The organism is Salinicola avicenniae (genome assembly GCF_023736115.1).
GTDB classification, from domain to species: Bacteria; Pseudomonadota; Gammaproteobacteria; order Pseudomonadales; family Halomonadaceae; genus Salinicola; species Salinicola avicenniae.
The window spans coordinates 114531-171008 of record NZ_JAKQZC010000005.1; the positions used below are offsets into that span (position 1 = coordinate 114531).

Sequence of the window (56478 nt, forward strand, 5' to 3'; positions counted from 1 at the left end):
CCGATGCGCGCGCAGGCCACTCAACGCCGCCGGAGACCCTCTGCATGCCCGTTCCCGCTTCACCGCCTGCTTCTCTGACATCGCTCGAGCGAACACTCGGCGAGCGCATCGTGATCCTGGATGGCGGCATGGGCACCATGCTGCAGGAGGCGCGGCTCGAGGAAGCAGATTTTCGTGGCGAGCGTTTCGTCGACTGGCCGAGTGAGCTCAAGGGCAACAACGACCTGTTGACGTTGACTCGCCCCGATGTGGTTACGCAGATTCATCGGGCGTATCTCGAGGCCGGGGCCGACATCGTCGAGACCAACACCTTCAATGCCACGCAGCTCTCGCAATCCGATTACGGGATGGAATCGCTGGTCGCCGAAATCAATCGGGAAGCGGCGCGGCTTGCCCGTGAGACCTGTGACGCCGTCGCCGCGGAAAGCGGTATCCCGCGTTACGTGGCCGGCGTGCTCGGGCCGACGTCGCGTACGGCATCGCTCTCTCCCGATGTCAACGACCCCGCCCGACGTAATGTGACGTTCGACCAGCTGCGCGACAATTATACCGAAGCTGCCACCTCGCTGATCGAGGGTGGCGCCGACCTGATCCTGATCGAGACGATCTTCGACACGCTCAATGCCAAGGCTGCGATCTACGCGCTCGAAGCGCTGTTCGAAGCGCGCGGTGAGCGCTTGCCGGTCATGATCTCCGGCACCATTACCGACGCTTCGGGCCGCACGCTTTCGGGTCAGACCACCGAGGCCTTCTGGAATGCGGTGCGCCATGCGCGGCCGCTATCGGTCGGGCTCAACTGCGCACTGGGCGCGGAGGAGCTTCGCCCCTATCTCGAAGAGCTGGCGCACAAGGCCGATACCTTCGTATCGGCGCACCCCAATGCCGGTCTGCCCAACGAATTCGGCGAGTACGACCAGAGTGCCAAGGAGATGGCTGCCATTGTGCGTGAGTTCGCCGGCAGCGGGCTGATCAATATTATCGGAGGCTGCTGCGGCACAACGCCTGAGCATATCGCCGCGGTCAGGTCTGTGGTCGATGGCGTGGCGCCGAGAGCCCTGCCCTCGCGCCCTGCCGCCTGCCGACTCTCCGGGCTCGAGCCGTTCAACATCGAGCGCGACTCGTTGTTCGTCAATGTCGGCGAGCGCACCAACGTCACCGGCTCCGCACGCTTCAAGCGCCTGATCCAGGAAGAGGACTACACCACGGCGCTGGAAGTGGCGTTGGAGCAGGTCGAAAACGGTGCCCAAGTCATCGATATCAACATGGACGAGGGCATGCTGGAATCGCAGGAGGCGATGGTCCGTTTCCTGAACCTGATCGCTGGCGAGCCCGATATCGCCCGCGTGCCGATCATGGTCGACTCCTCCAAGTGGGAGATCATCGAAGCCGGACTCAAGTGCATCCAGGGCAAGGCGATCGTCAATTCGGTTTCATTAAAGGAAGGTGAGGCATCGTTTCGCCACCAGGCGACCGAATGCCGCCGGCATGGCGCCGCAATCGTCGTCATGGCCTTCGACGAGCAGGGCCAGGCGGATACCTTCGCGCGCAAGACCGAGATCTGTCAGCGCGCCTACCGGCTGCTGGTGGATGATATCGGCTTTCCTGCCGAGGATATCATCTTCGACCCCAACATCTTCGCTATCGCCACCGGTATCGAAGAGCACAACAACTATGCCGTGGACTTCATCGAGGCGACCCAATGGATTCACGACAACCTGCCTCGCGCCATGATCTCCGGCGGTGTTTCCAACGTCTCCTTCTCCTTCCGCGGTAACAATCCGGTCCGTGAGGCGATCCATTCGGTCTTTCTTTATCACGCGATCAGAGCCGGCATGTCCATGGGCATCGTCAACGCCGGCCAGTTGGCGGTCTATGATGACCTCCCGGCGGCACTGCGCGAAGCCGTCGAGGACGTGGTCCTCAATCGTCGCGACGACGGTACCGAACGGCTGCTGGAGATCGCCGATCAGTATCGGGGCGACGGTGGCGGCGGGCAGAAAAAGGAAGATCTCGAGTGGCGCGGCTGGGAGGTCAACAAGCGGATCGAGCACGCCCTGGTCAAAGGCATCACAGCTTATATTGAAGAAGACACGGAAATCGCCCGAGCCGCCGCCGAGCGCCCGATCGAGGTGATCGAGGGCCCGCTGATGGACGGCATGAACGTCGTCGGAGATCTCTTCGGTGCCGGCAAGATGTTTCTACCGCAGGTCGTGAAGTCTGCCCGTGTCATGAAGCAGGCAGTGGCCTATCTCATCCCCTATATCGAGGCGGAGAAATCCGGCGAGGCCCAGTCCAAGGGCAAGATCGTCATGGCGACCGTCAAGGGCGACGTCCACGATATCGGCAAGAACATCGTCGGCGTGGTGCTGCAATGCAACAACTATGAGGTGATCGATCTCGGCGTGATGGTACCCACCGAGAAGATCCTCAAGACCGCGCGTGAGGAAAATGCCGATATCATCGGTCTCTCCGGGTTGATCACGCCATCGCTCGACGAGATGGTGCATGTCGCCAAGGAAATGAAGCGACAAGGCTTCGAACTACCGCTATTGATCGGCGGAGCGACCACCTCCAAGGCGCACACGGCGGTCAAGATCGCCCCCCAGTACGATGAGCCAGTGATCTACGTCGCCGATGCCTCGCGTGCGGTCGGTGTGGCTAGCCGGTTGCTCTCCCCGGCGCAGAAACCGGCCTACTTTGCCGAGGTACAGCGCGAGTATGAGCAGGTCCGCGAGCGCAACGCCAAACGTCGACCCAAGGCCGCTGACTTGACCTACGCGCAGGCGCGCCGGAACCGCTTGCCGATAGACTGGGCGCCCTTCGATCCCGTGGCGCCCCGGCAGCCCGGGCTGACCGTCTTCGAGGACTACGACCTGAACGAACTGGTCGAGCGCATCGACTGGACGCCCTTCTTCATGACCTGGCAGCTATCCGGGAAATACCCGCGGATTCTGGACGATACGATCGTCGGCGAGGCGGCACGCCATCTATTCCAGGATGCCCAGGCAATGCTGCGACGGCTGATCGACGAAAAGCATATTCAGGCCCGTGGTGTCATTGGTCTATGGCCAGCCAACAGCGTCGACGATGATGTCATTGAGGTCTATGCCGACGCGACGCGCGAGGTGGTTGTCGAACGGTTGCATCACATTCGTCAGCAGAGCACCAAGGGCCGCGACGGTATTTGCCACAGCCTGGCTGACTTCATTGCCCCGAAGACGACTGGCAAGCCGGACTGGATTGGCGGCTTTGCGGTCACGACTGGTCATGGTGCCGACGAACTGGCCAAACGCTATGAGGCCGCGGGCGATGACTACAACGCCATACTCGTGCAGGCACTGGCGGACCGCCTGGCGGAAGCCTTCGCCGAGCGTCTGCACGAACGCGTGCGAAAGGAATTCTGGGGCTACGTGCCGGGAGAGACGCTGGACAACGAGGCGCTGATCGCCGAGAAATATCAAGGGATACGGCCGGCGCCCGGCTACCCCGCCTGCCCCGACCATACGGAGAAGTCGACGCTATTCCGCCTGCTTGCGGCGACGGACAACGCCGGCATCACGCTGACCGACAGCTATGCCATGTGGCCGGCTGCGGCGGTCTCCGGGTGGTACTTTGCGCACCCCGAAAGCAAATACTTTTCCACCGGCAAGATCGGCCGCGATCAGGTTGAAGCCTTGGCAACCCGCAAAGCGTTACCGTTGGCCGAGATGGAGCGCTGGCTGGCGCCGGTTCTCTCCTACGACCCGGATGCCGAGAACGACGCGGCGATGGCTTCCTGACAGCTATCGATGACGGCACGGTGAAAAGAGATATAACACTTAAGAAAAGAACTATGAGTATTTATTCTTTTGTAGAATAAAGCGCACGCGTTAAGGTGCCCTCATTGGCAATCCATGACTAGCAGGATTAGGCCCGATGTATCGTTACGACTCTTATGATCAGACGCTCGTCGACGAGCGCGTGGCACAGTTTCGCGATCAAATGGACCGCTATCTGGCCGGCAAGCTGGGTGAAGAGGAGTTTCGCCCCGTACGGCTCCAGAACGGCCTCTATATCCAGCGTCACGCGCCGATGCTGCGTATTGCGATCCCCTACGGCATGCTCAGCAGTGATCAGCTACGCGCGCTGGCCGCCATCACGCGCCGCTACGACCGTGGTTACGGTCACTTCACCACGCGTCAGAATCTGCAGCTCAACTGGCCGGCTCTCGAGGATGTACCCGAGATCCTCGCCGACCTGGCCCAGGTGCAGATGCATGCCATCCAGACCAGCGGCAATTGTATTCGCAACACGACCAGCGACCAGTTCGCCGGTATCGCCACGGATGAGGTGGTCGATCCCCGGCCGTGGTGCGAGCTGATCCGGCAGTGGTCGACCCTGCATCCGGAATTTGCCTATCTGCCACGCAAGTTCAAGATTGCGGTCACGGGAGCAACCGAGGATCGCGCGGCGATTCATGTTCATGATATCGGCCTTCGCCTCTGGCTGAACGATGCCGGTGAGCTGCGCTTCCGCGTGCTGGCAGGTGGCGGTATGGGGCGCACGCCGATGATCGGCGAGGTGATTCGCGACGACCTGCCCTGGCAACATCTGCTGACCTATCTGGAAGCTGTGGTCCGGGTCTACAACCAGTTCGGCCGCCGGGACAACAAGTTCAAGGCGCGCATCAAGATTCTGGTCAAGGCATTGGGCGTCGAGGAGTTCTCGCGGCGCGTCGAGGCCGAGTGGGCACATCTCAAGGATGGCAGTCAGACGCTCGACGAGGAGACGATCGAGTCCGCTCGGTCACACTTTCCCGAGCCGGCGCGCCGTCCGGTGGCTGAGTCAGCCGTGGTGACCTTCGAGCAGCTGCGCCGCGACAACCGCGCCTTCTCGCGTTTCGTGACCAACAATGTCATGGATCACAAGGTGCCTGGCTACAAGGCGGTCACGCTTTCGCTCAAGCGCCATGAACACGCGCCCGGCGATGTAACCGCCGACCAGATGGATGCGGTGGCCGATCTTGCCGAGACGTTCGGTTTCGGCGAACTGCGCGTGACTCACGAGCAGAACCTGGTGCTCTCCGATGTACCGGTCGACGAGATCGAAGCGCTCTGGCAGCAGCTCGAGGCACTGGGCATGGCCAACCCGACGGTCGGCACGCTGAACGACATCATCTGTTGCCCCGGTGGCGACTACTGCTCATTGGCGAATGCTGTCTCGATCCCGATCGCTCAGGCCATCCAGGAGCGTTTCGACGATCTGGACTATCTCTACGATCTGGGGCCGATCGATCTCAATATCTCCGGCTGCATGAATGCCTGCGGACACCATCATGTCGGTAATATCGGTATTCTCGGCGTCGACAAGAAAGGCGAGGAGTATTACCAGATCTCGCTGGGTGGCAACGCAAACGACAACGTGTCGCTCGGCAAGATTCTCGGCCCCTCCTTCTATCGTGAGGATGTGCCGGGCGTGATCGACAAGGTCCTGCAAGTCTATGTCGAGAAGCGCCTCGAGGACGAACATTTCCTCGACACTTATCGCCGTATCGGTCACCAGCCTTTCAAGGAGAGGGTCTATGCCTGAGTCCGACGTTCACTCCGCCAACGACGCGCCGGCCGTCGAAGAGGTAGTCACCGCGACGCAGGCACTGATCAAGCTGGGGCAGCACGTTACCGATACCTGGGTTCTCTCCCGCGATGAAGCGAGCGTGCCGGAGAGCCGCCCTGCCATCGTGCCGTTGGCGGTATGGCAGCAGCAGGCGAACCGGGATGAACTGGCCCCTTGGCTGTCGAGCGACACCGAATTGACCGCGCCTTTGGCAGAGGAGCTGGAGCAGGCGGCATTGGTCGCCATCGATTTCCCTGCCTTCACCGACGGCCGTGGCTACACGCTTGCGCGTCTCCTACGAGAACGCTTCGGCTACGCCGGGGAAATTCGCGCCATCGGCGACGTGCTGATCGATCAGCTCTACTATATGACCCGCTGCGGCTTCGATGCCCTCGCCCTGCGTGACGATCAGGACGTCGAGGCGGCGCTGGCCGCCTTGCAGGCCTTCTCGGTCAGCTATCAGCCGGCGGTCGATCTGCATGAGCCGCTGTTCGTGCGTCGCCGGCGTGAGCGTCAGGCAGGATAGACGCCCAACGCCCTGCCGTATCGAAAACGCCCCCGGCCAGCTTGGTCGGGGGCGTTTTTCGTGATGACGTCGCGGTGAGAGAGCGTCGTGCTTAGCCCCGCCGTTTTTGCTGGCGTTCGCGGTTGCGCGCTCGCGCGCGCTCCGATTTCCGCAACATGACATAGGTAGCACCCAGTCCGCCTTGCTGCGTCGGGGCCGAGCTGAAGGCCTGCACCGGCTCGATCTGCATCAGCCAGTGAAATAGATAGGAGCGCACCACATTGGCCTTGCCGTCGTCCTCGGCGGAACGTCCATGCACGATCATCACGCTGCGCAGGTCATGCTCGTAGGCCTCCCTGAGGAAGCGGAAGACTTCTCGACGACAATCGATGACCGGCAGGCGCATGATGTGCAGGCGTGCTTCGGCCTCGTAGCCGCCTTGGCGCAAGCGCTCCAGAACGCCAATCTGGATCCCGTCGCGACGATACTCGATGGGATCGTGAGCGCCGACAAGGTCCACGAACTCGTCGGATAGGAAGTCGCGTTCGTCTTCGCCCGCCCGTTGCGCACTCTCTCTTCGAGCCAGCTGTGCGTCGGAAGGCGTTTGCCGTTGCCGGTTCACGGTCGCCTTCCCGCCACTCTTTAGAGGGCGAACGTCGTTACCCAGCGCTTGGCGGAATGCCTGAAAGTCATTGGCGGCTTGGCTCATGAGGACTTCCTCCGTGGATACCGTCAGATGAATCCGGTGACAGATTGATCCTAGCACGCACCAAGATTTGCGTAGCAAGTCGGGTATGGGATCATTCTGGCGATATATCGATGGATGGCCGACCCGTATAGCCCGCATGACAAGGAGTTGATATGTCTCTGAAACCGCGTTCGATGCGCCATCTGGTGTACCTGTTCCTGTTGTTGCTACTGACAGCGCTGATCAGTGGCGGCACCTATTTTTGGTATACCTTCATGAGTCCCTACGGTTATGCGCCGAGTCAGCCGGTAGTGATTGATAGCCGTCTGGAGCGTCAGGATGTCTTTGTCTACGGGACGCTGCGTCAGCCGTGGCTGCGCTGGGTCATTATGGGATCTCCGCTTGAGACGCGCCCAGCCGTACTGCCGGGTTATCGTAAACAGGAGTTGGATATCGTCCCGGCCGATAGTGCGTCGACGTCGGGTGAGGTACTGACGGTGACACCCGAGGCTTTGAAAGCGCTGGATCGGTATGAGCGGGTTGGAGTCCGCTATCATCGCGACAACGTTAAATTGGCTGACGGTTCTATTGTCTGGGTTTACCGTCGAATCAGCGAGTAGACCGTTGGTTCATATAATAGATAACGGTATAAAACCCGTATGAATGTTGTTGCATCCCTGACACTAGGTACAATAGATCCGAAACATCCCCATTGACTACACGGCTCCCGATGGTTCAATTGACGCTTTATCACAATCCTCGTTGCTCCAAGTCTCGTGAAGCGCTGGCATTGCTGACCTCTCGCGGTGTAGCGTTCGACGTCCGCCGCTATCTCGACGCCCCTTTGTCACGAGAAGAACTGGAAACTCTGGCTCAGCGTCTGGGCAACGAGGCGTCCCGCATGCTGCGTCATCAAGACAGCCAATGGCAGGAGACCGACATCACCAGCTTGACGCGAGAACAGATCCTCGCGGCTATCGCCGAGTCACCGCGTCTTCTCGAACGCCCCATTCTCGATAATGGCCACCACGCCGTTATCGGTCGCCCGCCTCAGGCGGTACTGCAACTTCTTTGAATCCTGCGAACGGTGCTTCGCGATCGACACAAGGTTCCCCATGGCTAATGCAGCAGCTCCCGACCGCCCCTACGTCCTGGTGCTCTACTATTCTCGTCACGGGGCAACTCGCACGTTGGCCGAGTGTCTGGCACAGGGCATCGAGAGTGTCTCCGGTATCGACGCGCGACTCCGAACGGTACCTGCCGTCTCTCCGGTCACGGAAGCCACCGCACCCGACATTCCCGAGCAAGGGGCCATCTACGCCAGCGAGGCAGACCTTCGCCATTGTGCCGGGCTGGCGCTGGGCAGCCCGACACGCTTCGGCAATATGGCCGCGCCGCTGAAGTACTTTCTCGATACGACGAGCGGACTCTGGATGAATGGTGTTCTGATTGACCGCCCCGCCACCGCTTTCACCTCCACGGCCAGCCTACACGGAGGTCAGGAAAGCACCTTGTTGACCATGCTGATTCCGCTGCTGCATCACGGCATGGTGTACGCGGGCGTACCCTATAGCGAAACGACGCTACTGCACACGAACAGCGGTGGCACGCCTTACGGTACCAGTCATGTCGCAGGGGCCGACGCCTCTCGCGAGGTCGATGACGACGAGCGGACACTAGCCTTGGCCCAAGGGCGTCGTATTGCCCAGCTGGCATTGGCCCTCGCACCGTTGCAGAACCGTGACCCGGCATGAGTCATTCTCACGCCACCGCTGATACGCTACGCCGAACTCGCCGCGCTGTCTGGATCGCCTATCTGGCTCTGCTGGGGCTGCTTGTGGCCAGCGGCATCTTTCATTATCTGCAACAGCACGCTCAGGCGGCCGCGCTACTGGTGCGGATTCTACCTCTCGCGCTATTTCTGCCGACGCTGCTTCTACAGCGCCGACGGGGGCATATCTGGCTCACGGCGCTGGGCGTGCTGTATCTGGTCCAGGGCGGCATGATCTTCTCCGAGGGAGGCGGCTCGGTGCTGGCAGGCGCCGAGATAATCGCCGCGGCGGCGCTGGCGGTCAGCGCATTTCGCTACGCCAGAGCCAAGGGGCCCCAGGAAAAGCGCCCGTCATGAGACCGTCCAGCGTTCTGATTCTGGCCATGCTGGCGCTCAGCGTGGCCAGTAATCTCCTGGATTGGCCGATTTGGCCCGCCGCGGTACTGGCCTGGCTGGCAACGTTGCGGCTGTTCCGGCAATTGCCACGCACTTCACGACGGCAGGCGGGTATCCTTTTCGGTATCGGCATCGCGCTTTGGCTAGTCGCGCTCGCCCGCGGTACCGACTACCCACTGCTGGAAGCGCTGACCATCAACCAGTCGCTCCTGATGATGTTCGCCGGTGTCAGTTTTCTGACCATGGCAACACCGCGCCCTTCCCACGATGGGTGTCAGGCTGGCAGTCGACTGGGCACGATGATGGGCGCTCATCTGTTCGGTGCGGCGATCAACCTCTCGGTGGTGTTCCTGTTCGGCGAACGCATGCAGACGGCTGGGCGCCTGACGCGACCGCAGGCCCTGATCATTGGCCGCGGTTTCACCGCCGCCGCCGCCTGGTCACCCTTTTTTGTCGCCATGGGGGTCGCGCTCACTTACGCCCCCGGCCTGGACTATGTAGCACTTTTGCCGTGGGGCGTACTGGCTGCGGCGCTATTGCTTGTGCTGAACTATCTCGATGTCGCACGCTTGCGGCTGCCCTTCAGCGGTTATCCGATCGAAAAAAGCGCCTTACTGATGCCTTGCGCCCTTGCCGTCATGGTCATCGGGCTTCATCTCATCTGGCCGGGTTTGTCGATCCCCTTGATCATCGCCATGGTCTCGCCGCTCTTCTCGTTTCTCCTGATGCCGCACGACGACCGTCGCGGTCGCATCCAGCGTCAGTTCACGCAGGGGCTGCAACGGCTGGCGCCGCAGTTCGCGCTGTTCCTGGCCGCCGGCGTCATCTCGACCGGATTGGCCGCGCTCCTTGTCAGCCTGCCCGACGGACTCGACCTACCGATAGCACATTTTGGTCACTGGCATGCCTGGTTTGCGCTCGGCGCTATCGTTGTCGTCTCCTTCACCGGGGTTCACCCCTTGATCGGCATTGCCACCCTCGCCCCGCTGCTGGTGCCACTGCAACCGGACCCGACGCTGCTCGGCATGCTATTCCTGATGTCCTGGGCGCTGGGCACTGGCAGCAGCCCGCTGTCCGGCAGCAATCTCGCCATTTGCGTGCGCTATCAGATTGCCGTGCGTGACATGCTGCGCTGGAATCTTCCCTATGCGTTGATCGGCTGGGCCTGTTGTGGGCTGGTCTTTGCCCTGCATGCCGCCATGACCTGAGGCAAATGCGCCCGTCTGGAAGCCGGCCTCTCTATCGCACCGCACGACGGGCTACACTGGTTCCCTATCACCTGAATCCGCACGGAGGACACCCCAATGAGCGATCTCGCCGGAATGCGTCGCGACTACGAAGGCGAAGCGCTTGCCCCGGAGAATACGCCCGATTCGCCGATGCCGCTGTTCGAGCACTGGCTGGCACAAGCCATTGAGCAGGAAGGGCTCGACGCCAACGCGATGACGCTGGCGACAGTAGATAGCGCCGGGCATCCACATGCGCGCATCGTCCTGATCAAAGGGGTCGACGACGCGGGACTGCGCTTCTACACCAATTACCAGAGTCAGAAAGGTAACGAGTTAGCCCATGTGCCACACGCCGCCATCGTCTTCTGGTGGCCGGCCCTGCAGCGTCAAATCCGCGTGGAAGGCCGAGTCGAGAAAGTCGACCCCGCGCTATCCGATGATTATTTCGCCAGTCGTCCGCGCAAGAGTCAGCTGGCCGCCTGGGTCTCTCAGCAGAGTGTGGAAATTCCGGATCGCGATTGGATGCGCGAGCGACTGGCACGCTTTGAGCAGGTGTATGCCGATCAACTCGTGGAGCGCCCGCCACACTGGGGTGGCTACCGGCTGGTGCCACACACGTTTGAATTTTGGCAAGGGCAGCGTAGCCGTCTCCACGATCGCGTTCGCTATACGCGCCATGATCATCAAGCCGACGACTGGCACCGCACGCGACTGGCGCCGTAGGCGCCGTCTCGCGGCCAACTGCCGCAACGACCGGCATAAAAAAGCCCGGCTCACGGCCGGGCTTTTGACGTCGGCCTGTCGGTCATCTAGCCGACAGCCTTCAAGCGCCGATCAGTCTTCGACGCCTTCGGTCCACTCCGCGACGACGTCCGGGTTGTCGGCCACCCACTTCTTCGCGTTCTCGTAGGGATCGCTACCCTCTTCCTGGTTCATGAGCATGACTTCGCTCATCTGCTCCGGCGTCCAGTGGAAGTTGTCGAGAATGGCATAGGCACCCGGCATCTCTTCCTTGAAGCCTTTGTGCACGATGGTATCGATCTGCTCGGCATCCCCGAAGGCTTTTTCCGGATCGTCGAGGTATTTCAGATCCCAGCGCGCGAACATCCAGTGCGGTGTCCAGCCTGTCACCACGATATCTTCCTGGTTCTCGACCGCCGTCGCCAGTGCCGAAGTCATGGCAGCCCCACTGCTGGACTGGAGCGACAGGTCATCCATGTCGTAGACATCCATGGCATTCTCGGTCTGCGCCATGAGGCCCGCGCCGGGATCAATGCCGACGATCTGGCCATCGAACTCATCAGCGTTGGCATTCAGATCTGCCAAGGAGTCGACATCGGTATAGCTGGGTACGACTAGGCCAAGCTTGGTGCCTTCGAGGTTCGGCCCCAGATCTTCGACGTTGTCTTCTACCTGCGAAAGGTAATCGCCATGGGTCGTCGGCAGCCAGGCCGCGACAATGGCGTCGGCATCGCCGGTGCCGACGGCCTGCCACATGATCGCGGCGGAGAGCGAATTCATGTTGACATCGTACCCGGCTTGCTCGAGTACGACGCGGACGACGTTGGTCGAGGCGACTTCCGAGGACCATTCCACGTAGGCCAGATCAACCGTTCCTTTGCTTTCCTGCGCTTGCGCAACGCCAGCAGTCAGGCTCAAACCGGCGGCAGCCGCCAGTGTGCCGAAGCGAATCGCTTGCGAGATTGCACTGCGTGTCATTGACTTTCCCCTTCTTATGGTTGGAGTACTACCTGTTGGGTGGCGAACCACCCGAGCCGTGACGGCCGCGCCGTCACGGACACGTTCAGTCGGCCTTCTTTCGCCCGCTGAAGGCTTGAGTCAGGCGGTCGAGCAGCATGGCCATGATGACGACGGCAATACCGGCTTCAAAACCTTCGCCCGGGCGCAGACGCTGAATCGCACGCCACACTTCGCTACCCAGCCCGTTGGCTCCGATCATCGCCGCGATGACCACCATCGACAGCGCCAGCATGATGGTCTGGTTGATACCGCCCATCAGCGTCGGCAGCGACAGCGGCAGCTGCACCTTGACCAGTTTCTGGCTGCGCGTAGAACCGAAAGCGTCCGCGGCTTCCACCAGCTCCTTCGGCACCTGGCGGATACCCAGCGTGGTGAAGCGAATCGCCGGCGGCATGGAGAAGATCACCGTGGCGAAGATGCCGGATACCGAACCGATACCGAAGAATGGTATCGCCGGAATCAGATAGACGAACGCCGGCATGGTCTGCATGAAGTCCAGCACAGGCATGATGACCTTGTAGAAACGGTCGGAAACGGCCGCCAGCACCCCTAGCGGCAGGGCAATGAGAACAGCCACCAGCGTCGCTATGACCACCAGGGTCAGCGTCTGGATCATCGGGTTCCAGAGGCCAAGGTTCCAGATCAGAGACAGCCCCAGCAGTGCACCGATCGCCAGTCGACGGCCGCTCAGTTTCCAGCAGAGCAGGATGACGATGGCCATCAACGCCCATTCCGGAAGCCACATCAGGCCATCGTTCAGCAGGTTGATGCCACCCTGCGTCGTGCGAGAGATCGCACGGGTAACACCGGAGAACTCGCTAGTCAGAAAGTTCAGGCCGCCTTCGATCCAGCTGCCCAACGGTACTCGTGGTATCTCGAAATCCATTATGCATTCCCCGCTTGAGCCAGTTGTTCGAGTACGGCGCCCTTGACGATGACCCCCAGCAGGCGCTTGTTATCATCCAGCACCGCAATGGGATGGCTCTTGCCACTGAACATCGCGTAGAGGCTGGCAAGCGGCTCGTCGGGGCCGACATAGGGGAAGTCGGGGTCGATTAATGACTCAATGGAATCCAAGCCGGCCTTGGCGGCCTCATCGGCCTTGTCAGCATCGACAATGCCCAGCAGCTTGCGCTCGCGGTCGACCACGTAGATCGAGTCGAGCTGATTCTCCGCCATCTTGCGCAGCGCCGTACGCGGCCCTTCGTCGAAACGGGCGGTGGAGCGTACCGGTCGCATGGCGCGCTGAGCAGAAACCACTCGGGACTTGTCGACACCCTCGGTAAACCGCGCGACGTATTCGTCAGCCGGCCGCGTGAGAATTTCTTCCGGCGTACCGATCTGCACGATTTCACCATCTCGCAGCAAAATGATGCGATCGCCGATGTGCAGCGCTTCGTCCAGGTCGTGCGTAATGAAGATGGTGGTCTTCTGGGTACGATGCTGCAGCTCGATCAGTTCCTGCTGCATGTCGCGACGGATCAGCGGATCCAGCGCCGAGAACGCCTCATCCATCAGCAGTACGCTGGCGTCGTTGGCCAGCGCGCGCGCCAAGCCTACACGCTGCTGCATCCCACCGGAAAGCTGATTGGGATAGGCGTCTTCCCACCCTTCCAGACCGACCTGCTTGAGCGAGTCGGACGCTTTCTTGGCGCGTTCGGCCTTGTCGATTCCGCGGATTTCGAGGCCGTATTCAGCGTTCATCTGCACGGTGCGGTGCGGGAACAGCGCGAAATTCTGGAAAACCATCGAAAAATGGCGACGACGACACTGCAGTAGCGCCTTCTCACTCAGCTGGGGAATGTTCTCCCCTTCGATGACGATGTCTCCGGAGGTCGGCTCGATCAGCCGGTTGAGACAACGAATCAGCGTGGACTTGCCGGAGCCTGATAGCCCCATGATGACGAGTAGCTCGCCTTCCTTGACATCGAAATTGATATTGGAGAGGCCGAGCGTCTGCCCGGTTTTCTCAAGGATCTGGGCACGGGAGAGACCCTCGTCACGCAATTCGAGCGCTTTCTTGGTGTCGTTACCGAACACCTTGCTCAAGTTGCGCACCTGAATCTTGGTTTGCTGTGTGTCGGTCATGTTGGGCCTGAGTTGGCTAAACGGAAGTGCTCGATGTGACGCCACGGTCACGTTTCGAACAGTGTCTGTTAGTGTTGTTAGGTTTCACATCATAAGGTGTTATGAATTACCCTTCAAACCACAATATCTTATAATTGAACAACCATTCAAGTTTGGCGAGTCGGGGCTGCCCAGCGCATCGCTAGTCCAGCGCGGCCTCAAGCCGATGGCGCTGCCAGTCGTCCTGCGGTTCGTTGAGCATCAGGCGGGCCTCTAGCATCCCCTCCTCCACATTGGCTTTCAACTCGAACCCCAGACTGCCCAGCAGATGGCGCATCGGCAGATTATCGTTGAGGATCGTGCCGACCATGGCGAGAGTGCCCACCTGACGGCTGTAGCGAATCATTTTCTGCATCAGGCGCCGGCCGAGACCGATGCCATGCATGTCATCACGCACGATGATCGAGAACTCGGTGCGGATGTTGTCTGGATCGTTCCAGACCCTGACGACACCGAGCATCTCCTCGCCGACCTTTTCCGTTCTTCTAACGGCAATGAAGGCCATCTGACGGTCATAGTTGATCTGCGCCAGCTGGGCCAGGTCCCGGGCCGACAGCACCGCCTTGTGGTGGAAATAGCGATAGCGGATGCTCTGTTCGGAAAGAAAGGTATGAAAATGAGTGATCAACGGCGCATCCTCGCCCCGGATAGGCCGGATCTCGACAGTTTCCTCTGCCAGCTCAACCGTTTCACGTAACTCTTCGGGATACGGCATGATCGCCTGAATGGCTGGCGTCCCGAGATCCAGCGCAAAGTCCACTGCCATCACCCCGTCCTCGTTGAGCAACAACGGGTTGAGTTCCATCCCCTTCATGCGCGGCAAGTCCGCCGCCATCTGCGACAGTTTCACCAGCAGTTGTGCCACGTGAACCAAGGCGTCCTCGGCCTCTTCGAAATGCTCGCGAATCACCTTTCCGGCACGCGTGCGGTCAATCAATTCCTGCGCCAGCCGCATATTGAGTGGCGGCAGCGCAACCTGCCGATCCGCCATGACGTCCACCTTGTAACCGCCGGTGCCGAAGACCACGACCGGCCCGAAGTCGCTGTCGCGGGAAATCCCCGCACATAGCTGTAGCGCTCCCTTTCCGCGCTGCATGGTCTGCAGGCAAAAGCTGTAGATGGGGCTGTCCGGCAGGCGCTCGGCCAGGCGTGAAGAGAGCCTCACGACCGCATCCACCACGCTCCCGGGCTGTTCGAGATCCTGGATCAGCGACACCGGCTGGCGCGCCCCCCGCCCGGTATACTCGAAGGGCTGACAATTGTCCCGGTGAATAGCCTTCACGGCCCAAGGCCCCTCAAGTTTTTCAGTCGCGGCTTCCGCCTCCTCGAAGTCTGCGATATAGAGACTGGGAGCACAGGTAATGCCATAGGCCGCGAGGACCTCTCCAGCCTCCTGGTGTGTCAGACGATCTCGGTTCCGCTCCAGCGTATTCTCGATCAGACGATGGCAGCGGCCTCTGGACTCTGGATCGGGCTGTAACGGCAACGAAGGCGGCGTCTCCTGCAGTAGCCGCTGAACCTGCCGGTAACGTACGAGATGGAGAAAGGCCCGAACGGCCTTCTCCGGCGAGACATAGCTCGGGACACTGGCCTGGTTGCAGGCTCGGCGCGCGTCCAATGCCTCTTTCAAGCCCATCCAACTGATCAGCAGCCGGTGTCGAAAACGCTGCCGAGCTTCGATCAAGGCATTCGCCGTCGCGAGCGACGGTGCTAGACGCGTCGGTGCGTGGAGAACCAGAACGGCATCCACGTTGGCGTCCTGCGTGACGATATCGAGCGCCTCCACGAATTTCGCCGGCGTGGCGCCGCCACCCAGATCCACAGGGTTCCGCCCGGGTCGACTGGCATCGAGCGACGCGTCCAACAGTGCCTGCGAGGTCGACTCAGAGAACGTGGCCAACTGGCCGCCCCCATCGACCAGTTTGTCGATCGCCAGCAGTGCCGGCCCTACGCCGTTCGCTACGATGGCCAGGCGCTCGCCCTTTGGCGGTTTGAATCGTGACAGAGTCTCCAGCGCATCGAACAGCTCGTCGGAGTCCTCGACCCTGACCACCCCAGCACGGGCCAGCGCCGCCTCGACAATCGTGTCACGACGCTCCACGCCTGGCGTGGAGGGAACGACCTCCAGCGTGGACTCCGCCGTGCGCCCACTCTTGATCGCCAGTACCAGTCGATTGCGAGACGATTCGCGGAGCGCGGTCAGGAAGTGGCGGGCATTGGGAATACGTTCGAGATGCAGCAGCAATGCGCGGCACCGTCCAGACTGATTGAGGTAGTCGATGACGTCAGCCAATTGTACGTCCACGCTGTCCCCCAGCGTCACCAGGTACGAGAAGCCCACCGCGCGCCCGGCCGCCCAGTCGATCATGGCATTCCCGAGCATGCCCGACTGGCCGAGATAGGCCACGCTGCCATCGGCAAGCGGCTGACTCGCGTAAGTGGCGTTGAGGTGCTGGGAGGGCACGGCGACGCCAAGACACTCGGGGCCGAGGACTCGCATGCCGGAGCGGAGAGCAGCCTTTTCCAGGCGCCGGCGAAGCGTTTCCCCGTCTGGATTCGTGTCTCCCATCATGACACCGCCGGATAACACCAGCGCCGCCTTCACGCCAATTTCGCCGAGCTTCTCCAGCACCTGCGGTACGGTTTTCAGCGGCGAGCAGACAACCGCAAGCTCCGGAATAGTTGGCAGTTCACCGATACGCCGATAGCAGGGAATCCCCCTGACCTCCCGATATCCCTTAGGGTTAACCGCACTTAACGAACCGTTGAATCCGGCATCGAGGAGATTGCCAAGCACAATGCCCCCGACCGAAGCGGGCTTGGGTGACGCACCGATCACCACGAGGGAAGCCGGGGCAAAAAAGCGGCGAAGGAACTGGGTGGCCACGCGGGACCTCACGACAACGAGTGGGCTCTTTGTCACCCTACACGCTCAACCCCAATGCGCTGAATCATTAGACCAATGTCGTAGCCACTCGAGCAGACGAGTGCGAGCGGTATCTCGCAGAATGGAGTCTACCAACGCGACAATGGCCGCCATGATCACTTCCTATCTCACGCATCCCGCGCTGGCACAGCACGACATGGGGCATCACCATCCCGAAGCGCCCATGCGCCTCGAGGCAATACGAGCACGCCTGATGCTCAGCGGCCTGTTGCAGCAGACCATGCAATCGGAGCCCGTGCCCGTCACGCGAGCGCAGCTCGAGCGCGTCCACGCGCCTGCATATCTGGACCGTCTGGCCACCCACCTGCCGGAAAGCGGACTTTACGAGATCGACAGCGATACCCGGCTCTGCCCGGATTCCCTGAAGGCGGCAGCCCTTGCCTCCGGTGCGGCGGTGAGAGGCGTGGACCTGGTCTGTCGTCAGCGCGCGGACAACGTCTTTTGCGCGGTTCGCCCGCCCGGGCATCATGCCGAACACCAGCTGGCGATGGGGTTCTGCTTCTACAACAACGTGGCCGTCGCCGCGGCGCAGGCCCTCGCGATACACGGGATCGAGCGCCTGGCCATCCTGGATTTCGACGTGCACCAGGGCAACGGCACAGTCGACATCTTTCGCGACGACCCGGCGGTCCTCGTCTGCAGCAGCTACCAGCAGGGCTTTTATCCCTGGCGCTATCTTGATGGAGACTGGGATAATATCGTCAATACGCCACTGGCGGCGGGCACCGACGGCAAGGTGTTTCGACAAGCGATCGAACGTGATTGGCTGCCCGCTCTGGAGGCCCACCGGCCACAGCTCATTCTGCTTTCGAGCGGTTTCGACGCCCACCGTGATGACCCTCTCGGGCAACTCATGCTCGACCATGAGGATTTTCATTGGATCACGACGCTGGCCATGGACGTTGCCCGTCGACACGCTAACGGACGGCTTGTCTCGATCCTCGAAGGTGGCTACCACCCCCAAGCTCTGCCGCTCAGCGTCGAGGCACATCTACAGGCCCTTCTCGGGCAGGCCTACCACCCTTGAGTGCCCGTCCCGGCGTGCAGGAGTAAGCGGCTGACGACGGCAGAGCTCAGCCCTTTGCCTGTGATATTCTTCCCCTCCAACGATTCAGACAGAGAGTGCCATGGCCGCCAGCAACGATCAGGATGCCGCGCTGCGCATCGCCTCCGGTCGCAAAGCCTTTGTCGAGCCCCTGAGACTGGGGGATCGACTCAAGGAGATTCGCTTGTCCAATCAGTGGACGCTTGGCGATGTCAGCGCGCGTACCGGGCTTGCCCGTTCGACGCTATCCAAGATCGAGAATGACCAGATCTCGCCTACCTTCACCGCGGTGCAGAAACTGATCAACGGCCTGGGTATCGACCTGCCACAACTGCTGACGCCAACCACGCCGCAGTTGCGTTCTCGCGGGCGGCGCGACCTCACGCCAAGAGGCGACGGCAACCAGCACCCCACGCCGACCTATGAACATGAGCTGCTCTCCTGCCAGCTCGCGCAGAAGCGCATGATACCGTTCAAGACGATTGTCCGCGCACGACGCTTCGATGAATTCCAGGAGTGGGTCCGCCACGACGGCGAAGAGTTCCTGATGGTGCTGGAGGGCGACATTCTGCTCTATTCCGAATTCTATGAGCCGCTGGCCATGTCCACAGGCGATTCGCTCTACTTCGACAGCGACATGGGGCACGCCCTGATTTCGACCAGCGAGACGGATGCCGTCGTACTCTCTGTCTGCACGCCCGGCGATAGCCACTGAGCCGCCTCGGTCCCTTTCGGCAACCGCGGCTTCCGATCACGCCGCCAACAGGAGGCTTTGATGCAACACCTTGACGACCAGACCCGCACCGAGCTGGAGGCCGCCGCGTTCCGCCGGCTATTGCAGCATCTGGATGCGAATAAGGATGTCCAGAACATCGACCTGATGATCCTCGCGGATTTCTGCCGCAATTGCTTGTCGAAATGGCTGGTCGAAGCGGCCGAGGCGCAAGACGCCACGCTCGACTACGAATCCGCTCGCGAATATGTCTACGGCATGCCATACGCGGAATGGAAGGCCAACCATCAGGCCCCGGCAACGGACGAACAGCTGGCCGCACTAGAGGCAAGGCAGGCGCGCCAGTCATCCGTTAAGGGTGAGGCATGAACGACACGCGTGATGAGGAGACCATGATCCCGCTGTCGATTGCCGTACTGACGGTATCGGATACCCGCGATGAATCTACCGATCGGTCCGGCGCCATGCTGGTGGACGCGCTGCAGACATCTGGTCACCGCCTGGCGGACAAGCAGATCGTGCCCGACGACATCTACCGCCTGCGGGCCGTTATCTCCGCCTGGATTGCCGAGCCGTCGGTTCAGGTGATTCTGACGACGGGCGGCACGGGTTTTACCGGCAGGGATTCAACGCCGGAGGCAGTCTCCGTACTACTGGACAAGCAGATTGAAGGATTTGGCGAACTGTTCCGTCAGCTTTCATTCGAAGAGATCGGGAGCTCGACCGTGCAGAGTCGCTGCCTCGGCGGCCTGGCCAATGCCACCGCGATCTTCTGCTTGCCCGGCTCTACTGGCGCCTGCCGCACCGGCTGGGAGCGCATCCTTCGAGAACAGCTCGACAGTCGGCACCGCCCGTGCAACTTCGCCAATCTCGTCATTCCGGAACGCGGAACGCATCAACATGGCTGAACTATCGAGCGTCGAACGCGCACTGGAAGCCCTGCTCGACGGGGTTGAACGCCTCGAAACGGAAACACTGGCCTGCCTCAACGCCGATGGCCGCGTACTGGCCCAGGATCTCGCGGCAACGCGAGACGTGCCACCGGCCGACAATAGCGCGATGGATGGTTACGCCCTCGCGAGTCAGGATGCCGGAGCCCGATTGCCGATTTCGCAACGCGTGGCGGCCGGTCATGCGCCGGCGCCGCTGTTGCCCGGCACCTGCGCCAGGATCTTTACCGGTAGCGAGATCCCCCCTGGCGCCGACTGCGTGGCCATACAGGAAAACGTCACCGTCGACGGCGACGACGCGTTCATTCCGGCCACCTCGCCTGGCCAGAACATCCGGCGTCGTGGACTCGATGCCGCCGTTGGAGACAGATTACTCGCCGCCGGCACGCGCTTGGGAGCAGCAGCGCTAGGTCTGATCGCGGGGCAGGGTATTTCGCAGGTCGATGTGATCCGGCGCCCCAGAGTGGCGCTGCTGCTGACCGGGGACGAGATCGTCGAGCCGGGACAACCCCTGCAGGCCGGTCAGATCTACAACAGCAACGGCCCCATGCTTGCCAGCCTGATCCGTCGCTTCGGCGGTGACATGGTCATGCAGGTGCGGGTCGCCGATGATTTCGAGACGACGCTAACAAGGTTGCAGGAGGCGGCGGCAACGGCCGATGTCATCGTGACCACCGGGGGCGTCAGCGTGGGTGAGGAAGACCACGTCAAACCTGCGCTCGAAACGCTCGGTGAACTGTCCCTGTGGCGGCTCGCCATGCGCCCCGGCAAGCCACTGGCGCTGGGCACCTTGGGCAAGACCCGTGTCGTCGGTCTTCCCGGCAACCCGGTGTCCAGCTATGTCGGCGCGTGGCTCTATCTGCGCCCTCTGCTCGGCAGACTGCTAGGTTGCGATGCCCTTGGCCAGCTGCCGCGCCTGACAGCCGAGTCCCGCTTCCCGATCAGCAATGGCAGCCGCCGTCACTATGTACGGGTGACGCTGTCATTCGACGGATCGAGAATCACCGCAGAGGCTTTTCCCGAGCAGAGTTCGGCGGTGCTGACTTCCTGTGCCGCCACCAACGCCTTCGCGGTCATTCCCCCCCATACCGACGTTCGCCTAGGCGACGACATCGAGTGTCTGTGGCTAGAGGCCTGATAGCGGTGTTGCCCACCTTAACGAGGCGGGCAAACCGCTATCATTCGCCGCTCGGCACGAGAGACGACTCGGAGAACGCCCGCAACATGTCCGGCCAGAGCACGTCAAAAGCGTGCTCGAGGCGAGGATACTCCGCCGCAAGCCATGGGGTGAGTGCCGCCAGACGGTTGGGGCCGCGCAGACGCGTGCCGATCCCGGCGATCGCCTGACAGGTAAACTCGAAATCGGCGTAACGCGTCAGCCAGTCTCCTTGGATCAGGGCGGGTACCATGCCCGCCAGCCGCGCCGGTGCGGGCCGTTCACCCAGCAGGGTATAGCAGCGTCTGACCAGCTGGGCATCCGGCTGTCGTTGAGCGAGGAAGTGATCCCAGACGAGATCGAGCGCGATGCCGACATAGCGCCGCTCGGCTCGCGGCGCGATTTCGCGTAGCGCGACCACCTCGGCGTGATGGTCGATGGTGGCATCGACGCGTCGGTGATGCCGGATGCCCGCCGCCGTGGCGCTTGGCCACTCCTCCAGACCCTGCCCCTTGACGCCATCCGCGATCAGGTTGCCGTGGAGGAAAGCATCGCTGCCATGGCGAGCAAGCCAGGCATGGGCAAGAAAATTCATCGGCGACAACCTAGAGGCAATTGGTCGGCTTGGGCAAACCGGCCAGGCGCGCCGTTACCTTGGCAGGGCTCTCCGGGAACAGCCGCATGAGGTAGATCGAACTCCCCTTCTCATCGCCCAGCGATTGCTTGACGGCTTTCACCAGAGGGCGCATGGCTGGCGCCATCTCGAAACGCCGATAGAAATCGCGCAATACCTCGAGCACTTCCCAATGGGCCGGCGTCAACGTACGCGACTCCTCGGCAGCCAGCGCTTCCGCCACCGCCGGGCTCCACTCGTCGAGCGACACCAGGTAGCCCTCGGGGTCCAGTTCGATCTCCCTACCCTCAACGACCAGGGTTCGTGCGGCTGTCGTTGTCATCAGAACCAGCTCATCGCGCTATCATGCTTTTCCGTCAGGGTGACGAAACCCGTCATATCGACGATCGTTACCCGTGCATCTACCCGACCACTCAGGCCACGTGCTTGCAGATCTTCGTCGAGCACGGCGACACGCCCTCGAAAAGGCGTCAATAGATCAGCTGCTGCCGGTAGCGCGGCGTAACAGGCGTCCTCGATCAATAACAGGTCGTCCCCCTCCACGAAGAGCGCGCCGGCGTCTCGATAAGCCGCCTCGGCCTGCGGAGAGCGATTGATCAGATGCAGTGCCATGAATATTCCTCGTCGCAGCCTAGAAAACCAGAGTCGGCAATTGGGCGTGTGCCACGGCCCGGCAATCCTCGACGTCCATTACGCGGACCGGCAGCATCAGGTCATCTGGCATCAGGCCACGCTGCGCCAGCGCCGAGCCACTAACCCAGAGCGTCTCGATGTCGTACATCTCCAGCATCGCCATCTGCGGATGCGTTCCCTTCTGGCCCAAGGGGCCCGCCTGCTGACCGGTCAACAGCGACAACACGCCATCTCCTTGAAACAGCAGCGCCACCCGTTTGCCAAACGCGGCAGCGACCAGCGCCACATCCAGCCCCTCTCGGACCCATTGGCTGCCGTGGGGGGCATGTCGCAGCACGACGATAAGGTCCAGTTCGGCAAGATCCTGAGCGAGCGATTGCGAAGGCGTCATGGCGAAAACGTCAGCATGCGGTCGTGATGCTCCATGGCATCCAGCAATTGGCCGAGGCCGGTCAGCTCGAAGGGGGGCGCCACATTGCTGGCGATCTGTCCATGCCGGCTCGCCTCGCCCTCATCCAGCAGCCCTCTTCTCAATCCTGCCGCCACACAGACCAGAAGCTCGGTACCCTGCCCCCGGTGCAGCGACCGCCACCCCTCGGCAAGATGCACCTCATCCTGCGGGGGTGTCATGAGCGCGGAAGCGTTGTGGACGCCATCGTGGTAGAAGAACACCGTCTTCAGGCGGTGGCCTCGTTCGACCACCGCCCGACCGAAGCGAAGGGCCGACAGCGCCGCCTGATGGGTGTAAGGCGCGCCTTGAACCAGCAGCGCATAAGTCAGTGCCACGGCGTGTGCCTCGTCGTATTCGTGCCAATGGACATGGTACCAAACGAAGAAACCCCACCGTAGTGGGGTTTCTCGAGAACGTCGATCGAGTCAGTCGTCGGACATGACACCGAGGATCGACAGCAGGCTGATGAACAGGTTGTAGATCGACACGAAGAGCGTGATTGTGGCGAGAATATAGTTGGTCTCACCGGCACGGTGCACGATCTCGCTGGTCTGGTAGAGAATCGCCGCCGAGGAGAACAGCACGAAGCCAGCGGACACCGCCAACGCCAGTCCCGGGATGTTGAACAGCATCGCGGCGACCATCGCGAGCACCAGCACGATGGCACCGGCCACCATGAAGTTGGCGAGGAAACTGAAGTCCTTGCGCGAGATCAGTGCGACCGCCGACAGTCCGAGGAAGGTCGCTGCCGTCATGCCCAGCGCCGTCATGACTAACTGGGCACCGTTCGGAATGGACAGGTAGAGGTCGATGATCGGCCCCAGGGTGAAGCCCATGAACCCCGTAAAGGCGAAAATCGACAGCAGTCCGGCGGCCGAGTTGGCGGTCTTGTGGACCAGGAACATCAGGCCGTAGGCACCGATGAAGAAAATGAAGATATTGATCTGCGTGACGCCCATCGCCATGGCAACGCCGGCGGTCAGCGCAGAGAAAAGCAGAGTCATGGCCAGCAGCATATAGGTATTGCGCAATACCTTGTTGGTGCTGACCGCGCTGGAGCGCCGCGTCGCGACGTCATGCGAAGTTCGATAGTCCATTGCAGTCCCCTCTTTTATAAGCCGTACACCCGTGGACAAGAATGCCCCTCCTAAGTTCCATTGACAAGCATGGGTCGTTTGCTCTGAATCGCGAATAACTCGTTGAAAGCTAAAAAACTATTGACGCTAATGAAAAAGTTGATAGTATTCCTCGCCGTAAGCCGGAGGGATGGCAGAGCGGTTGAATGCACCGGTCTTGAAAACCGGCAAGGGTTAATGCCCTTCCAGGGTTCGAATCCCTGTCCCTCCGCCAAGATGAAAGAAAAGGCCAGCCATTGCGGCTGGCCTTTTTCATTGCAGCCCCCTTTTTGCTCCTGCCTACCTGCTGCTCCCCATTCAAGAATGCCGCCCTACCGGGAGCGCTCCCTTACTTATTCAGAATGTGCCAGACGTTCCTGCGCGGCAGATGGCGGTAGAAACAGCAGTCGACCTATAAACCTAGAACTTGCTGAATCGTCGGTCGCAACAATAGATAACGGTATAAACAGGGTCAGTCAATCTGAATGGCGGGAAATTACAATGGGCACTGGTACTAGGCCATCACAGTCACTATTCTGATCTTTGTGCTAGCGGCACCGGCAGTGGCGCGGCGCTAGCGAAGAGAAAAGACAGCCTCCGGCGACCTTCATGCGCGTCTCATCATGTTATCTGCTCAGTACCGTCTCTATGGTCTTGCTATCGGGATGCGTCTCGTCGTCGCCGCGCCTGACGGCAACCGATTTCCTCCATGACAGCGGCAGCTGCGAACAGCAGACGCATCAAATTGGCGGTGAGCCGGAGTACCAGCGCTGCATGGCACGCCTCGGCTGGCCAGACCCTCGCAGTCAGCTGGCAGGTATCCAGCCGGAGGATCAGACAGACAGTGGCAACAACGGCATGATCGACGATGCCATCAATGGCCTGCGATTCGGGCTGGAGTGGGATATTTCGCCCGATTAAAGGTGAGCCGGCTCCCCCGCCCGGTGTCTCGAGTCACGACGATCGCTTAACCCGATGGCATGCCCACTACTCGACACGACGTTACGGAGATCAACCCCATGGCGGAACCGTTTGTCGAAATCCGCAAGACTTGCAAGCCCGGCGAGCCCCGCGAAACCTGTTATGAAGTCTATGATGGCGACACCGGCGGCAGTCTCGGCCTCTTCCCCAACGCCGAAGCAGCACGCCAGCGTGCCGACAGCATGAACGGCATGACCGAGCGTGAGACAAGCAAGTCCCTTCAGCGTCCAACCGACGAAGCCGAAGTCGAATAGTCACCAACCGCCGTGGGCCGTGAATTCTTGGCCCACGACCCTATCAGCAGCAGTCAGTGGCCGAGGCCCTGCCGCGTCAATGGTAAAGACGCAGCCCCACCCGCGTTACCCGACTACCTTCCATTTCGCTGACGACCCAGTGAAAGCCGTGCCAGTCGACGTCATCACCGACGACCGGATGACCGCCCACACGTAGTGCCACGAACTCGCCCAGCGTCATTTCCTGCTCTCCTGGGCTAAGCGTCAAGCCGTAGGCATTGGCGACATCCTGTAGCAGCGCTTCGCCGTCCAGAGTGAAGGTCCCGAAGAAAGCACGTTCCCGCTTCAATTTGGCTTCGCCGTTGAACAGGCGGTTCAGCGAAGGCAGGTCGCCGGTTCGCCCGATAAGACAGACGACGTCCTGCAGGCGCAAGCGAGTACTGCCCTTGGGATGCAGCATGGCATGCTGACGGAATATCGCCGAAATCAATATGCCCGACGGTAAACGCAGCAAACGAATCGGGACGTCATCCAGTGATTCGTTCTCGACCTTGTAGACGAACATCTCGTAATCGTTTTCGGGCAATACGCCGAGCTGGCCTCGCCGGTCCGGCGTCGTGCTCTCGGGTAGCGCGACACGCATCCAGTGCGCCACTCGGGCCAGCGTCGACCCCTGGAACAGCAGTGAGATCAGCACGACGAAGAAAGCGACATTGAAATAGAGGGTGGCGTTTTCGACACCGCTGATTACTGGAAAAATGGCCAGAACGATGGGTACCGCGCCCCGCAACCCGACCCAGGAGATAAAGAACAGTTCGCGCCAGCGAAAGCTGAAGAAAGGCACCAGCGACAAAAGTACGGCAACCGGACGCGCCAGCACGATCAGTGCCACCCCCAGAATCGCACTGGGCACCGCGTAGTCGATCATGTCCGAAGGCGTCACCAACAGGCCGAGCACGAGGAACAGGCCAATCTGGCTGAGCCACGCAAGACCGTCATGAACCGGCAGAATATGCGCCAAATGACGCCCAGGCTGATTACCGATCATCAGGCCGGTGAGATAGATCGCCAGAAAACCGCTCCCCCCGGCCACACTGGTCGCGCCGAAGATGCAGAACCCGAGCGCCAACGCCAATAGGGAGTAAAGTCCGGGGGCAAGGTCGAGCCAGCGCAGCAGTTTGGCAGACAGCCAGCCGCCACCCAAGCCGACGGCCAACCCCAGTCCGAACTGCAGCACGAATCGCATCAACGTCTCGCTGACGCTACCGATCTGACCCGCCAGGATCTCCGCCAACGTGATGGTCAGGAAAATCGCCATCGGATCGTTGGTACCCGATTCGATCTCCAGGGTCGCGCCGACACGCTCATTCAGGTTGATGCCCTGTCCCTTGAGCATCGAGAAAACCGCCGCGGCATCGGTCGACCCGACGATCGCACCGACCAACAGCCCCTCGACGAGCGTCAGATCCAGTAGCCACATAGCCAGCAGACCCAGGATGCCGCTGGTCAGGAAAACCCCGATGGTCGCTAGCGACAGCGCAGGCTTGAGCCCGACACGGAAGGTACGCAGACGCGTGCGAAGGCCGCCATCGAGCAGAATCATCGCCAGCGCCAGATGCCCGATCAGGAACGCCTGAGAGTAGTCATCGAACTCCAGCCCGACGACACCCTCTTCGCCCGCCAGCATGCCAAGCGCGAGGAAGAGCAGCAGCAGCGGCACACCGATACGCGATGAGACGCGACTGGCCAGAATACTGAGGGCAATCAACGCCCCCGAGACCAGGAAAAGGCTATTGATCGAGTCCAAGAATTAGCCTTGATGTTGCTTGAAAAATCTCAGTATGACACGTCGACGGCATCCTGACCGGTGAAAAAACGCTGGAATTTGAATCTATTAGCCCGTGGAGCCGCCGTCGACGACAACATCGTCAATCCAATCGGTCTTCAGAACCTGTCCAGCCACGCAGGATGCGCAAAGACGCGTGCCGACCACTGTGTGCCATGCAGTCCCATCAGCCAGGCAATAGCCCGCATCCCGTCTCGATAGGCGGCGACAGCAGGCAAACCCCGCCGTCGCCGGTAGGCTTCCACAAACGCGGTTGTTTGTGACGCGTTCTCCAGCAGCAATTCGAGCAGACAGAGATCGAACTCCAGCGGCGCCCACACCAGCGCTTCCCAATCGCTCCATAACCAGTCCGTGGCGCCCACCAGGAACTGGTCGGGTCGCAGGTCGGGCAAGCACCAGACGGCCGCAGTGGGAAGCGGCCAGGTCGGCGAGCTCGGCAGCGTCTGACGACGTGGATGCGAAGCCACGAAGGCCCGAGCCCGCGCCGGCCAGCTGGACAGCGATTCGATGCCGCTCTCCGGATGCCCCCACCCCGAGACGGGCGCCGCGTGCAGGCAGGCCAGCTGCTCCCCCAGGCGGCTCGCCAGCGCGACGTTCATCGATGGCGCCTCGGCCCGACGCCAAGGCAGACTCCATAGCGGCGCAGCGTCCAACCGCCCCAGGAACGTCAGCGGCAAGGGCGCCAGGGGCAGGTCCGGCGGCAGCGCACCGGGTAGACGCGTCAGTGCCTCGGCATGTTGCCAGCGGTCAAATCCGAACAGCCCGGCCATGCCATGCCAAAACGGATCGGACGGCCCCACGCCAGTGCGGGCCAGCTTCAATAGCTGCGGTGACACGCCCGCGGTACGCCACAACCAGTTGGCGCTATCCGGCCAGCGTAGCGTCAGCGCGGTCAGCGACAGACCGGTGTAGGCCGACACCCGGTGGGTCAGCTCGCGCTCGGCCGCAATGCCATTGCTGTCGATCGACACACAGACTCCTTGTTCTGGACACGTCACCGACGGCTGGGCAGCCACCGACGACACGCGTACAATTCAGCTCACTGGATAGGGGTGCCCGACGCCGGGCTGAGAGTGCCACGCACAACCCTGGAACCTGAACCGGTTAGCACCGGCGGAGGAAATGCCAGCCTGATCGCATGACTTCGCCCTTATCGACGCCTCTGGAGCTGTCATGCCATCGCCCCCGCCCGGCCTGGAGATTCGGGATGCCTCGCTGACGTTCGACCAGCGACCGTTATTCCATCGCCTGACTGCTTCCTTCGAAAGCGGCAGCTGGACTTGCCTACTGGGTCGCAGCGGCTCGGGCAAGAGCTCCCTCCTGCGCATGATCGCCGGCCTGTCCCTCCCGGACAACCATCGACTGACACTGACAGTCAGTGATGCCCGCCCGCTGCGTGGCCGCCTGGCGTGGATGGCCCAGCGCGATTTGCTCGTGCCATGGCAGCGCGTGCTCGACAACGTGATGCTGGGCGCCCGCTGGCGAGGACAAGCGAATGCCAAGGACCGCCAGCGGGCGTTGACGCTGCTCGATCAGGTTGGCCTGGCCGACAAGGCAGGGCAATGGCCCAGCACGCTTTCCGGGGGGCAACGTCAGCGCGTCGCCCTCGCACGCACCCTGTTCGAGGACGCCAGTATCGTACTGATGGATGAGCCTTTCTCGGCCGTCGACGCGATCACCCGCCTGGAACTCCACGAGTTGGCCTGCCAGCTGCTGGTCGGCAGGACCGTCATCATGGTCACCCACGATCCCCAGGAAGCGCTGCGCCTCGCCGATCGCATTCTGGTTCTTCAGGGCGAGCCGGCTTATCTCATCACTCAGCCGACACCGACCTGCCGACGTCCGCGACCACTCGCGGATATCGAGCTTCAGCAGTGCCAGGCAGAGCTGATTGCCCGGCTGCGCGAGCCTGCCCATGCCTGAACGTGCCTCGTCTGCGCCGGGGCCTAACGCCTCGCTTGCCCGTGTCGGCCGTGGACTGCTCGCCGCCGTGGTGCTGATCGCACTCTGGCAGCTAACCATCACGCTGGCGGACGTGCCGCGCTATATCCTGCCCTCCCCCCTGGCGGTGGCCCGCGCGCTCGTCGACCAACATCAACTGCTCGCCTATCATGCCAGCATCACGGCGATAGAGATCGTGGGCGGGCTGATCGGCGGCGTCCTGCTCGGTCTGGCGACCGCGCTGGCACTCGCCAGATTTCGGCCGCTGCGGCGGACCCTGCTGCCAGTGTTGTTGGTCAGTCAGGCTATCCCGCTATTCGCGCTGGCGCCGATCCTGATGCTATGGCTCGGCTACGGTCTATTGCCCAAGATTCTGATGGCCATGGTCATTATCTACTTTCCCGTCGCCTCCACCGGCTACGACGGTCTTCGTCAGACGCCTCAAGGCTGGCTGGATCTGGCAGATACGCTGGGCGTCAACCGGCGTCAGCGCCTGTTGAAAGTCCAGTTACCGGCCGCGCTGCCGGCGCTCGCGTCCGGCCTTCGCATGGCAGCCAGTGCGGCGCCTATCGGCGCCGTGATCGGCGAATGGGTTGGCGCCAGTCGTGGACTGGGGTTTCTGATGCTCAACGCCAATGCTCGCCTGCAGATCGACTTGATGTTCGCCGCGCTGGTGGTGCTGGTAGGGTTCGCGGTACTGCTCTACTTTGGCGTCGACACCGCGCTACGCCGTGCCATGCCCTGGCAACGAGACGCCGTCGAGACGCCGGATTGACGCTTGCTCATGTCCAAGACCATGACCGTAAGAGGGTTCAAGATGATACGTTTTCACGCCGCCAAGGCCCCGCTCCGATGTGCGCGGACCGTAACCGCGATGCTGCTGCTGATCGGACTGCTGTACCCGGTCGTCGCGCAGGCCGAGTCCGACGACGACCTTGCGCCCCCGCGCCTGATACCGATCAGCGTGATGCTGGACTGGTACGTGAATCCGGTGCACGCCCCGCTGATCGTGGCCAAACAACGCGGCCTCTTCGAACAGCGTGGGCTGGACGTCGACATTCAGTCACCCGCGGACCCCAGCGTCCCGCCGAAGCTGGTCGCCGCCGGGCGGATCGACCTGGCTCTCAGCTATCAGCCGCAGCTGCACCTGCAGGTCGATCAGGGGCTACCAGTGACCCGTATCGGTACGCTGGTGGCGACGCCGCTCAACGCGCTAGTGGTGCGTGCCGACAGTGGTATCGAGTCCCTGTCCCAGCTTGCCGGGAAGAAAGTCGGCTATTCGGTCGGCGGCGTCGAAGAGACCCTCCTCTCGACGATGCTGGCGCACAATGGCCTGAACTTGGACGACGTCGAGATGGTCAACGTCAACTTCTCGTTGACGCCCGCCCTGATCAGCGAACAGGTCGATGCCGTAACCGGTGCCTTTCGCAATTTCGAATTGGCACAGATGAAGCTTGAGGGGGTCGAAGGCAAGGCGTTCTATATCGAGGAAGAAGGCGTGCCCACCTACGACGAACTGATCTTCGTCGCCAACCGTGACACGCTGGATGCACACCGGGATGCCTATCGTCGCTTCCTCGATGCCGTTGGCGAGGCAACCGCCTGGATCATCAATCACCCTGATGAGGCGTGGCAACGCTTCACCGCCTACGACCCATCGCTGGATACCCCGCTTAATGAAGCTGCGTGGGATGCCACGCTGCCACGGTTTGCCCTTCGCCCATCCGCACTAGATGCCGGCCGCTATCGCGACTTCGAGGCCTTTCTACTCGAACAAGGGCAGATCAGCGCTCAGAGTCCGGTCTCGCGGCTTGCAGTCGATCTCGACGCGCCCTGACCCCGCCTCTCGGCTAGACTGGAGACATGCAACGAATCCCCGATCTCGATGAAGCGCCGCCGGCCGAGGCGCTCCCCTCGCTGGCGCTGGAGTCACGCCATGAGCTGCCCACGCGACCGGGCATCTACGTCTTTTTCGGCCAGCGTGACATGCCGCTCTACATCGGCAAGAGCGTGAATATTCGTGCACGAGTCCGTAGCCATGTCTCGCAACCCGCCTCGATGCGGCATCAGAGACTGATGGAACAGACCTGCCTCGTCGCCTGGCGAGAGACCGGTGGCGATCTCGGAGCCCAACTACTTGAAGCCGACCTGATCAAGCGCTGGATACCGTTGCACAACCGTCAGTTGCGCAAGCGCGTCAGACTGGTCAGTTGGAACTGGCCAGCGGGAGACTCGCACCCCACGCTGACCGACGGCCAATGGATCGTGACAGGGCGATCCTGTTTCTACGGTCTTTACCGAAACCATCGCGAAGCCAGCACGGTGCTACGCGACATCGCGGGGGAAGCAGCGCTGTGCCTGCGCGTGCTCGGGCTGGATAGCGGGCGAGGCGCTTGTTTCGGTTATCAGATTGGCCGTTGTCGAGGGGCCTGCTGCGGAAAGGAGACGCTTGAGGCGCATACTCTTCGCGCCAGGGAAGCCATGGAGAGACTCCGCATCGAGCAGTGGCCCTGGCCGGGGCGCGTCGCATTCCGGGAAAGCGACACCCCGGGCCATTCCTGCTTCCATATTGTCGATCACTGGCACTATCAAGGCACCGTTGCCTCGCTCCAGGCGCTGGAGAGCCTGCCAGACGCCCGGGGCTTCGATATCGACACCTATCGCATCATCAACCGTTTCCTGGCCTCACCGCACGCGACGATCGAAACGATTTCCATCGATGGCGATATCACTGACGACCCGCACGACATCTGAGCCGGCGGCGACAGACATGGCCACTCAGGCGCCGGCCAAGACAGGGCGGAATTGGCCTCACCCGATCTCAGGTCTCAGGTCTCGGGTCTCAGGTCTCAGGTCTCAGGTCTCAGGTCTCAGGTCTCAGGTCTCGGCATCCTCGAGAAACGCATCGACGGCTTCACGGAAAGCCTCCGGCTGCTCGGCATGCAGCCAGTGCCCAGCCCCCTCGAGCGTGCGCAGCTCGACGGCCGGCAGCACGGCCTCGATCGCCTCGCGATAGCGGTCGAGCACATAGTGGGATTCACTCCCTCGCAGCAGCAACGTCGGCCCCTCATAGGGCGAGTCACCGCCGGGCGCGGCGATGATCGCTTCGTAATCGGCCGCGATCTCGTCCAGCCCGACTCGCCAGCGCATGATGCCGTCGTCATCGCGCACGAGATTGGTCGCCAGAAACTGGCGGGTGGGAACGCTGTCAATGACCGCCGCCATGACGCGGTCGGCATCCTTGCGCGATGTCGGCTGTGCCGACTCCACCCGGCGCAGCGCAGCGAAGACGTCATCATGCCCATGGCCATAGGCGACCGGAGCCACATCGGCCACGACCAGCCGAGCCACCCGCTGGGGATGCTGACGCGCCAGCGTGATCGCCACTTTCCCCCCCATGGAGTGCCCGAGCAGATCGAAGCGTTCGATCTCCAGCGCATCCAGTAGCGCCATCACGTCTTTGGCCATGGCCGGATAAGCCATACCCTCGATGTGCGGGGAGCGACCGTGATTGCGAAGATCGACGGCGATCACTCGCCGCCTCGTCTGCCAATGCTTGATATGAGAACGCCAGTTATCGGCGCTGCCGAAGAGCCCATGAAGCACCACCAACGGCAGTGCGCCCCCTTCGACATCGCCCGTATCCATGCAATGCAGTTGCAAAGTAGACCCTCCCGTTCGTTCATCACTGTCTTGGGCATGTGAAAACGCCGCTCTGCGGCCTCTCGCCAGGACGTTCACCTTAACAGAGTCGCGGCGGTGTCCACTGCCGGGCGAGCACCTATCCCGCTTCAGCCGCCGGGCATACCCGACAGCTTCTGTCCGCGTGCAACGCCCGGTACGAGACGCCGCGCCACGTAGCTGAGCACGACGCCGTAAAGTGGCAGGAAGACGATCAGACTGATGGCGAGCTTCACGCCGTAATCGAACCAGGCGATCCCGACCCAGTGGTCGCGCATGAACGGGTCTGGGCTGCGCCAGAAGGCAATGGAGAAAAACGCGAAGGTATCTGCCAGATTCCCCACGATCGTCGACAACATCGGGGCCACCCACCACGCCCGCAGGCGGCGCAGGCGATCGAAAACGTGAATATCCAGAATCTGCCCGAGCACATAGGCCATGAAGCTTGCCAAGGCGATGCGACCGACGAACAGATTCCACTGCCCGAGCGTTTCCAACCCCTGGAAGCGCCCCTGCTGAAACAGTACCGAGATGACGTAAGAAATCAGCAGTGCCGGCAACATGACTCTGGCAATGATCCGGCGAGCGGCATGCTTGCCGAATAGCCGCACCGTCAGGTCCGTGGCCAGAAAGATAAACGGGAAGCTGAAGGCGCCCCAGGTCGTGTGCAGCCCCCAAAGCATGAAAGGCAACTGCACCAGATAGTTGCTCGCGCTGATGACGAGCACGTGAAAGCAGACCAGCCACGCCAGTGCAATACGGCGTTGACGGGCATCGAGTTTGACGAGCATGAAGCACCTTTTTCGTTCGCCTGCGGGATCGTGTATCCACGGGGCCGAGGGGGCGAGGGAACCCTCTATTATCGACGAGTCACGCGACCGGGTCGTTGCATCGAAGCTCCTGCTCCGGTTCTACGTGGCACGCCAGCGGGCGCGCATTATAGGTACGTTGTTCGGCGGGAGCTAGCGGGAGGAGCACAAAATAGTTTGTAACCCTAAGTTACATTACCGTAATATACGAAACACTTGTTAAGGACTAACCGTCATCTGCGCCAGCACACACGGACACCAAGCTCAATATGAACAAAGTGACACCGCTTTCCGATCGACAGCTCGCGCCCGCGACTGCCGCGCTCAAGGCCGTTGCCAACGAAAGCCGACTTCGCATCCTTTGCCTGCTGCTGCAGGGCGAAAGATCAGTAACTGAAATCAACCGCGAACTGACGCTCAGCCAGTCGGCACTGTCCCAGCATTTGGCGGTACTGCGTCAGGAGAACCTGGTGACCACGCGGCGCAGCTCACAGGTTATCTTCTATTCCCTGAACGGTGAGGTCGCCGAGCGCTTGATCCAGACACTCGGCGAGCTCGATATCGCCTGATATCGGCTTATCGCCGCTGCCAGGGTAACGCCTCCACGCTGGAGAGCAGGCGGTCGACCCCTTGATCGACGCCACGCTCCACGCCCTGCGCGAAACGCCCCATCACACCGCGCCGCGTCTGTAGCGACACCTTGAGCACGCGTGCCTTGGCCTGACGTTCGAGCAGATACCCGTCGCTGGTTCCCACCGCATCGACCAATCCCGCTTCCCGCGCCTCACTGCCATACCAGATTTCACCTGTCGCAACGCGCTCGACGTCGAGGGCAGGCCGGCGCTGGGATACATAGCGCTTGAACAGATCATGCGTCGACTGCAGATCCTCGAGGAACTTCTCGCGCCCCTCCTCGTTGTTCTCCCCCAGCACGGTCAGCGTGCGCTTGTAGCGTCCTGCGGTCAGCAGTTCGACATCCACATCATGCTTCTTGAGCAAACGGTGAATATTGGGTATCTGCGCCACGACACCGATCGAACCGATCACGGCGAAGGGCGCCGCAATTACGTGATGGGCGGCGCAGGCCATCATGTAGCCGCCGCTGGCGGCGACCCGATCGACACAGACCGTCAGACGGACACCGGCATCGCGAAGCCGATCCAGTTGAGCGGCGGCCAGGCCGTAGCTATGGACCAGACCACCACCGGACTGCAGACGCAGCACGACTTCATCCGCCTCTTTGACCACGCCAAGCAGCAGAGAGACCAGCTCCGCCAGCGCAGGCGTCGCGGAGGCTCTCAGGTCGCCCTCGAAATCGAGCACCCAGACGCGCGCGCCGGGGTCATCGTCGCCCGCCTTGCGCGCTCGCTTGAGCGCGCGGCGCGAGGCCTTGGCCATACGCCGCCTGCGGTGTGCCGGCACGGCTGCGAGCTCGAGTTGCCGCTGGTGTCGCTCGGCACGCCGATCCAGCGCCTCGATCTTCAGCGTCGACCCTGAGTCGCCGGTCGATTTACGCCTGACGCCGGCGATCGCGACGAGAATCACCACCAGCGCCAGCACCAGCGTTACCGTCTTGGCCAGAAAAAGGCCGTATTCACTCAACCACTCGGTCACGTCTCGCTCCTTTCAATGAGATGACATTCTCGCACCGTCATGGAATCCTTGTCCTGGCGCCCTCGCACCGCTGGCCCATACGCCTCGACTCGCGGCACACCGCTTCGACGACGCCCGAGCGTACTGACATCCAAGGCATGGCCACTGGCTTCGATGCTTTGCCGCCCGGCGAGAACCCGTCGACGTCTCAAACCCCATTCACGAGTTGCGCCGGCCCGCCGACAATGATTTGCTACTCAGTTGATTGACCGGAGAAAACCATGGACGAAGATCGCCTGATCACCAAACTCCAAGACCGGTTCGACCCAGCAGCCGCGGGCCAACTAACGGCCGTCTACCAGTTCGATCTCGATGACACCGAGAATTATCACGTGCAGATCGACCAGGGCGAACTCGATATTCACCAAGGCCAGCACGATAAGCCAGACGTCGTCATCGCCAGCAACTCCGCGACGCTGATCGCGCTGTTCAAGAAAGAACTCAACGCCATGCAGGCGCTACTCAGCGGCCGGATCAAGGTCAAGGGCGATATCGGTCTCGCCAGCCGACTCCCGAAGCTCTTCGGCAAACCTCGGGAGTGACACGTCTAGCGGACGGCAACCGCTCCCCGGTGGGTCTCTATCAACTGGCGCGAGATCGAATAGACCGGCGGCAGTTGCGGCAACCTTTCAGGCGTAAACCAGGCGGCATCGACGATCTCCTCACCGTCGATCCGAATGCGTCGGCTGGCAGCCTCCGCGAAGAACCCCATCATGAGCGAGTGGGGGAATGGCCAGGACTGGCTCTTGAAGAAGCTGACCCGCCCGACCTCGACGCCGACCTCTTCCATGACCTCCCGGCGCACGGCGGCCTCGACCGACTCGCCAGGCTCGATAAAGCCAGCCAACGTGGAGTAACGCTGCGGCGGAAAGCGCGGGCTGCGCGCCAGCAGCATCTCCTTGCCGTAGGTGACCAAGGTAATGATGCAGGGTGAGATCCGCGGATAACCGCGCAACCCGCAGTTGTCGCATTGCATCGCGAACTCGTGCAGCAGGCGTCGCGTCGAATGCCCGCAGCGCCCGCAGAAGCGGTGATCGCGCTGCCAGCGGGTCACCTGTAGTGCCGTGGCAAGCAGCTCGCTCTCGGCCGCCGATGCCTGCGCCAGCCAATCGCGCAATGGCGGCCACTGCGCGTCGCCAGACTCGAGCGCGACCGCAACCGGCGCATCGTTCCAGTACCCCAGACGCATGGCGTCTTCAGGCCAGGCATCACTCCACCCCAGCAGACTGCCATCGGCCGCGGGCGCGGCGCCATCATTGCTCAATCTGAGCAGCCAGCCGGTCGCAATATCGGCCGGCGGCATTTCGCGTCGCAACATCAGTGAGGAGACTCCGCTGAGGCCAGTTTGTCCCACTGCACTTCTCCGCTCGACTCGCGAATCTGATCGAGACGCTGACGGTGGGCTTCCCATTCCGCCTCGCTGGGCTGCGTCACCGATAGCGAGACACGGTCCCGGCTGATACGCCGGATACCGCTCGCGCCACCGGCTTCACCGCTGCTTCTCGCCTCCTCGCCCGCCAGGGAGAGCGCGGTCTGCCCACCGGTCATCGCCAGGTAGACATCCGCCAGAATCTCGGAGTCGAGCAGTGCACCGTGGAGCACGCGCTGGCCATTGTCCACGTCGTAACGCTTGCATAAGGCATCCAGGCTGTTGCGCTGCCCCGGATGCATCTGACGAGCCATCTTCAGCGTATCCAGCACGCTGCAGTGATCGGCCGTCGGCCCGAGCTTGGGTTCGCCCCGAGCGGCGTTCAGCAAGCGAAATTCGTGATCGAAGAAACCTACGTCGAAAGGCGCATTGTGAATGACCAGCTGGGCGCCGCGAATAAACTCCCAGAGCTCGTCGGCGATCTGCGCGAAGACCGGTTCGTTGGCCACTCGCTCGTTGGTAATGCCATGAATCTCGATCGCCTCGGCCTCGATCTCCCGCTCGGGATTGATGTACTGATGATAAGTGCGACCGGTGAACCGCCGGTTGATCAGCTCGATGCCACCGATCTCGATGATGCGGTGTCCCTCGCGCGGGTCGATGCCGGTGGTCTCCGTATCCATGACGATTTGGCGCATGCCGTGATCCTCGCTAATACCTTGGTGGTTGCGTGCGGTGCTTACGTGCGGTGGCGCTATCGCGCGGCAACGACCTCGTCGATCGCCTCATTGACCAGTCGATCGGCGGCCTCATTGCCCTCGTGCCCGCTATGCCCCTTGACCCAGTGCCATTCGACCTCGTGTCGCTGGGTCTCGGCAAGCAGCTCACGCCATAGCTCGGCATTCTTGACCGGCTGTTTGGATGCCGTGACCCAGCCCTTCTTCTGCCAGCCGTGAATCCATTCGGTGATCCCTTTGCGCACATACTGGGAGTCGGTCCACAGCGCCACCCGGCATGGGCGGTCCAACAGGCGCAGCGCCTGGATCGCCGCCATCAGTTCCATGCGATTGTTGGTCGTCTGCGGCTCGCCCCCCTTCAAGGTCTTTCGATGCTGTCCATAGACGAGCAATGCGCCCCATCCTCCGGGGCCGGGATTGCCGCGACAGCCGCCGTCGGTGTAGATGGTCACTTGCGGTAGGGCTTGCTCGGACTTCGGGGCTGACAAGACGGAAACTCTCTCTATGGCGTGACAATGGGTGAGTTGGACTCGGAAAGCTGGGGCCGGCGGACAATTGGTACTTCGCTCGACGCCGAGATCAGGACGAAGTCACGCTGACTGACGCGCGGTTGCGCCGGGGACTGACGCGCCATGGTCGCCGCCGACCGGTGAACGCTCCGGTGCCACGCTGGCAGCGCCGCCGATCGCCGTGGGGCGGACAGCTGGCCGAGAAGCGGCGTCGGCATCACGAGCAAGCCCAAGCCAGGCACCCGCGCGCGCGCCGCTCGGAGGAATCTCCTGCAGTCGGATCGGTTGAACCGGCAGCACGCGACGCCGAGCGACCAGCAAGTAGGCCGAGGCCAGTGGCACGTTGTAGCGTCGCCCGAACGTCTCGAGATGGCGATTGCCTACCGGTCGACCAGGCAACCGAAAACCGCAGTAGTCTACCCGTTCGATCTCGAAGTCCACAAACGCCAGCCAGTCGCTGAGACGCCGTGGCGTTCGCCAGCTCTGCCGCCACGGCGCCGGCCGCCGCGAGCGCCAGCCGGCGGAAGGCCCGAACGGATGCCAGCCAAAGACCAGCAATCGACCGTCCGCCCGCGTCACGCGCGCCGCTTCCTGTAGCACGTGATGGGGGCGCTCTACCGCCTCCAGCAAGTGATGTACCAGCACCAGATCGATGCTGTCATCCGCCAGCGGCAGGCGTTCGGGTAAGCAGACCAGGGTATTGTGTTCTCCGGCGAGCTGTTCGTTGGGGGACCAGCCCAGCGCCCGTTGTACCGGGCACATGTCACTCATCAAGGGCGCCATGCCCAGTTGCAGGCTGACCTCGCCCTGATGACTTTCGCAGTGCGGCCCGAGGCACGCCCGTTCGGCTCGCCACAGGGCCTGGCCGTGAGCGGAAGCCCAGTATCGGCGGCCTTCGGTGACGGCAGCCGCCAGCGAATGGGTGGGAGACGAGATTGACACGAGCGGAATAACTCCCCAAGGTTGTCGCATTTTGACGTCGGGACCGTCGGCATCCGCAGACAGGTGATGACCTCCCGCGCGTCCGTTATCGTCATCGTCGATGCCGGACTCCCCCCACGATGGCCAGCCAATATCGTTGGGGAAGGCCGAGTACGAACTATCAGTACGAACTATCGTCGAACAAGGATCGCACATGTTGACCGTGATACCGATTCCCGCGCTGCAGGATAACTATATCTGGCTGTTTCGTCAGGACACCAGCAACCGCGTAGCCGTGGTCGATCCCGGTGATGCCGCTCCCGTGGTCGACTGGCTGGAGCGGGAGCAACTGATGCTGGATACGATCCTGATCACCCATCATCACGCCGACCACACCGGCGGACTGAAGCCCCTGATCGAACGCTATTCACCGACGGTATACGGTCCGGACAACCCGGCCATCGAGGGTATTCAGCAGGTTGTCGGCGAAGGCGACGAGTGCCATGTGCTCGGCCGTCGCTTCGAGGTATACGCCGTCCCCGGGCATACGCTCGATCATATCGCATTCTACGCCCCGGGTACTCCCGGCCTGCTGTTTGCCGGCGACACGCTGTTCTCGGCAGGATGCGGCCGTTGTTTTGAGGGCACCCCGCGACAGATGCAGGCGTCGCTGGACAAACTGAATGCCCTGCCCGAGGACACCCTCGTCTTCGCGGCCCACGAATACACCCTCGCCAATCTCGACTTTGCGGCGGCCGCAGAACCCGACAACCCCGCGCGTGCGGCATACCGCGAGACCTGCGATCAGGCTCGCCGGCTCGACCGTCCGACGCTGCCTACCACGCTCGGTCGGGAGCGGCAGATCAACCCCTTCCTGCGCGTCGACCAGGCAAGCGTGCAGGAAGCGCTGCGCGAACAGGGGCCAACCGATGACAGAACCACGGCCTTCGCCACCCTGCGTGGCTGGAAGGACCGCTTCTAGCCCATCGTTCGGCGCCGGCACTATCGTGACACAAGGATTTTCGAACCCATGAACACCCGATCGCGGCGTCGCCAGGCCTTGTATGGCCTGGCGAGCGGCCTGCTGTTATCCACGCTTCCCGCGACGGCCTTGGCGGTCGACACCGGACAACGAGACACTGCCGGCGGCTTCTGGTCCGCGCTGGTCCTGCAGGAACGCCCGGCGCCAGATGCCTGGAGTCGCCTACGTCACGATTTCCGCCTGTCACACGAAACCGCCAATCCGCGCGTGTCCGAATGGCTCGACTGGTACCGTGCCCACCCGCGGCATGTCGAGCAGGTGGCCGCTCGGGCGCGCCCCTGGCTACACTGGATCACCACCCGCCTGGCGGCGCACGAACTGCCAAGCGAAATCGCCCTGCTACCCTTCATCGAAAGCGGCTATGACCCGGCGGCAACCAATCCCGGCGGCGCCGCGGGCCTGTGGCAGTTCATGCCGGGCACCGGTGATGCCATGGGGCTCTCGCGCACGGCCTGGTACGACGGTCGGCACGATGTCGTGGCAGCCACCGATGCCGCCATGCGCTACCTGCGACAGCTCTCCGACCGTTGGTACGATGGCGATCTGATGCTGGGGCTAGCCGCCTACAACGCCGGCGCGGGAACCGTTAATGTGGCCCGAGAGGCCGCCGCGAACCGGGGTGCCCCCATCGATTACTGGCATCTTCGGTTGCCCTCCGAAACGATGGCTTATATCCCCCGGCTGCTGGCACTCTCGGAGGTTATCGCTCACCCGGCAGAGTATGGCGTGTCACTGCCCGCTATCCCGGATCGCTCGGCGTTCGTTGAAGTGCCCACGGATGGCCCGCTCACGCTGTCTTTGGCCGCCGAGCTTGCCGGTGTGAAGCCTCGCACCCTGCGTCGCCTCAATCCGGGCTTCAAGCGTGCTGCCACCCGGCCACGAGATGACGCCACGATCCTGCTGCCGATTGCCGCAAGAGAGCGTTTTCTCGATAACCTCGCCACGTTGCCCGACAGTCAGCGCACCGTGCTCAATCGCTATCAGGTCCAGCGCGGGGATACACTTTCCGGCATCGCCAGGCGGTTCGGTGCCAGCGTCGCCGAGATTCGACAAGAGAATGACCTTCAGGGCGACGTCATTCGTGTTGGCCAGACGCTCTCCGTGCCGGCCGCGCGCCTAGCCCAGGCCGGTCACTGAGCCCCTCCGCCCGGTGAGACCGCTCGCACGTGGTCGGGCTTCCCTCCATCGCGTTTCGCGTCGACAATAGCGAAGCGTTAGAAATAGAGCATCTCGCAGCCACGCGGACGGCGAGCGATAAAACGGCAGCAACAGGCGAATGGCGGCAACGATGGTGTCTAACGGAGCAATGACCGGATGATCTCGATGGCCTCCTTCCGACGCCTCGGAACCTACTTCGTGATGGTGGCAACGCTATTGGCGTCACCGGGAATGGCACACGCGGAAGCCGCGCCCACCGAGTCGCCTTCGACTGACCGCGCGTCAGCCACCGACGGGAACAGTGGCGTTCCCACCGTCCATGCTCTCGCTCTCTACGGCGACCCCGCACTGCCGACGGCCTTCGACCACCTGCCTTACGTCAATCCCGATGCGCCCCATGGCGGCAGGCTCCGTCAAGCCGCCAACGGGAGCTTTGACTCGACCAACCCCTTCATCATCCAAGGGACGCCAGCCAGCGGGCTCAGCCTGACCTACGACACGCTGATGGAAGAGAGCGGCGACGAGCCGTTCACTATGTATGGCCTGTTGGCCGAGGGTATTCGCCTCGACCCCGACCGACACTGGATGGAGATCGACCTGCGACCCGAAGCGCGTTTTCACGATGGCTCACCGGTTACCGCCGCCGACGTGGTATTCAGTTTTCGCCTGCTTCGCGAAAAGGGACAGCCCTTCTATCGGGCCTACTATGCCAACGTCGAATCGATCGAGGCACTCAGCGAGCGAACGGTGCGTTTCGAATTCTCCAACAACGACTCCCGCGAGCTACCGCTGATTCTCGGGCAGCTGCCGGTCCTGCCGGCGCACTACTGGCAGGATCGCGACTTCACGCGGCCGACCCTCGACAAGCTGCTTGGCTCGGGTCCCTACGAAATTGCCGACATCGATCCCGGTCGCCGTATCGTCTATCGTCGCGTCGACGACTACTGGGGCCGCGATCTTCCGTTGAATCGCGGGCGCTACAACATCGATCAGCTCGTCTATGAGTACTTCCGTGACCAGTCGATCGCCCTGGAAGCATTTTTGGCCGGCGAACTCGATTACCGCACCGAGAACAGTGCCAAGAACTGGGCCACGGCCTACGATACCCCTGCCGTGGACGACGGCTCGGTGACGCGAACCGTGATCCCGGACGGCCAGCCTGCCGGCATGCAGGGGTACATTTTCAACACGCGACGGGACAAGCTCTCCGATCCGCGCGTCCGACGGGCTATCGGGTTAGCGTTTGATTTCGATTGGCTCAACACCCATCTCTTCTACGGCGCCTACCAGCGCACCCATAGTTTCTTTGAAAATTCCGAGATGGCCGCCACGGGCCTGCCGAGCGATGCCGAACGGGCGCTGCTTGCGCCCTACCGTGACCAGCTGTCCGACGCGATCTTCGATCAGCCGCTGCCGCTCGACCCGCCGCAGGCATTACGCCCACGGCTGCGCCAGGCGCTATCCCTGCTGCGAGATGCCGGTTACGAGGTCGATGACGGTCAATTGGTCGACCGCGATAGCGGCCGGCCGCTGACACTGGAATTCTTGCTCTATGACACCCAGTTCGAGCGTATCGCCCAACCGTTCGTACAGAACCTGGCCCGACTCGGTATTCAGGCGCGTGTTCGTGTCGTGGACGTCAACCAATACCTCAATCGCCTGCGCACCTTCGACTTCGATATCATCGGCGCGACGCTGCCCCAGTCGAACAACCCCGGCAACGAGCAGCGTAACTACTGGACCAGTGACTACGCCGATACACCGCAGAGTCGCAACTATGCCGGCATACGCAACCCCGTCGTCGATGACCTGGTGGACAAGCTGATTGCCGCCGATAGTCGCGACGCGCTCGACACGGCGGCGCGCGCGCTGGACCGCGTGCTGCGCTGGGGCTTCTATGTCGTACCACAGTGGTATCTCGATGGCACGCGAATTGCCGCCTGGGACAAATTCGACTACCCCGCCGAGCTGCCCCGTTTCGCCTATAGCGTCGATCTCAGCACCTGGTGGGTCGACCCGAGCCGCGCGGCCACGATCAATGCGCGCCAGCGCGGCCAGGAATAGGAGCCATTCATGGCTGGATACATCGCTCGCCGCCTGCTGTTGATGGTCCCCACCCTGCTCGGGATCCTGCTGCTCAACTTTCTCATCGTGCAGGCGGCTCCCGGCGGCCCGATCGATCAGATGATGGCTCGCTTCGAGGGCCTGGACAGCAGCGCCAGCACCGGCCTTTCCGGCGGCGGCGGTGACGGCGAGCAAACCTCGTCAGCTCGCCAGGGCGCCGGCGCTGACGAAGCCCTGCGGCAGGCGCTCACCGAGGAGTACGGCTTCGACAAGCCGCCCTGGCAGCGATTTGCGTTGATGCTCGAGGACTACGCCACCTTCGACCTCGGGGAGAGCCTGTTTCGCGGACAGCCGGTCATCGACCTGATCCTCGACCGACTGCCGGTCTCGATCTCTCTGGGACTCTGGACGACACTACTGGTCTACCTGATCTCGATCCCCCTGGGCATTCGCAAGGCGCTGCGTCACGGCAGCGCTTTTGACGTGTGGTCCTCCGGTATCGTGATCGTCGGCTACGCGATTCCCGGGTTCCTCTTTGCCATTCTGCTGATCGTCGTATTCGCCGGCGGCAGCTACCTGGACTGGTTTCCGCTGCGCGGGCTGACCTCATCGAATTTCAGCGAGCTGTCGCCCGGCGGCAAGATCGTCGACTACTTCTGGCATATTGCCCTGCCGGTCACGGCCTCTGCCGTCGGCAGCTTCGCCACGCTGACGATGCTGACCAAGAACAGTTTTCTCGACGAAATTCACAAGCAGTACGTGCTGACCGCCAGAGCCAAGGGTGCCTCCGACCGCCGGGTACTCTATGGCCATGTCTTTCGCAACGCGATGCTCATCATCATCGCCGGCCTGCCTTCGGCACTCATCGGGATCTTCTTTACCGGCTCTCTGCTGATCGAGGTGATCTTCTCGCTCAATGGTCTCGGCCTGCTTGGCTTCGAAGCCGTCATGCAGCGCGACTATCCGCTCATCTTCGGCACGCTGTATCTCTACACGCTGATCGGCCTGCTGCTGAAACTGGTTTCGGATTTGACCTACGTCTGGGTCGATCCACGCATCGATTTTGCCTCCCGGGAGTCGTGATGAACCGCACACGTCCACGTCTGTCGCCCATTACCCGGCGACGCATCCAGATCTTCCGCGGCAATCGGCGGGCAGTCTGGTCGCTGTGGCTGTTCGGTTTACTGTTCCTGCTCAGCCTCGGGGCCGAATTGATCGCCAACGACAAGCCCATCGTGATGCAGTACGACGGAGACTGGTACGCCCCGCTGCTGATCGATTATCCGGAAACCACCTTCGACGGGTTTCTGCCCACCACCACCGACTATCGCGATCCTTTCGTGCGCTACCAGATTGCCGAGCACGGTTGGGCGCTGTGGCCACCGGTACCGTTTTCCTATCAGACGCTCGATCGCGATATCCAGGGCCCCGTACCCTCACCCCCCAACCGTCGTCATTGGCTGGGAACCGACGATCAGGGGCGCGATGTCTTTGCCCGCGTCCTCTATGGATTTCGCCTTTCGGTCGCATTCGCGCTGGCGCTGACCGGCGGCTCGATCGTTCTCGGTGTCGTAATCGGTGGCGTACAAGGCTATTTTGGCGGCAAGACCGATCTTATCGGCCAGAGGCTCATCGAAATCTGGTCAGGGTTGCCGGTGCTGTTCCTGCTCATCATTCTCGCCAGCCTGGTCGAACCCAACGTCTGGTGGCTGCTCGGCATCATGCTGCTGTTCTCGTGGCTGGGGCTCGTCGATATCGTCCGCGCCGAGTTCTTGCGCGCGCGCAATCTCGAATACGTCCGCGCGGCTCGCGCCATGGGGCTGCCGCCACTGCTGATCATGCGTCGCCACGTACTGCCCAATGCCATGGTGGCAACGCTGACCTTCATTCCCTTCCTGTTCACCGGCGCCATCACCACGCTGACCGCCCTGGACTTCCTTGGCTTCGGTCTTCCGCCAGGCTCGCCGTCCCTCGGTGAATTGGTAGCCCAGGGCAAGAATAATCTCCAGGCCCCCTGGCTGGGCATCACGGCCTTTCTCAGTCTGAGTATCATGCTGTCGCTACTAGTATTCATCGGGGAAGGACTCCGCGACGCCTTCGATCCGCGCCACATCCTCGCGGCCGGCCGGACCGGGAACGGACCGGCCGTGACCGCGATACAGGAAGCTTTGCCATGAGCCCCTCACATCTGTTCGAACTGCGTCAGCTGGCGGTCCGCTTCGGTGATCGCCTGGCCGTCGACTCGCTGTCTCTGCACGTGGATCGCGGCGAGTTCGTCGCAGTCGTGGGGGAGTCCGGCTCGGGTAAGTCGGTCAGCGTTCTCGGGGCGCTCGGTCTCCTGCCTCCCGGTGCCGAGATCACGGGTGAGCGCGCGTTCGAGCATCGGGATCTGTCGCGGTTATCCCGGCGAGAGTGGCAAACGATTCGCGGCGGGCAGATAGGTTTCGTGTTTCAGGAACCGATGACGTCTCTCAACCCGCTGCACACCATCGGCAAGCAGATCGGTGAAACCCTGCGCCTGCATCAGGGCTTACGGGGGCAAGCGGCCCATCAACGCAGCCAGGAGCTGCTCGAACGCGTGAAGCTGCCGCGTGTCTCGGAATTGCTCGACGCCCGGCCACATCAGCTGTCTGGCGGTCAACGCCAACGCGTGATGATCGCCATGGCCATTGCCAACGATCCGAGGCTGTTGATCGCCGACGAACCGACGACCGCGCTGGACGTTACCGTACAGCAAGAGATTCTCGCGCTGCTTGATTCGCTGCGCCGGGACCATGGCATGGGATTGCTGTTGATCAGCCACGACCTGAATCTGGTCAGACGTCACGCCGATCGCGTTGTCGTCATGCACCGCGGCCAGGCCGTCGAGAGCGGCCCGGCCGCCACCGTCTTCAAAACGCCCACCCAGCCCTACACCCGCAAGCTTCTCGCGGCAGTCCCCGAAGGCAGCCCCCATCCGCTCGCCGGCGACGCGCCTCGCCTGCTCGCGGCCAAGCGGCTGCGCGTGGCGTTTGAACGCCCCAAACCGTTCCTGCGAGCTCGCCCTCCCGCCTTCGTGGCACTGGAGCCCATGGAGCTCTCGCTGCACGCGGGCGAAACGCTGGGCATCGTCGGCGAGTCCGGGTCCGGCAAGTCAACCCTCGCCGCCGCGCTGATTCGACTCATCGACGCCTCGGGCGAGATCCACTATCAAGGCCACCGCCTCGACACGCTGACAGGCAAGGCGCTGCGCCGCCAGCGCCGTGAGCTGCAGATCGTCTTCCAGGACCCCTATGGCTCACTCTCCCCGCGTATGCCCGTTGCCGACCTGATCAGCGAAGGCCTGCGTTACCACCACCTCGAGCTGGACACCGCCACCATCGAGCGGCGTGTCGCCGATGCACTGGCAGAGGTCGATCTGCCTGCGGATTGCGGGGACCGCTATCCGCACGAATTCTCCGGCGGTCAGCGCCAGCGCATTGCGATCGCCCGCGCCTTGATTCTCAAGCCGCGCCTGCTCGTCCTCGACGAGCCGACTTCCGCTCTCGACCGCACCGTTCAGAAGCAGCTGATCGAGCTGTTGCGAGACGTTCAGGCGCGCCATGGTATTGGCTACTTGTTTATCAGCCACGACCTGGCCGTGGTACGTGCCCTGTCGCACCGCATCATCGTGCTGAAGGACGGGGCTATCGTCGAGCAGGGCCGTTGCGAACAGGTGCTTTCCGCGCCACGATCCGAGTACACGCGCGCCTTGATCGCTGCGGCGGACCTGAACTGAGCCTTGCTATCTGATGTAGGGAAAATCATTCCCTAACACTAGGCCACCCTTATCGGGATGAGTAAGATAACGGTATAAAAGGCATTGGTATACGACTCGGTTCAGCCCTACGGCGAGTGTGCCTCACCGCAAGGTGAGGCAGGTGAATCGCATCAGAACGCTGCCACCTCCTCCGGACGCAGGTAACGGCACTCGCCGGGCTCCAGGTCGGGATCCAACTCCAGCGGTCCGATCGCCTCACGATGCAGCTGGACCAGCGGGCATTCGACCGCAGTCATCATCCGGCGCACCTGGTGATAACGCCCCTCTGTCACGCCGATCAGTACTTCACGTTCGCTGATACGCTCGAAGGTTGCCGGCCGCGTGAGACGGTCTTCTCCCTGCAGCGTCAGCCCGGCCTCGAAGCGCCGCGCGATACGCTCCGCATCCTTGTCTGAAATCGGCTCGGCCAGGGTCGCTCGATAGCGTTTCACGCAGGCCCGGTTGGGCGAGGTCACACGGTGCGTCCACTTGCCATCGTCGCTGATCAAGAGCAGCCCGGACGTCTCAACGTCCAGCCTTCCGACCGGATGCAGGCGATCCAGCTGAGGAATATCGATCAGATCAAGCACCGATGGATGATGCGTGGGACGCAGTGAGCACTCGACACCGACCGGTTTGTGCAGCATCAAATAGCGCCAACCGATACGCTCCAGCACCTCCCCCTGCCAGCGGACCGTCTGAGTATCGGAAACCTGACTCGCGCCATCCCGCACCACCACGTCGTCAACGCTAACCTCCCTCAACTTCAAGGCACGCTTGGCCTGACTGCGCGTCAGTTCGGTGGCTTCGCTCAAGAATCGATCCAGACGCATACGTCATACTCCCAATGAAAATCGGTCCGCATCTTGCCATGCCGGGAACTTATCGCGAAACGCCGCGAGCGATTGAGGCGAGATCGACGCGGTCTCGACGAACGCCTGCCCCGCCGCATGATCGACGAGCGGCACCCCTTTGAAGTCGACCAGCAGAGAGTCACCGGCATAGTCGAGTCCATTGCCATCTTGCCCCACACGGTTCACTCCCACCACATAGGCCAGATTTTCGATCGCTCGCGCCTGCAGTAGCGTGCGCCAGGCATGACGTCGCGGCGCGGGCCAGTTGGCGACACACAGCAGCACGTCATATTCAAAGGTATTGGGTGGCACGGGCTGCTGCCGCAGCCAGACGGGAAAACGCAGGTCGTAGCAGACAGAAAGCAGAAATCGTACACCTCGATACTCGACCAGCTGACGCGCTGTCCCCGCCGTGTAATAGGCCGGCTCCGCGCCCATGCGGAAGAGATGATGCTTGTCGTAGTGCTGCGCTTCCCCCTCGGGCGGCGCCCAGATCAGGCGATTGAAGCAGTCCCCCCGATCCGTGATCGCCAGGCTTCCGGTGATCGCGCACTGCCGCTCCCTGGCCTGACGCTGCAACCATTCGACGGTCGTGCCATTTGGCGACTCGGCTAGGCGTTCGGCGTCCATGCTGAAACCGGTGGCAAACATTTCCGGCAGCACGATCAGGTCTGTCTGGCCGCCATCCAGCGTCCCCATGAGACGATCCAGCGCCTCACGGTTCGCCGCCGGCGATTCCCAGATCAGGTCGGACTGCAACAACGTGATGCGTAAATCGTTCATGACGTCCTCGTATCGTGGATCACACCGGCGGGCCCCATATGCCACCGGCACCCTCAGAATGGCGTCATGCTGGATTACGCGCCACGAGAAGATGGCAATCCGCTTGCCACATCGGCTACCAGAGAGCCATACCACGAGCGTTCAACGCCTGCATCACCATGGCAGCCGCAATGGCGGCCAAGTCAAGAAAGAGGCTACTCCGGCAGCTGTTGTCCTGTCGCGGTTATCCCTGCCAAGGGCTACCGGTTTCGTCATGCCGGCCATCACAAGGCTTGACCGTATTGGGATGCGGCCTGCTTATCGTGGCGAGCTGGGGGCTACCGCCACGCGGTAGAGATGCGACAGATACCGGATGCCAGCTCGTGCTATTCCCCAATTCCGCTGGTCGATGGTGATTTAGGCAGGCTGGTGCGACAAGCAAGGCCGAGGCGCCGCCAAGTAGACGAACTGCTGCTCAGTCTCGGCGGTGTTCAGGCTTCAGCGCGACGGCGACTCTCCGATAGGTCGGCCACGGCATCGCGATCAGGTTCATGAACGGCAATTGCCCGCTCGACGCTTTCCGGAGCGGACAAATAGGAGGGTTACGTTGTCTACGAGACCCATGCTCCGAGACGCGCCTGATCCGAGAGCACTGTTGACGTGAGTCGTAAGTGCTGCCAATCAGGCGCGAAGTGACATCAGATCTGCATGCCCATGACGTCCTTATAGGCCGTGACCAGACGATTTCGGGTCTGCAGCCCCATCTCGAAGGCGACACTCGCCTTCTGCATGTCGACCATCACGTCGTTTAGCGCCACATCGGGATCACCGGCTTGAAATGCCTTTGCCTGGTCGGCAGCGGCAACCTTCATCTGGTTGATACGGCCGATGGAGGCCTGGAGCTCGCCGGCGAAACTGCCGGGGCCCTCGGCAACGCTCGTCGGACTGGCCTGTCCGGAAGCCTGGGTAGATAGTGCCTGCATCTGTTGCAGCGCGGCTTGAATGCCTGGAGTGCTCATCGCGATTGTCCTGTGAGGCGAGCGGAATGCCGCCAGTGGATTCGACGCTCGCAGCCTACCAACCCCCCCACTACAACCATTGGCGTAAATGCGTGCGAAAACATCGGCTTTTCCCACCTTCGCCGTCGACAGCGCAACACATAATGGCTGCCATCGAATTTACGCCCCGAGACCGGGCTCGTCATGGCAGAAGAGTGCCGGACGCGCCCGGCTCCGGATGAGCAGACGCGTTGCAGGGATCGGAACACCGCCATGTTGTCGAGTCGAACCATGTGTCTTGAGCGGAGACCGTCATGAGCACGGCCACAACGTCCAATGACACTCAGAATGCTTCCGCGCAGTCGGCCCGAGGCACGGCAAAGCCAAGCGGCGGCCGAGACTGGCTGAACAAGCTGCAGAGCAATCCCAGAATCCCGCTGATCGTCGGCGGTGCGGCTGCTATCGCTATCGTCGCCGTCCTGTTGATGTGGGCGCGCGCCCCGGAATACCGGGTGCTCTACTCGACGCTGACCGATGCCGATGGCGGCCGCATCATCAATCAGCTGGATGCCATGGGGGTGCCCTATGAATTCAGCGAAGGTGGACAAGCGCTGCTCGTCCCGGCGGATCAGGTTCGCCCCCTGCGCCTGCGCCTGGCGGAGCAGGGGTTGCCCCAGGCGAGCGGTGTCGGCTTCGAGCTGATGGATGACCAAGCCTTCGGCATTAGTCAATTCGCCGAACAGATCAACTACCAGCGCGCTCTGGAAGGCGAGCTGGCACGCACCATTGCGACCGTGGGGAGTATCGCCCGCGCCCGGGTCCATCTAGCGATGGCCAAGCCTTCCGTGTTCGTGCGCGAGAGCGAACCCGCCAGTGCATCTGTCGTACTCGATCTCCAGCCTGGCCGTACGCTCAGCGACGGCCAGGTCAGCGCTATCGTCCATATGGTCTCCAGCAGCGTGCAGCAGCTGTCGACCGATGACGTCACGATTGTCGACCAGAATGGCGACCTGCTGACTGGGTCGCGTAGCGAAGGGACTCAACTCGACGGCTCTCAGCTGGACTACGTGCGCAACCTGGAACAGGGCTACGCCAAGCGAATTGAAGATATCCTGTCGCCAATCGTCGGTGCCGACAACGTCCAGGCTCAGGTCACCGCCCAGGTGGACTTCTCCCAGCGCGAACAGACGGCCGAGCGCTATGGCCCCAACCAGCCGCCGAATCAGGCTGCCGTGCGCAGCGAACAAAGCAGCAGTGCCTATCAGAGCAACGGCGATCTCGCCATGGGGGTCCCCGGGGCACTCAGCAACCAGCCACCGGGAACCGCCGCGTCTCCGATCAACGCACCGGGCACCCAGGCCGACGCTGAAGATGGCAACGACGACGGGCAGGACGAAGAAGGGGAAGCCACGCAGACCGAAGACAACTCGTCGAACACCGGCCAGGTACGCCGCAACAGCACGGTCAACTATGAGGTCGACCGCACCGTCGAGCATGTCAAACAGCACGTCGGTGGCGTCGAACGCCTGTCCGTCGCCGTCGTGGTCAACTATCGCGACGGCCTCGATGAAGATGGCGAAGCCACGCAGGTGGCGCTGACCGATAACGAGATGACACAGATTCGCGCCCTCGTTCGCCAGGCAATGGGGTACTCCGAGGTACGTGGCGATGCCCTCGAGGTCGTCAACAGCCCATTCCGCATCAGCGAAACGACCTACGAAGCCGTGCCGTGGTGGCAGACGCCGGAAGTCTGGAGCCTGGCCAAGAGTGCGCTCAAGTACCTGATCGTTGCGCTGGCCGCCCTCTTCCTCTGGTTCAAGGTGGTCAAGCCGCTGATTCGTCGCCAGACCCGCGAGGCAGTGCCGGCCGAGAAAGCCGCCGCCATGGCCGCCACTGCCAGCGCGGCGGCCGGCGCGGCCAGCTATCAGGAAATCGGCGAAGCGGGCAGCGATGACGAGATGTCGGCGCGTCCGTCACCGAAAGAGCGCAGTCGTCGCCGCTCCTCGGGCTACGAGCAAGATCTCAAGGATGCTCGAGAGATCGCGCTGGAAGATCCGAGACTCGTAGCCATGGTGGTCAGAAGCTGGATGGAGAAGTCATGAAAAGCGACATGAGCGGCGCGCGGCGCGGTGCCATCCTGCTGTTGTCACTCGATGAGGACAGCGCGGCGGAGGTGTTCAAATACCTGGCCACGAACGAAGTGCAGGAGATCAGCCAAGAGATGGCCAGGCTCGGCCAGGTCTCCCATGAGGAGATGGCCGCCGTCCTGCAGGACTTCCATAACGAAGCCGAGCAGTTTACTGCCATTAACCTGCACACCAATGAGCACATTCGCTCGGTATTGACCAAGGCGCTAGGCAGCGAGCGTGCCAGCAGCCTGATCGAGGACATTCTCGAGACGACCCATACGGCGTCCGGCATCGATTCGCTGAATCTGATGGAGGCGTCGATGGTTGCCGAACTGATTCGTGACGAGCATCCGCAGATCATCGCCACGATTCTCGTCCACCTGGAGCGCGGCCAGGCCGCCGATATTCTCGAGCTGTTCGACGACAAGCTGCGTGAAGACATCATGCTGCGCATCGCCACCTTCAGCGGCGTGCAGCCGGCCGCCCTGCAGGAACTGACCGAGGTTCTTGGCAACATGCTCGACGGCACCAATCTCAAGCGCAGCAAGATGGGTGGCGTGAGAACGGCGGCGGAGATCCTCAACCTGATGAACTCTACCCAGGAAGAGCGGGTCATCGACGTTGTCCGCGCGCACAGCGAAGATCTGGCACAGAAGATCATCGACGAGATGTTCCTGTTCGAAAATCTGCTCGATATCGACGATCGCGGCATCCAGCTTATCCTGCGCGAGGTCGAAACCAACTCGCTGGTTATCGCGCTACGCGGCTCCGAAGAAGCCCTCATCGAGAAGTTCACGCGCAACATGTCACAACGTGCGGCACAGCTGATGCGCGAAGATATGGAGAACCGCGGACCGGTTCGCCTCTCGCAGGTCGAAAACGAACAAAAGACGATTCTGGGTGTGGTCCGACGCCTGGCGGACTCCGGCGAGATCACCTTGAGCGGCGGCGACGATGGCTACGTCTGATCGCAGTCATCGCCCCCTGCCGACACCGGCAGACGACCGCTGGCATCGCTGGCAGATGGACGACCTCGAGCGTCCGACTGAGACGCGCGACGAACAATCCGGCCACGGCACCCTGCAAGCCGAGCGCTATCGGCGACAGCGTGCCGCCGAAGAGCGTCAACGCCGCGAAGCTGCCGAGCAGGCCCGCGAGCGCGGCTACGAGCAAGGCCGCGCGGAAGGCCACGAGGCTGGCTATGCCGAAGGGTACCGTGAGGGACAGGCTGCCGCTCAAGCCGCCGCAGAGCTCGAGTTCCATAAGCGCCTCGACCTGACACTCAAACCCCTTGCGCCGCTGGCCGAGACCTTTACCCAGGCCTTGGCCCAGCTCGACGAAGATGTCGCCGACCAACTGGTGGAGCTGGCGCTGATCGCCGGCCGGCAGCTGGCCGGTGAATCGCTTCAGACCAATCCCGAACATATCGTCTCGGTCGTGCGCGATCTGCTAGCGGCGGACAATAGTCTCAATGGCAAGCCCAGGCTGTGGCTACACCCTGATGACCTCCCCCTGGTGACCGCAGCTATCGGCGACACGCTGAGCGCATCCGGCTGGGAGTGTCATGCCGACCCAAGCCTGGAACGCGGCGGCTGCCGAGCCACCAGTGCCAGCGGCGGACTGGACGCCACACTCGATACGCAGTGGCGCGCCGTCCTGGATCAACGCCGACGGCGACGCAAAACGGCATCGGCACAAGACAGCGAGCCTCCGGCCGATGAGTGACACGCAAAGCGCGTCGTCGCAGGGCGACGAGTCCAACCACGCACGACACTGGCGACAAACGCTCGACAAGGTCAGTCATCGTGTCGAATCGCTTTCACGCTACCGCCACGAGGGGCGGGTCACTCGCGCTACCGGTCTGGTACTGGAAGCGACCGGCATCCGGCTGCCACTGGGCAGCGCCTGCCTGATTGAGCTGTCCTCCAACGAGGCGGAACGTTTCGCCGAAGCCGAGGTGGTCGGGTTTTCTGGCGAAAAGCTATTTCTGATGCCACTGGCGGACACGAGCGGGTTGCTGCCCGGCGCCCGCGTGCTCGCGCTGAGCGGCAACCGCCTGGACATTGCCAGTGCCCGCCGCTTTCCGCTCGGGGAGACCCTGCTCGGACGCGTCGTCGACGGCAACGGCCGCCCACTGGACGAACTCGGCCCGCTGGACCAGAGCCCACACGCCCCGCTGGAAACGCCACCGATCAACCCCCTCGCCCGCGCACCGATCGATACCGCCATCGATGTCGGGGTTCGTGCCATCAATGGCCTGCTGACGGTGGGCCGTGGCCAGCGCATGGGGCTGTTCGCCGGCTCCGGGGTCGGCAAAAGCGTGCTGCTGGGGATGATGGCACGCTTTACCAACGCCGATGTGATCGTCGTCGGCTTGATCGGCGAACGCGGGCGCGAGGTGCAGGATTTTATCGAGAATATCCTCGGCGACGACGGGCTGGCACGCGCCGTCGTCGTCGCCGCCCCGGCCGACACCTCCCCGCTACAACGCATGCAAGGCGCCTCTTACGCGACTCGACTGGCCGAGGATTTTCGCGATCAGGGCATGAATGTGCTGTTGATCATGGATTCGCTGACCCGCTATGCGATGGCGGCACGCGAGATAGCCTTGGCCATTGGCGAACCGCCGGCCACCAAGGGCTATCCCCCCTCCGTTTTCGCCAAGCTACCCGCCCTGGTCGAGCGCGCCGGCAACGGCAAACGCGGAGGCGGGTCAATTACTGCCTTCTATACCGTGCTGGCCGAGGGCGACGACCAGCAGGATCCGATCGCCGATTCCGCCCGAGCCATTCTCGATGGCCACATCGTACTGTCCCGCCAGCTCGCCGAGAGCGGTCACTACCCTGCCATCGATATCGAAGCCTCGATCAGTCGTGCCATGCCGGCAGTGGTCGATGGCGCCCGCCTCCGCCAGGCACAGGGATTCAAGCAGATGATCTCGCGCTACCAGCGCAACCGTGACCTGATTAACGTCGGCGCCTACGTAAGCGGTCAGGACCCTCAGCTGGATCGGGCTGTTGCCCTCTATCCCCGGCTCGAAACGTTTCTACAACAGCGCATGGATGAAGTCTCGGATATCGGCACGACAGCACAAGTACTGGATGGCTTGATCCCTCCCGCAGGCTGACACCGGCTTCACCTCGAAAAAGCCCGGCTTTTTCCCGCTAATCGCGACTTTGGTTCGACGGCAATGCCCCGACAATGGCAGTGGGTCGACATTGTGCAAACCATTCCGACAGACCGGAGGGAGAAGCCTTGGCCAACATGCAAGCGATGGAGATGCTCCGCGATCTCGCCCAACGCACCAGCGACAAGGCAGTCGAGGACCTGGGGCGCCTACGGCGTCAACAGCAGGAGTCCGAAGTTCAGCTCGCCCAGCTGAAACGCTATCGCGACGAGTATCAACAGCGGCTGCACGACAGTCTGTCCAACGGTGTCTCATCGCGCCGATGGCAAGACTATCAGCAATTTATCGGCTCGCTGGACCAGGCCATCGAACAGCAGAAGCGCCGGCTAGGCGCACAGCAGCAGCATGTCGACCAAGGCGTACAGCGCTGGCAGGGCGAGCGCCGTAAGCTCAATGCCTACGAGACGCTGCATGCGCGCGGCGAACGCGCGCAGGCACGTATCGAGGCGCGCCAGGACCAGCGCCAGAGCGACGAGATGGCAGCACAGCTCCGCCGCCGTCAGCAGGAAATGAGCCACTTCGACTGACCGTTCCCTTCCGACGGATCGCCCCACTATCTTGTAGAGACGGCATCGCCCATGGATATCTCACAGCTCACGACCCTGACGTCGCAATCCGCGCGACCGGCAGACAGCCAACGCGCTCGCGGTGGCGACGACAGCGCATCCCCTTCGCCCTTTTCGGATGCCATGCAGCGCGCTCGGCAAGCTGAAGACGCACGGGCTCGTCCGCAGACCTCGGGCACGCCGGCTAGCCAGGGACAGAAGACAGATAACAGAGAGGTGGCGGGCACGCCGTCTGATGGCCGTGTCCAACAGGAGACGTCTCAAAAGACGGTCGCGCCTCAGGAGACAGTCAAGGCAAACATGAGTGACAGCCAAGATGATCTTCTCGACGCACGACTGGCAGAGACGTCTCTACCCGAGGATATTGACGCTTTGCAGCAGTGGCTCGACAGCCTGCCACAGAACTCGCCGCTGAAGAATTTCGACGCCGAGACGCTGGCCAAGGCCGACGATGGGTCAGACCTGCCTGCCGATGCCCTGGCGGCCCTGGCTGCCCTGGCACTTTTCAACAGCCCGCAAGCCGCATCCGCCTCCGGCAAGACGCCAGCCATCTCGACCGATGGCAGCCCGGCTCGGGGAGCGAATAGTGTCCTCGCCACAACACAGGCGATGCCAACCCTATTGAAAGACACGGCGCAGGCCAGTATCGAAGGCGATAGCGAGCCATTCCCTCGCCTAGACGCCAGCCTGAGCGGCAACCGCGGCCTCCAGTCTCGTCAGGAAGCGACAACGACGCCATCGCTGTTGGAGACACTGGCAGCCAAAAGCGGCCAGGATACCGCGACATCCAAGGGGGCCTCTTCCCTGGCCGCCGCGGTGACCGAGGCCACGGCCAAATTGGCGGGTAACACGTCGACGACAACTGGGGATGGCGCAGCCTTTCGGGACTTGATCGGCGGCCATGCCGAACAGGTTTCGGCAACCCCTAATTCCGCGCCCGCCGTCCAGCCCACGGCATTGGGGCTAACGGCAACAACCGCCACCTCGACTGCGGCGCCAGGCGCTTCCATACCGGTCGCCGTCAACTCACCGCAGTGGCCGGCTTCGTTCGGCCAGCAGATTCTGCAGATGCATCAGCGTGGCGACCAACAGGTCTCGCTACACCTGAATCCGCGCGACCTCGGGCCGTTGAATGTCAGCCTCTCCGTCCAGGATCAGCAGGCGCAGCTGCAAATCCTCTCCGCCCATGCTCCGGTCAGGGCCGCGATCGAAGCCGCCATCCCGCAACTGCGTGAGGCGCTCGCGCAGAGCGGCATCGCGCTTGGCGAGGCGATGGTTGGCGACCAGGGGCAGTTCCAACAACAGGACCAGTCCGGCGACCAGCCACGCTTCGCGGGCGGTGACGGTCTCGGCAGTGGCATCGGCACCTCGGTGGGTGACGAAACGGTGACAGCCCGACAGATCCCACTTGTCGACAACGGCAACATCAACCTCTATGCCTAGCCATCACTGCCGATAACTCCTGAGCGGGCGTCCGGTAGGCGCCCGCGCCTATCCGCTATACGGTGAATGGATCGCTTGCTCCCC

The 56478-nt window shown here is 62.3% G+C and carries 57 protein-coding genes and 1 tRNA gene; 35 read left to right on the forward strand and 23 right to left on the reverse strand.

Annotated elements, in window-relative coordinates:
• Positions 1-44: 44 nt before the first annotated feature.
• From metH to MC381_RS12645, 3 genes are all read left to right on the forward strand, one after another.
• Entirely contained in the window at positions 45-3779 is a 3735-nt protein-coding gene (gene metH / locus MC381_RS12635; RefSeq protein WP_251978113.1) for a methionine synthase, read from the forward strand.
• A gap of 136 nt (positions 3780-3915) precedes the next feature.
• The gene (locus tag MC381_RS12640) at positions 3916-5568 is read left to right on the forward strand and encodes a nitrite/sulfite reductase (protein WP_251978114.1); all 1653 of its coding nucleotides are present in this window, start codon (positions 3916-3918) and stop codon (positions 5566-5568) included.
• Complete coding sequence (locus tag MC381_RS12645) at positions 5561-6118, forward strand: DUF934 domain-containing protein (RefSeq protein WP_251978115.1); 558 nt, start codon at positions 5561-5563, stop codon at positions 6116-6118. Before MC381_RS12640 ends, MC381_RS12645 begins: the two co-directional genes overlap by 8 nt.
• Before the next feature lie 91 nt (positions 6119-6209).
• On the opposite strand, the gene smrA is transcribed toward MC381_RS12645, so the two are convergent.
• A complete protein-coding gene (gene smrA / locus MC381_RS12650) occupies positions 6210-6806 on the reverse strand; it encodes a DNA endonuclease SmrA (RefSeq protein WP_251978116.1) in 597 nt (198 codons plus the stop codon).
• 152 nt (positions 6807-6958) lie between these two features.
• On the opposite strand from smrA, the gene MC381_RS12655 reads away from it, so the two are divergent.
• The 6 genes from MC381_RS12655 to pdxH all read left to right on the forward strand — a co-directional run bounded on the left by MC381_RS12655 (position 6959) and on the right by pdxH (position 10904).
• Positions 6959-7405 carry a gamma-glutamylcyclotransferase family protein gene (locus MC381_RS12655; RefSeq protein ID WP_251978117.1) on the forward strand — a complete coding sequence of 149 codons (447 nt, stop codon included), beginning with the start codon at positions 6959-6961 and terminating at the stop codon, positions 7403-7405.
• Between the two features lie 110 nt (positions 7406-7515).
• A complete protein-coding gene (gene arsC, locus MC381_RS12660) occupies positions 7516-7860 on the forward strand; it encodes an arsenate reductase (glutaredoxin) (RefSeq protein WP_251978118.1) in 345 nt (114 codons plus the stop codon).
• A 40-nt stretch (positions 7861-7900) separates the two neighbouring features.
• Entirely contained in the window at positions 7901-8539 is a 639-nt protein-coding gene (gene wrbA / locus MC381_RS12665; RefSeq protein ID WP_251978119.1) for an NAD(P)H:quinone oxidoreductase, read from the forward strand.
• Complete coding sequence (locus MC381_RS12670) at positions 8536-8913, forward strand: DUF2069 domain-containing protein (protein WP_251978120.1); 378 nt, start codon at positions 8536-8538, stop codon at positions 8911-8913. Before wrbA ends, MC381_RS12670 begins: the two co-directional genes overlap by 4 nt.
• Positions 8910-10160 carry a hypothetical protein gene (locus MC381_RS12675; protein ID WP_251978121.1) on the forward strand — a complete coding sequence of 417 codons (1251 nt, stop codon included), beginning with the start codon at positions 8910-8912 and terminating at the stop codon, positions 10158-10160. Before MC381_RS12670 ends, MC381_RS12675 begins: the two co-directional genes overlap by 4 nt.
• 96 nt (positions 10161-10256) lie before the next feature.
• The gene (gene pdxH, locus MC381_RS12680; protein WP_251978122.1) at positions 10257-10904 is read left to right on the forward strand and encodes a pyridoxamine 5'-phosphate oxidase; all 648 of its coding nucleotides are present in this window, start codon (positions 10257-10259) and stop codon (positions 10902-10904) included.
• Between the two features lie 111 nt (positions 10905-11015).
• On the opposite strand, the gene MC381_RS12685 is transcribed toward pdxH, so the two are convergent.
• The 4 genes from MC381_RS12685 to MC381_RS12700 all read right to left on the reverse strand — a co-directional run bounded on the left by MC381_RS12685 (position 11016) and on the right by MC381_RS12700 (position 16956).
• Positions 11016-11900, reverse strand: coding sequence for a glycine betaine ABC transporter substrate-binding protein (locus tag MC381_RS12685; RefSeq protein WP_251978123.1), 885 nt, complete (start codon positions 11898-11900; stop codon positions 11016-11018).
• A gap of 85 nt (positions 11901-11985) precedes the next feature.
• A complete protein-coding gene (locus MC381_RS12690) occupies positions 11986-12828 on the reverse strand; it encodes an ABC transporter permease (protein WP_251978124.1) in 843 nt (280 codons plus the stop codon).
• On the reverse strand, positions 12828-14030 hold the full coding sequence (locus MC381_RS12695; RefSeq protein ID WP_251978125.1) for a quaternary amine ABC transporter ATP-binding protein: 1203 nt from the start codon (positions 14028-14030) through the stop codon (positions 12828-12830). The genes MC381_RS12690 and MC381_RS12695 overlap by 1 nt, the downstream gene beginning before the upstream one ends.
• 181 nt (positions 14031-14211) lie before the next feature.
• The gene (locus MC381_RS12700) at positions 14212-16956 is read right to left on the reverse strand and encodes a bifunctional acetate--CoA ligase family protein/GNAT family N-acetyltransferase (RefSeq protein WP_251978126.1); all 2745 of its coding nucleotides are present in this window, start codon (positions 16954-16956) and stop codon (positions 14212-14214) included.
• Between the two features lie 151 nt (positions 16957-17107).
• Between MC381_RS12700 and MC381_RS12705 the strand changes: the two genes are divergently transcribed.
• The 5 genes from MC381_RS12705 (at position 17108) to MC381_RS12725 (ending at position 20882) form a co-directional block, all read left to right on the forward strand.
• Positions 17108-18043, forward strand: coding sequence for a histone deacetylase family protein (locus MC381_RS12705; protein WP_251978127.1), 936 nt, complete (start codon positions 17108-17110; stop codon positions 18041-18043).
• 100 nt (positions 18044-18143) lie between these two features.
• Positions 18144-18776 (forward strand): helix-turn-helix domain-containing protein, encoded by a 633-nt coding sequence (locus MC381_RS12710; RefSeq protein ID WP_251978128.1) that lies wholly within the window; start codon positions 18144-18146, stop codon positions 18774-18776.
• A gap of 60 nt (positions 18777-18836) precedes the next feature.
• Positions 18837-19163 (forward strand): DUF1244 domain-containing protein, encoded by a 327-nt coding sequence (locus tag MC381_RS12715; RefSeq protein ID WP_251978129.1) that lies wholly within the window; start codon positions 18837-18839, stop codon positions 19161-19163.
• Positions 19164-19186: 23 nt separating this feature from the next.
• Positions 19187-19702 (forward strand): molybdenum cofactor biosynthesis protein B, encoded by a 516-nt coding sequence (gene moaB / locus MC381_RS12720; RefSeq protein ID WP_251978130.1) that lies wholly within the window; start codon positions 19187-19189, stop codon positions 19700-19702.
• Positions 19695-20882, forward strand: a complete 1188-nt coding sequence (locus MC381_RS12725) for a molybdopterin molybdotransferase MoeA (protein WP_251978131.1) — start codon at positions 19695-19697, stop codon at positions 20880-20882. Before moaB ends, MC381_RS12725 begins: the two co-directional genes overlap by 8 nt.
• Positions 20883-20922: 40 nt before the next feature.
• On the opposite strand, the gene MC381_RS12730 is transcribed toward MC381_RS12725, so the two are convergent.
• The 6 genes from MC381_RS12730 to MC381_RS12755 form a co-directional block, all read right to left on the reverse strand.
• The gene (locus MC381_RS12730) at positions 20923-21495 is read right to left on the reverse strand and encodes an acyl carrier protein phosphodiesterase (protein ID WP_251978132.1); all 573 of its coding nucleotides are present in this window, start codon (positions 21493-21495) and stop codon (positions 20923-20925) included.
• A gap of 10 nt (positions 21496-21505) precedes the next feature.
• Complete coding sequence (locus MC381_RS12735) at positions 21506-21856, reverse strand: TusE/DsrC/DsvC family sulfur relay protein (RefSeq protein WP_251978133.1); 351 nt, start codon at positions 21854-21856, stop codon at positions 21506-21508.
• Positions 21856-22146, reverse strand: a complete 291-nt coding sequence (tusB, locus tag MC381_RS12740) for a sulfurtransferase complex subunit TusB (protein ID WP_251978134.1) — start codon at positions 22144-22146, stop codon at positions 21856-21858. Before tusB ends, MC381_RS12735 begins: the two co-directional genes overlap by 1 nt.
• Before the next feature lie 19 nt (positions 22147-22165).
• Positions 22166-22558, reverse strand: coding sequence for a sulfurtransferase complex subunit TusC (gene tusC / locus MC381_RS12745; protein ID WP_251978135.1), 393 nt, complete (start codon positions 22556-22558; stop codon positions 22166-22168).
• Positions 22555-22947 (reverse strand): sulfurtransferase complex subunit TusD, encoded by a 393-nt coding sequence (tusD, locus tag MC381_RS12750; RefSeq protein WP_251978478.1) that lies wholly within the window; start codon positions 22945-22947, stop codon positions 22555-22557. The genes tusC and tusD overlap by 4 nt, the downstream gene beginning before the upstream one ends.
• A 96-nt stretch (positions 22948-23043) precedes the next feature.
• On the reverse strand, positions 23044-23715 hold the full coding sequence (locus MC381_RS12755) for a Bax inhibitor-1/YccA family protein (protein WP_251978136.1): 672 nt from the start codon (positions 23713-23715) through the stop codon (positions 23044-23046).
• 163 nt (positions 23716-23878) lie between these two features.
• Between MC381_RS12755 and MC381_RS12760 the strand changes: the two genes are divergently transcribed.
• The 3 genes from MC381_RS12760 (at position 23879) to MC381_RS12770 (ending at position 24968) form a co-directional block, all read left to right on the forward strand.
• Positions 23879-23968, forward strand: a tRNA-Ser gene (locus tag MC381_RS12760).
• A gap of 374 nt (positions 23969-24342) precedes the next feature.
• Positions 24343-24654, forward strand: coding sequence for a hypothetical protein (locus MC381_RS12765; protein WP_251978137.1), 312 nt, complete (start codon positions 24343-24345; stop codon positions 24652-24654).
• Between the two features lie 98 nt (positions 24655-24752).
• On the forward strand, positions 24753-24968 hold the full coding sequence (locus MC381_RS12770; RefSeq protein ID WP_251978138.1) for a hypothetical protein: 216 nt from the start codon (positions 24753-24755) through the stop codon (positions 24966-24968).
• Between the two features lie 76 nt (positions 24969-25044).
• Here the strand turns inward: MC381_RS12770 and MC381_RS12775 are convergent, their stop codons facing one another.
• Positions 25045-26754, reverse strand: coding sequence for a potassium/proton antiporter (locus tag MC381_RS12775; protein ID WP_251978139.1), 1710 nt, complete (start codon positions 26752-26754; stop codon positions 25045-25047).
• Positions 26755-26891: 137 nt separating this feature from the next.
• Entirely contained in the window at positions 26892-27764 is an 873-nt protein-coding gene (locus MC381_RS12780) for a hypothetical protein (RefSeq protein ID WP_251978140.1), read from the reverse strand.
• 202 nt (positions 27765-27966) lie between these two features.
• On the opposite strand from MC381_RS12780, the gene MC381_RS12785 reads away from it, so the two are divergent.
• From MC381_RS12785 to MC381_RS12800, 4 genes are read left to right on the forward strand one after another with little or no spacing between them, the layout of a single operon-like run.
• Positions 27967-28716 carry an ABC transporter ATP-binding protein gene (locus MC381_RS12785; RefSeq protein ID WP_251978141.1) on the forward strand — a complete coding sequence of 250 codons (750 nt, stop codon included), beginning with the start codon at positions 27967-27969 and terminating at the stop codon, positions 28714-28716.
• Positions 28709-29509, forward strand: coding sequence for an ABC transporter permease (locus MC381_RS12790; RefSeq protein WP_251978142.1), 801 nt, complete (start codon positions 28709-28711; stop codon positions 29507-29509). The genes MC381_RS12785 and MC381_RS12790 overlap by 8 nt, the downstream gene beginning before the upstream one ends.
• 42 nt (positions 29510-29551) lie before the next feature.
• Complete coding sequence (locus tag MC381_RS12795) at positions 29552-30571, forward strand: ABC transporter substrate-binding protein (protein ID WP_251978143.1); 1020 nt, start codon at positions 29552-29554, stop codon at positions 30569-30571.
• Positions 30572-30597: 26 nt separating this feature from the next.
• Positions 30598-31488 (forward strand): hypothetical protein, encoded by an 891-nt coding sequence (locus MC381_RS12800; RefSeq protein WP_251978144.1) that lies wholly within the window; start codon positions 30598-30600, stop codon positions 31486-31488.
• A gap of 123 nt (positions 31489-31611) precedes the next feature.
• On the opposite strand, the gene MC381_RS12805 is transcribed toward MC381_RS12800, so the two are convergent.
• Together MC381_RS12805 and MC381_RS12810 are read right to left on the reverse strand one after the other, a co-directional pair.
• On the reverse strand, positions 31612-32382 hold the full coding sequence (locus MC381_RS12805; protein WP_251978479.1) for an alpha/beta fold hydrolase: 771 nt from the start codon (positions 32380-32382) through the stop codon (positions 31612-31614).
• A gap of 143 nt (positions 32383-32525) precedes the next feature.
• Positions 32526-33206 (reverse strand): 7-cyano-7-deazaguanine/7-aminomethyl-7-deazaguanine transporter, encoded by a 681-nt coding sequence (locus MC381_RS12810; protein ID WP_251978145.1) that lies wholly within the window; start codon positions 33204-33206, stop codon positions 32526-32528.
• A 287-nt stretch (positions 33207-33493) separates the two neighbouring features.
• Between MC381_RS12810 and MC381_RS12815 the strand changes: the two genes are divergently transcribed.
• Positions 33494-33793: an ArsR/SmtB family transcription factor gene (locus MC381_RS12815; RefSeq protein WP_251978146.1), complete on the forward strand. Its 300-nt coding sequence runs from the start codon at positions 33494-33496 to the stop codon at positions 33791-33793.
• Between the two features lie 7 nt (positions 33794-33800).
• Here MC381_RS12815 and sohB read toward each other — a convergent pair whose 3' ends face one another.
• On the reverse strand, positions 33801-34838 hold the full coding sequence (gene sohB / locus MC381_RS12820) for a protease SohB (protein WP_251978147.1): 1038 nt from the start codon (positions 34836-34838) through the stop codon (positions 33801-33803).
• 260 nt (positions 34839-35098) lie between these two features.
• Here sohB and MC381_RS12825 point away from each other — a divergent pair, with 260 nt between their 5' ends.
• On the forward strand, positions 35099-35419 hold the full coding sequence (locus MC381_RS12825; protein WP_251978148.1) for an SCP2 sterol-binding domain-containing protein: 321 nt from the start codon (positions 35099-35101) through the stop codon (positions 35417-35419).
• A gap of 5 nt (positions 35420-35424) precedes the next feature.
• On the opposite strand, the gene nudC is transcribed toward MC381_RS12825, so the two are convergent.
• The 4 genes from nudC to MC381_RS12845 all read right to left on the reverse strand — a co-directional run bounded on the left by nudC (position 35425) and on the right by MC381_RS12845 (position 38434).
• Positions 35425-36195, reverse strand: coding sequence for an NAD(+) diphosphatase (nudC, locus tag MC381_RS12830; RefSeq protein ID WP_251978149.1), 771 nt, complete (start codon positions 36193-36195; stop codon positions 35425-35427).
• Positions 36195-36944, reverse strand: a complete 750-nt coding sequence (dnaQ, locus tag MC381_RS12835; protein ID WP_251978150.1) for a DNA polymerase III subunit epsilon — start codon at positions 36942-36944, stop codon at positions 36195-36197. Before dnaQ ends, nudC begins: the two co-directional genes overlap by 1 nt.
• Before the next feature lie 56 nt (positions 36945-37000).
• Positions 37001-37471 (reverse strand): ribonuclease HI, encoded by a 471-nt coding sequence (gene rnhA / locus MC381_RS12840; RefSeq protein ID WP_251978151.1) that lies wholly within the window; start codon positions 37469-37471, stop codon positions 37001-37003.
• Positions 37472-37573: 102 nt separating this feature from the next.
• Entirely contained in the window at positions 37574-38434 is an 861-nt protein-coding gene (locus tag MC381_RS12845; RefSeq protein ID WP_251978152.1) for a class I SAM-dependent methyltransferase, read from the reverse strand.
• Positions 38435-38627: 193 nt separating this feature from the next.
• Here MC381_RS12845 and gloB point away from each other — a divergent pair, with 193 nt between their 5' ends.
• The 6 genes from gloB to MC381_RS12875 all read left to right on the forward strand — a co-directional run bounded on the left by gloB (position 38628) and on the right by MC381_RS12875 (position 46434).
• Positions 38628-39395 (forward strand): hydroxyacylglutathione hydrolase, encoded by a 768-nt coding sequence (gene gloB, locus MC381_RS12850; protein WP_251978153.1) that lies wholly within the window; start codon positions 38628-38630, stop codon positions 39393-39395.
• Between the two features lie 48 nt (positions 39396-39443).
• Complete coding sequence (locus MC381_RS12855; RefSeq protein WP_251978154.1) at positions 39444-40592, forward strand: transglycosylase SLT domain-containing protein; 1149 nt, start codon at positions 39444-39446, stop codon at positions 40590-40592.
• Positions 40593-40778: 186 nt separating this feature from the next.
• Entirely contained in the window at positions 40779-42677 is a 1899-nt protein-coding gene (locus tag MC381_RS12860) for an extracellular solute-binding protein (protein WP_251978155.1), read from the forward strand.
• 9 nt (positions 42678-42686) lie between these two features.
• Complete coding sequence (locus tag MC381_RS12865) at positions 42687-43760, forward strand: microcin C ABC transporter permease YejB (protein ID WP_251978156.1); 1074 nt, start codon at positions 42687-42689, stop codon at positions 43758-43760.
• Entirely contained in the window at positions 43760-44854 is a 1095-nt protein-coding gene (locus MC381_RS12870) for an ABC transporter permease (RefSeq protein WP_251978157.1), read from the forward strand. Before MC381_RS12865 ends, MC381_RS12870 begins: the two co-directional genes overlap by 1 nt.
• Complete coding sequence (locus MC381_RS12875; protein ID WP_251978158.1) at positions 44851-46434, forward strand: ABC transporter ATP-binding protein; 1584 nt, start codon at positions 44851-44853, stop codon at positions 46432-46434. Before MC381_RS12870 ends, MC381_RS12875 begins: the two co-directional genes overlap by 4 nt.
• A 152-nt stretch (positions 46435-46586) precedes the next feature.
• On the opposite strand, the gene MC381_RS12880 is transcribed toward MC381_RS12875, so the two are convergent.
• The 3 genes from MC381_RS12880 to fliE all read right to left on the reverse strand — a co-directional run bounded on the left by MC381_RS12880 (position 46587) and on the right by fliE (position 49090).
• Entirely contained in the window at positions 46587-47288 is a 702-nt protein-coding gene (locus MC381_RS12880) for a 16S rRNA pseudouridine(516) synthase (RefSeq protein WP_251978159.1), read from the reverse strand.
• Positions 47289-47291: 3 nt separating this feature from the next.
• On the reverse strand, positions 47292-48092 hold the full coding sequence (locus MC381_RS12885; RefSeq protein ID WP_251978160.1) for an amidohydrolase: 801 nt from the start codon (positions 48090-48092) through the stop codon (positions 47292-47294).
• Positions 48093-48769: 677 nt separating this feature from the next.
• Positions 48770-49090: a flagellar hook-basal body complex protein FliE gene (gene fliE, locus MC381_RS12890; protein ID WP_251978161.1), complete on the reverse strand. Its 321-nt coding sequence runs from the start codon at positions 49088-49090 to the stop codon at positions 48770-48772.
• A 293-nt stretch (positions 49091-49383) separates the two neighbouring features.
• Between fliE and fliF the strand changes: the two genes are divergently transcribed.
• The 6 genes from fliF to MC381_RS12920 all read left to right on the forward strand — a co-directional run bounded on the left by fliF (position 49384) and on the right by MC381_RS12920 (position 56394).
• Complete coding sequence (fliF, locus tag MC381_RS12895; protein ID WP_251978162.1) at positions 49384-51171, forward strand: flagellar basal-body MS-ring/collar protein FliF; 1788 nt, start codon at positions 49384-49386, stop codon at positions 51169-51171.
• Positions 51168-52166 (forward strand): flagellar motor switch protein FliG, encoded by a 999-nt coding sequence (fliG, locus tag MC381_RS12900; RefSeq protein WP_251978163.1) that lies wholly within the window; start codon positions 51168-51170, stop codon positions 52164-52166. The genes fliF and fliG overlap by 4 nt, the downstream gene beginning before the upstream one ends.
• Positions 52153-52923 (forward strand): flagellar assembly protein FliH, encoded by a 771-nt coding sequence (locus MC381_RS12905; protein WP_251978164.1) that lies wholly within the window; start codon positions 52153-52155, stop codon positions 52921-52923. Before fliG ends, MC381_RS12905 begins: the two co-directional genes overlap by 14 nt.
• Positions 52916-54325, forward strand: a complete 1410-nt coding sequence (gene fliI / locus MC381_RS12910) for a flagellar protein export ATPase FliI (protein ID WP_251978165.1) — start codon at positions 52916-52918, stop codon at positions 54323-54325. Before MC381_RS12905 ends, fliI begins: the two co-directional genes overlap by 8 nt.
• Positions 54326-54462: 137 nt before the next feature.
• Complete coding sequence (gene fliJ / locus MC381_RS12915; protein WP_251978480.1) at positions 54463-54912, forward strand: flagellar export protein FliJ; 450 nt, start codon at positions 54463-54465, stop codon at positions 54910-54912.
• Positions 54913-55251: 339 nt separating this feature from the next.
• Positions 55252-56394, forward strand: a complete 1143-nt coding sequence (locus MC381_RS12920; RefSeq protein ID WP_251978166.1) for a flagellar hook-length control protein FliK — start codon at positions 55252-55254, stop codon at positions 56392-56394.
• Positions 56395-56478 lie beyond the last annotated feature (84 nt).

Coding starts and splice junctions, on each gene's coding strand:
- metH (WP_251978113.1), top strand. CDS start 45: ATGCCCGTTCCCGCTTCACCGCCTGCTTCTCTGACATCGCTCGAGCGA.
- MC381_RS12640 (WP_251978114.1), top strand. CDS start 3,916: ATGTATCGTTACGACTCTTATGATCAGACGCTCGTCGACGAGCGCGTG.
- MC381_RS12645 (WP_251978115.1), top strand. CDS start 5,561: ATGCCTGAGTCCGACGTTCACTCCGCCAACGACGCGCCGGCCGTCGAA.
- smrA (WP_251978116.1), bottom strand. CDS start 6,806: ATGAGCCAAGCCGCCAATGACTTTCAGGCATTCCGCCAAGCGCTGGGT.
- MC381_RS12655 (WP_251978117.1), top strand. CDS start 6,959: ATGTCTCTGAAACCGCGTTCGATGCGCCATCTGGTGTACCTGTTCCTG.
- arsC (WP_251978118.1), top strand. CDS start 7,516: ATGGTTCAATTGACGCTTTATCACAATCCTCGTTGCTCCAAGTCTCGT.
- wrbA (WP_251978119.1), top strand. CDS start 7,901: ATGGCTAATGCAGCAGCTCCCGACCGCCCCTACGTCCTGGTGCTCTAC.
- MC381_RS12670 (WP_251978120.1), top strand. CDS start 8,536: ATGAGTCATTCTCACGCCACCGCTGATACGCTACGCCGAACTCGCCGC.
- MC381_RS12675 (WP_251978121.1), top strand. CDS start 8,910: ATGAGACCGTCCAGCGTTCTGATTCTGGCCATGCTGGCGCTCAGCGTG.
- pdxH (WP_251978122.1), top strand. CDS start 10,257: ATGAGCGATCTCGCCGGAATGCGTCGCGACTACGAAGGCGAAGCGCTT.
- MC381_RS12685 (WP_251978123.1), bottom strand. CDS start 11,900: ATGACACGCAGTGCAATCTCGCAAGCGATTCGCTTCGGCACACTGGCG.
- MC381_RS12690 (WP_251978124.1), bottom strand. CDS start 12,828: ATGGATTTCGAGATACCACGAGTACCGTTGGGCAGCTGGATCGAAGGC.
- MC381_RS12695 (WP_251978125.1), bottom strand. CDS start 14,030: ATGACCGACACACAGCAAACCAAGATTCAGGTGCGCAACTTGAGCAAG.
- MC381_RS12705 (WP_251978127.1), top strand. CDS start 17,108: ATGATCACTTCCTATCTCACGCATCCCGCGCTGGCACAGCACGACATG.
- MC381_RS12710 (WP_251978128.1), top strand. CDS start 18,144: ATGGCCGCCAGCAACGATCAGGATGCCGCGCTGCGCATCGCCTCCGGT.
- MC381_RS12715 (WP_251978129.1), top strand. CDS start 18,837: ATGCAACACCTTGACGACCAGACCCGCACCGAGCTGGAGGCCGCCGCG.
- moaB (WP_251978130.1), top strand. CDS start 19,187: ATGATCCCGCTGTCGATTGCCGTACTGACGGTATCGGATACCCGCGAT.
- MC381_RS12725 (WP_251978131.1), top strand. CDS start 19,695: ATGGCTGAACTATCGAGCGTCGAACGCGCACTGGAAGCCCTGCTCGAC.
- MC381_RS12730 (WP_251978132.1), bottom strand. CDS start 21,495: ATGAATTTTCTTGCCCATGCCTGGCTTGCTCGCCATGGCAGCGATGCT.
- MC381_RS12735 (WP_251978133.1), bottom strand. CDS start 21,856: ATGACAACGACAGCCGCACGAACCCTGGTCGTTGAGGGTAGGGAGATC.
- tusB (WP_251978134.1), bottom strand. CDS start 22,146: ATGGCACTGCATCTGATCAATCGCTCTCCGCAGGCCGAGGCGGCTTAT.
- tusC (WP_251978135.1), bottom strand. CDS start 22,558: ATGACGCCTTCGCAATCGCTCGCTCAGGATCTTGCCGAACTGGACCTT.
- MC381_RS12755 (WP_251978136.1), bottom strand. CDS start 23,715: ATGGACTATCGAACTTCGCATGACGTCGCGACGCGGCGCTCCAGCGCG.
- MC381_RS12765 (WP_251978137.1), top strand. CDS start 24,343: ATGCGCGTCTCATCATGTTATCTGCTCAGTACCGTCTCTATGGTCTTG.
- MC381_RS12770 (WP_251978138.1), top strand. CDS start 24,753: ATGGCGGAACCGTTTGTCGAAATCCGCAAGACTTGCAAGCCCGGCGAG.
- MC381_RS12785 (WP_251978141.1), top strand. CDS start 27,967: ATGCCATCGCCCCCGCCCGGCCTGGAGATTCGGGATGCCTCGCTGACG.
- MC381_RS12790 (WP_251978142.1), top strand. CDS start 28,709: ATGCCTGAACGTGCCTCGTCTGCGCCGGGGCCTAACGCCTCGCTTGCC.
- MC381_RS12795 (WP_251978143.1), top strand. CDS start 29,552: ATGATACGTTTTCACGCCGCCAAGGCCCCGCTCCGATGTGCGCGGACC.
- MC381_RS12800 (WP_251978144.1), top strand. CDS start 30,598: ATGCAACGAATCCCCGATCTCGATGAAGCGCCGCCGGCCGAGGCGCTC.
- MC381_RS12805 (WP_251978479.1), bottom strand. CDS start 32,382: ATGGATACGGGCGATGTCGAAGGGGGCGCACTGCCGTTGGTGGTGCTT.
- MC381_RS12810 (WP_251978145.1), bottom strand. CDS start 33,206: ATGCTCGTCAAACTCGATGCCCGTCAACGCCGTATTGCACTGGCGTGG.
- MC381_RS12815 (WP_251978146.1), top strand. CDS start 33,494: ATGAACAAAGTGACACCGCTTTCCGATCGACAGCTCGCGCCCGCGACT.
- MC381_RS12825 (WP_251978148.1), top strand. CDS start 35,099: ATGGACGAAGATCGCCTGATCACCAAACTCCAAGACCGGTTCGACCCA.
- nudC (WP_251978149.1), bottom strand. CDS start 36,195: ATGTTGCGACGCGAAATGCCGCCGGCCGATATTGCGACCGGCTGGCTG.
- dnaQ (WP_251978150.1), bottom strand. CDS start 36,944: ATGCGCCAAATCGTCATGGATACGGAGACCACCGGCATCGACCCGCGC.
- gloB (WP_251978153.1), top strand. CDS start 38,628: ATGTTGACCGTGATACCGATTCCCGCGCTGCAGGATAACTATATCTGG.
- MC381_RS12855 (WP_251978154.1), top strand. CDS start 39,444: ATGAACACCCGATCGCGGCGTCGCCAGGCCTTGTATGGCCTGGCGAGC.
- MC381_RS12860 (WP_251978155.1), top strand. CDS start 40,779: ATGGCCTCCTTCCGACGCCTCGGAACCTACTTCGTGATGGTGGCAACG.
- MC381_RS12865 (WP_251978156.1), top strand. CDS start 42,687: ATGGCTGGATACATCGCTCGCCGCCTGCTGTTGATGGTCCCCACCCTG.
- MC381_RS12870 (WP_251978157.1), top strand. CDS start 43,760: ATGAACCGCACACGTCCACGTCTGTCGCCCATTACCCGGCGACGCATC.
- MC381_RS12875 (WP_251978158.1), top strand. CDS start 44,851: ATGAGCCCCTCACATCTGTTCGAACTGCGTCAGCTGGCGGTCCGCTTC.
- MC381_RS12880 (WP_251978159.1), bottom strand. CDS start 47,288: ATGCGTCTGGATCGATTCTTGAGCGAAGCCACCGAACTGACGCGCAGT.
- MC381_RS12885 (WP_251978160.1), bottom strand. CDS start 48,092: ATGAACGATTTACGCATCACGTTGTTGCAGTCCGACCTGATCTGGGAA.
- fliE (WP_251978161.1), bottom strand. CDS start 49,090: ATGAGCACTCCAGGCATTCAAGCCGCGCTGCAACAGATGCAGGCACTA.
- fliF (WP_251978162.1), top strand. CDS start 49,384: ATGAGCACGGCCACAACGTCCAATGACACTCAGAATGCTTCCGCGCAG.
- fliG (WP_251978163.1), top strand. CDS start 51,168: ATGAAAAGCGACATGAGCGGCGCGCGGCGCGGTGCCATCCTGCTGTTG.
- MC381_RS12905 (WP_251978164.1), top strand. CDS start 52,153: ATGGCTACGTCTGATCGCAGTCATCGCCCCCTGCCGACACCGGCAGAC.
- fliI (WP_251978165.1), top strand. CDS start 52,916: ATGAGTGACACGCAAAGCGCGTCGTCGCAGGGCGACGAGTCCAACCAC.
- fliJ (WP_251978480.1), top strand. CDS start 54,463: ATGCAAGCGATGGAGATGCTCCGCGATCTCGCCCAACGCACCAGCGAC.
- MC381_RS12920 (WP_251978166.1), top strand. CDS start 55,252: ATGAGTGACAGCCAAGATGATCTTCTCGACGCACGACTGGCAGAGACG.